Annotated in this window: 43 protein-coding genes and 1 tRNA gene (1 of these 44 running past the window's edge); 24 read left to right on the plus strand and 20 right to left on the minus strand. The window is 71.8% G+C overall.

Going from position 1 to position 57,671, the window contains the following annotated elements; all coding sequences use genetic code 11:
- Positions 1-168, minus strand: the beginning of a protein-coding gene (gene malQ / locus ABZ833_RS16310) for a 4-alpha-glucanotransferase (RefSeq protein ID WP_361046699.1). Its footprint begins 2,076 nt before the window's first position; 168 of the gene's 2,244 nt are visible here — the first part of the coding sequence; it begins with the start codon at positions 166-168; its stop codon lies off the left edge, out of view.
- The gene (locus ABZ833_RS16315; protein WP_249589883.1) at positions 169-405 is read right to left on the minus strand and encodes a hypothetical protein; all 237 of its coding nucleotides are present in this window, start codon (positions 403-405) and stop codon (positions 169-171) included.
- 384 nt (positions 406-789) lie between these two features.
- Between ABZ833_RS16315 and ABZ833_RS16320 the strand changes: the two genes are divergently transcribed.
- Complete coding sequence (locus ABZ833_RS16320) at positions 790-3,759, plus strand: beta-N-acetylglucosaminidase domain-containing protein (protein WP_361047486.1); 2,970 nt, start codon at positions 790-792, stop codon at positions 3,757-3,759.
- A 66-nt stretch (positions 3,760-3,825) separates the two neighbouring features.
- On the opposite strand, the gene ABZ833_RS16325 is transcribed toward ABZ833_RS16320, so the two are convergent.
- Positions 3,826-4,362: an HNH endonuclease gene (locus ABZ833_RS16325; protein WP_190080400.1), complete on the minus strand. Its 537-nt coding sequence runs from the start codon at positions 4,360-4,362 to the stop codon at positions 3,826-3,828.
- Positions 4,363-4,628: 266 nt separating this feature from the next.
- On the opposite strand from ABZ833_RS16325, the gene ABZ833_RS16330 reads away from it, so the two are divergent.
- The gene (locus tag ABZ833_RS16330; RefSeq protein WP_361046703.1) at positions 4,629-5,711 is read left to right on the plus strand and encodes a mechanosensitive ion channel family protein; all 1,083 of its coding nucleotides are present in this window, start codon (positions 4,629-4,631) and stop codon (positions 5,709-5,711) included.
- A 23-nt stretch (positions 5,712-5,734) separates the two neighbouring features.
- Here the strand turns inward: ABZ833_RS16330 and ABZ833_RS16335 are convergent, their stop codons facing one another.
- Positions 5,735-7,675 (minus strand): serine/threonine-protein kinase, encoded by a 1,941-nt coding sequence (locus tag ABZ833_RS16335; protein ID WP_361046706.1) that lies wholly within the window; start codon positions 7,673-7,675, stop codon positions 5,735-5,737.
- A gap of 298 nt (positions 7,676-7,973) precedes the next feature.
- Between ABZ833_RS16335 and ABZ833_RS16340 the strand changes: the two genes are divergently transcribed.
- The 13 genes from ABZ833_RS16340 to ABZ833_RS16400 all read left to right on the plus strand — a co-directional run bounded on the left by ABZ833_RS16340 (position 7,974) and on the right by ABZ833_RS16400 (position 25,657).
- A complete protein-coding gene (locus ABZ833_RS16340) occupies positions 7,974-9,146 on the plus strand; it encodes an ROK family transcriptional regulator (RefSeq protein WP_361046709.1) in 1,173 nt (390 codons plus the stop codon).
- Between the two features lie 70 nt (positions 9,147-9,216).
- On the plus strand, positions 9,217-10,557 hold the full coding sequence (locus ABZ833_RS16345) for an ABC transporter substrate-binding protein (RefSeq protein WP_361046712.1): 1,341 nt from the start codon (positions 9,217-9,219) through the stop codon (positions 10,555-10,557).
- A gap of 15 nt (positions 10,558-10,572) precedes the next feature.
- A complete protein-coding gene (locus ABZ833_RS16350) occupies positions 10,573-11,508 on the plus strand; it encodes a sugar ABC transporter permease (protein WP_361046715.1) in 936 nt (311 codons plus the stop codon).
- A gap of 6 nt (positions 11,509-11,514) precedes the next feature.
- Positions 11,515-12,429 carry a carbohydrate ABC transporter permease gene (locus ABZ833_RS16355; protein WP_361046717.1) on the plus strand — a complete coding sequence of 305 codons (915 nt, stop codon included), beginning with the start codon at positions 11,515-11,517 and terminating at the stop codon, positions 12,427-12,429.
- 8 nt (positions 12,430-12,437) lie between these two features.
- Positions 12,438-13,703, plus strand: a complete 1,266-nt coding sequence (locus tag ABZ833_RS16360) for a 6-phospho-beta-glucosidase (protein WP_361046719.1) — start codon at positions 12,438-12,440, stop codon at positions 13,701-13,703.
- Entirely contained in the window at positions 13,694-14,680 is a 987-nt protein-coding gene (locus tag ABZ833_RS16365; RefSeq protein WP_361046721.1) for a BadF/BadG/BcrA/BcrD ATPase family protein, read from the plus strand. Before ABZ833_RS16360 ends, ABZ833_RS16365 begins: the two co-directional genes overlap by 10 nt.
- A 328-nt stretch (positions 14,681-15,008) precedes the next feature.
- On the plus strand, positions 15,009-16,472 hold the full coding sequence (locus ABZ833_RS16370; protein ID WP_361047489.1) for a hypothetical protein: 1,464 nt from the start codon (positions 15,009-15,011) through the stop codon (positions 16,470-16,472).
- Between the two features lie 17 nt (positions 16,473-16,489).
- Complete coding sequence (locus tag ABZ833_RS16375) at positions 16,490-17,500, plus strand: glutamate ABC transporter substrate-binding protein (RefSeq protein ID WP_361046724.1); 1,011 nt, start codon at positions 16,490-16,492, stop codon at positions 17,498-17,500.
- Positions 17,501-17,539: 39 nt separating this feature from the next.
- Entirely contained in the window at positions 17,540-18,859 is a 1,320-nt protein-coding gene (locus ABZ833_RS16380) for a hypothetical protein (protein WP_361046727.1), read from the plus strand.
- Complete coding sequence (locus tag ABZ833_RS16385; RefSeq protein WP_361046730.1) at positions 18,856-21,453, plus strand: tetratricopeptide repeat protein; 2,598 nt, start codon at positions 18,856-18,858, stop codon at positions 21,451-21,453. The genes ABZ833_RS16380 and ABZ833_RS16385 overlap by 4 nt, the downstream gene beginning before the upstream one ends.
- Positions 21,454-21,455: 2 nt before the next feature.
- A complete protein-coding gene (locus ABZ833_RS16390) occupies positions 21,456-22,829 on the plus strand; it encodes a PP2C family serine/threonine-protein phosphatase (RefSeq protein ID WP_361046732.1) in 1,374 nt (457 codons plus the stop codon).
- A gap of 92 nt (positions 22,830-22,921) precedes the next feature.
- Positions 22,922-24,265 (plus strand): VWA domain-containing protein, encoded by a 1,344-nt coding sequence (locus ABZ833_RS16395; protein WP_361046735.1) that lies wholly within the window; start codon positions 22,922-22,924, stop codon positions 24,263-24,265.
- A gap of 81 nt (positions 24,266-24,346) precedes the next feature.
- On the plus strand, positions 24,347-25,657 hold the full coding sequence (locus ABZ833_RS16400; protein WP_361046737.1) for an FHA domain-containing protein: 1,311 nt from the start codon (positions 24,347-24,349) through the stop codon (positions 25,655-25,657).
- Positions 25,658-25,675: 18 nt separating this feature from the next.
- Here the strand turns inward: ABZ833_RS16400 and ABZ833_RS16405 are convergent, their stop codons facing one another.
- Entirely contained in the window at positions 25,676-26,650 is a 975-nt protein-coding gene (locus ABZ833_RS16405) for a methyltransferase domain-containing protein (RefSeq protein ID WP_361046740.1), read from the minus strand.
- A gap of 168 nt (positions 26,651-26,818) precedes the next feature.
- On the opposite strand from ABZ833_RS16405, the gene ABZ833_RS16410 reads away from it, so the two are divergent.
- From ABZ833_RS16410 to ABZ833_RS16425, 4 genes are all read left to right on the plus strand, one after another.
- Positions 26,819-27,232 carry a globin gene (locus ABZ833_RS16410; RefSeq protein ID WP_361046742.1) on the plus strand — a complete coding sequence of 138 codons (414 nt, stop codon included), beginning with the start codon at positions 26,819-26,821 and terminating at the stop codon, positions 27,230-27,232.
- 114 nt (positions 27,233-27,346) lie between these two features.
- A complete protein-coding gene (locus ABZ833_RS16415) occupies positions 27,347-30,112 on the plus strand; it encodes an ABC transporter permease (protein WP_361046745.1) in 2,766 nt (921 codons plus the stop codon).
- Position 30,113: 1 nt separating this feature from the next.
- Positions 30,114-32,873, plus strand: a complete 2,760-nt coding sequence (locus ABZ833_RS16420) for an FtsX-like permease family protein (protein WP_361046748.1) — start codon at positions 30,114-30,116, stop codon at positions 32,871-32,873.
- A gap of 62 nt (positions 32,874-32,935) precedes the next feature.
- Positions 32,936-33,910 (plus strand): ABC transporter ATP-binding protein, encoded by a 975-nt coding sequence (locus ABZ833_RS16425; protein ID WP_361046751.1) that lies wholly within the window; start codon positions 32,936-32,938, stop codon positions 33,908-33,910.
- Positions 33,911-33,959: 49 nt separating this feature from the next.
- Here ABZ833_RS16425 and ABZ833_RS16430 read toward each other — a convergent pair whose 3' ends face one another.
- Genes ABZ833_RS16430 through ettA form a run of 3 tightly spaced genes read right to left on the minus strand, consistent with a single transcriptional unit; the run spans position 33,960 to position 36,782 of the window.
- Complete coding sequence (locus ABZ833_RS16430; RefSeq protein WP_361046754.1) at positions 33,960-34,646, minus strand: hypothetical protein; 687 nt, start codon at positions 34,644-34,646, stop codon at positions 33,960-33,962.
- Positions 34,643-35,089, minus strand: a complete 447-nt coding sequence (locus ABZ833_RS16435) for a thioesterase family protein (RefSeq protein WP_249589860.1) — start codon at positions 35,087-35,089, stop codon at positions 34,643-34,645. The genes ABZ833_RS16430 and ABZ833_RS16435 overlap by 4 nt, the downstream gene beginning before the upstream one ends.
- A gap of 28 nt (positions 35,090-35,117) precedes the next feature.
- Positions 35,118-36,782 carry an energy-dependent translational throttle protein EttA gene (gene ettA / locus ABZ833_RS16440; RefSeq protein WP_361046757.1) on the minus strand — a complete coding sequence of 555 codons (1,665 nt, stop codon included), beginning with the start codon at positions 36,780-36,782 and terminating at the stop codon, positions 35,118-35,120.
- 296 nt (positions 36,783-37,078) lie between these two features.
- Between ettA and ABZ833_RS16445 the strand changes: the two genes are divergently transcribed.
- Complete coding sequence (locus ABZ833_RS16445) at positions 37,079-37,357, plus strand: hypothetical protein (RefSeq protein WP_361046761.1); 279 nt, start codon at positions 37,079-37,081, stop codon at positions 37,355-37,357.
- Between the two features lie 31 nt (positions 37,358-37,388).
- On the opposite strand, the gene ABZ833_RS16450 is transcribed toward ABZ833_RS16445, so the two are convergent.
- The 4 genes from ABZ833_RS16450 to ABZ833_RS16465 all read right to left on the minus strand — a co-directional run bounded on the left by ABZ833_RS16450 (position 37,389) and on the right by ABZ833_RS16465 (position 43,454).
- A complete protein-coding gene (locus tag ABZ833_RS16450; protein WP_361046764.1) occupies positions 37,389-38,762 on the minus strand; it encodes a Cys-Gln thioester bond-forming surface protein in 1,374 nt (457 codons plus the stop codon).
- A gap of 451 nt (positions 38,763-39,213) precedes the next feature.
- On the minus strand, positions 39,214-39,633 hold the full coding sequence (locus ABZ833_RS16455; RefSeq protein ID WP_361046767.1) for a single-stranded DNA-binding protein: 420 nt from the start codon (positions 39,631-39,633) through the stop codon (positions 39,214-39,216).
- A gap of 186 nt (positions 39,634-39,819) precedes the next feature.
- Positions 39,820-41,760, minus strand: coding sequence for a GTPase (locus ABZ833_RS16460; protein ID WP_361046769.1), 1,941 nt, complete (start codon positions 41,758-41,760; stop codon positions 39,820-39,822).
- 5 nt (positions 41,761-41,765) lie between these two features.
- Entirely contained in the window at positions 41,766-43,454 is a 1,689-nt protein-coding gene (locus ABZ833_RS16465) for a dynamin family protein (protein WP_361046772.1), read from the minus strand.
- 268 nt (positions 43,455-43,722) lie between these two features.
- Here ABZ833_RS16465 and ABZ833_RS16470 point away from each other — a divergent pair.
- Positions 43,723-43,795, plus strand: a tRNA-Arg gene (locus ABZ833_RS16470).
- Positions 43,796-43,911: 116 nt separating this feature from the next.
- On the opposite strand, the gene ABZ833_RS16475 is transcribed toward ABZ833_RS16470, so the two are convergent.
- The 3 genes from ABZ833_RS16475 to ABZ833_RS16485 form a co-directional block, all read right to left on the minus strand.
- Entirely contained in the window at positions 43,912-44,352 is a 441-nt protein-coding gene (locus ABZ833_RS16475; protein WP_361046775.1) for a VOC family protein, read from the minus strand.
- A gap of 325 nt (positions 44,353-44,677) precedes the next feature.
- Positions 44,678-46,600, minus strand: a complete 1,923-nt coding sequence (locus tag ABZ833_RS16480) for an AMP-dependent synthetase/ligase (RefSeq protein ID WP_361046777.1) — start codon at positions 46,598-46,600, stop codon at positions 44,678-44,680.
- A gap of 180 nt (positions 46,601-46,780) precedes the next feature.
- Positions 46,781-47,443, minus strand: a complete 663-nt coding sequence (locus ABZ833_RS16485) for a TetR/AcrR family transcriptional regulator (RefSeq protein WP_361046780.1) — start codon at positions 47,441-47,443, stop codon at positions 46,781-46,783.
- A 69-nt stretch (positions 47,444-47,512) separates the two neighbouring features.
- Here ABZ833_RS16485 and ABZ833_RS16490 point away from each other — a divergent pair, with 69 nt between their 5' ends.
- From ABZ833_RS16490 to ABZ833_RS16500, 3 genes are all read left to right on the plus strand, one after another.
- Positions 47,513-47,983, plus strand: a complete 471-nt coding sequence (locus tag ABZ833_RS16490; protein WP_361046782.1) for an SCP2 sterol-binding domain-containing protein — start codon at positions 47,513-47,515, stop codon at positions 47,981-47,983.
- A 43-nt stretch (positions 47,984-48,026) separates the two neighbouring features.
- Positions 48,027-49,250, plus strand: coding sequence for an acyl-CoA dehydrogenase family protein (locus ABZ833_RS16495; RefSeq protein ID WP_361046784.1), 1,224 nt, complete (start codon positions 48,027-48,029; stop codon positions 49,248-49,250).
- Between the two features lie 121 nt (positions 49,251-49,371).
- Positions 49,372-51,105 (plus strand): hypothetical protein, encoded by a 1,734-nt coding sequence (locus tag ABZ833_RS16500; RefSeq protein ID WP_361046786.1) that lies wholly within the window; start codon positions 49,372-49,374, stop codon positions 51,103-51,105.
- Here ABZ833_RS16500 and ABZ833_RS16505 read toward each other — a convergent pair.
- The 5 genes from ABZ833_RS16505 to ABZ833_RS16525 form a co-directional block, all read right to left on the minus strand.
- On the minus strand, positions 51,092-52,795 hold the full coding sequence (locus ABZ833_RS16505) for a von Willebrand factor type A domain-containing protein (RefSeq protein ID WP_361046788.1): 1,704 nt from the start codon (positions 52,793-52,795) through the stop codon (positions 51,092-51,094). The genes ABZ833_RS16500 and ABZ833_RS16505 overlap by 14 nt on opposite strands.
- Positions 52,796-52,889: 94 nt before the next feature.
- Positions 52,890-53,366, minus strand: a complete 477-nt coding sequence (locus tag ABZ833_RS16510) for a pentapeptide repeat-containing protein (RefSeq protein ID WP_361046790.1) — start codon at positions 53,364-53,366, stop codon at positions 52,890-52,892.
- The gene (locus ABZ833_RS16515; protein WP_361046792.1) at positions 53,315-53,986 is read right to left on the minus strand and encodes a hypothetical protein; all 672 of its coding nucleotides are present in this window, start codon (positions 53,984-53,986) and stop codon (positions 53,315-53,317) included. The genes ABZ833_RS16510 and ABZ833_RS16515 overlap by 52 nt, the downstream gene beginning before the upstream one ends.
- A 148-nt stretch (positions 53,987-54,134) precedes the next feature.
- Entirely contained in the window at positions 54,135-55,010 is an 876-nt protein-coding gene (locus ABZ833_RS16520; protein ID WP_361046795.1) for an ABC transporter permease, read from the minus strand.
- Complete coding sequence (locus tag ABZ833_RS16525) at positions 55,007-57,661, minus strand: alpha/beta fold hydrolase (protein WP_361046797.1); 2,655 nt, start codon at positions 57,659-57,661, stop codon at positions 55,007-55,009. Before ABZ833_RS16525 ends, ABZ833_RS16520 begins: the two co-directional genes overlap by 4 nt.
- Positions 57,662-57,671: the final 10 nt, after the last annotated feature.

Genomic DNA, 57,671 nt, shown 5'->3' on the forward strand with positions numbered 1-57,671 from the left:
GGCCAGGGCCGCGATCACCGCGGCGTCGGTGGCCGGAACCGTTCGGTCCGGGGACGGGGAGTAAGAAGTCGCCACGCCGTGCAGGTCGGCAAGGCGGGAAAGTCCGGTGGGGCCGGTGGGCCCGACGGTGGAGCCGGTCGTGGGTCCGGTCGCTCCGGGTGGGGCCATTCAGACCCCCATGTAGGCCAGACCCGACGCGGTGCCGGTGGAGGTGGGCTCGCTGGTCAGCGGGGCGGCGTCGGCCAGCGGAGGCTCGCTGGTCAGGGGTGCGGCGTCGGCCAGCGGGGGCTCGCTGGTCAGGGGCGGCTCCAGGCAGCCGCAGGCGCAGGATCCGTCGAGTCCCGAGTCGGGACCGGACACCTGTTTGGAGAGAGCGTCGAGGAGGAGATTCGCGGAAGCGGGCACGTAAGGCTCCAATGTCAGGGGGCAGGTCTTCGGCAGACCTACCCAGTGCGCGGGATCGCAGACATATCCGTTGTATGAACGTGCGCGTACTCACATTCGTTTCTCTGAGTGGGGGTACGGACGCAAGATCTTCCTTTTCCCCGCTCCCGTCCCTGCCCCGATCCGGGGCAGTCATTCCAAGCCCCTCCAGCACTTTTGAGCGAACCCGGCCATGGCCCCGGCCCTGACCCCGGCAACGGCCCGGCAATGTCACAGGGAAGAAAACCCCCACAACACCCACGCCCGTTGACACTCCCGCCACGCGAGTGGTGGGCTCAGTGACACCCTGAGACAACCGACGCACCACACGTGATCACCAGGACGAGGGACAACGAGGAGAGGGCCGTGCAACTGCGGCGCAGGAAGGGCGCGGCGGCCATCGCCGTCGCCGTCATCGCAGGCGCACTCACCGGTGCCCCCGGCGCCATCGCCGCCCCCGGCCTCCCCGGAAAGCCCGGCACCCCGGCCACGTCCCCGGACGACGACCGGGAGAGCGACGGCACCCTCCCCCCGGTCTGGCCCCGCCCCCAGTCGATGACCACGGCAGGGACTCAGGTCACCGTCACCGACGAGGTGATCCTGGCCACCGGCCGGGACCCGGACCCGTACGCCATGGACGCCCTGCGTGCCCTCCTGCGTGATGCGGGAGCCCGCGAGATCACCGAGGTCAAGGACGGCGACCCGCTGCCCGCGGGCGGCGGGAAGCTCGTCGTCCGCGCCGACGGCACGGGCGCCGACCAGGCCCTGCGCACCCTCGGCGCCCGCGCCCGCGGCGACCTGCCCTCCGGCGGCTACCGCCTCGCGGTGGGCCGGATCGGCGGCCAGGACACCATCGCTCTCGCGGGCGCGGGAGAGGACGGCCTCTTCCACGGCGTGCAGACCCTGCGCCAGCTGGTCACCAAGAGCCCCGACAGCACCCGGAAGACAGTTCCCGGAGTCCAGATCCGCGACTGGCCCGGCACCGCGGTCCGCGGCATGACGGAGGGCTTCTACGGCACCCCGTGGACCCGTGAGCAGCGCCTGGACCAGCTGGACTTCATGGGCCGCACGAAGCAGAACCGCTATCTCTACGCCCCCGGCGACGACCTCTACCGCCAGGCACGCTGGCGCGAGCCGTACCCCGCGGAGCAGCGCGCCGACTTCCGCGCCCTCGCCGAGCGGGCCAGGGCCAATCACGTGACGCTCGCCTGGGCCGTCGCCCCCGGCCAGGCCATGTGCATGTCGTCCGACAAGGACATCAAGGCCCTGAACCGCAAGATCGACGCGATGTGGGCCCTGGGCGTGCGCGCCTTCCAGCTGCAGTTCCAGGACGTCAGCTACAGCGAGTGGCACTGCGACGCGGACGCCGACGCCTTCGGTTCGGGGCCCGATGCCGCCGCGAAGGCGCAGTCCCGTGTCGCCAACGCCGTCTCGGCGCACCTGGCCGAGCGCCACCCCGGCGCGAAGCCGCTCTCGCTGATGCCCACGGAGTACTACCAGGACGGCTCCACCGAGTACCGCGACGCCATCGCGGACCGCCTCGACGAGGGCATCGAGGTGGCGTGGACCGGCGTGGGCGTGGTCCCCAAGACCATCACCGGGCGTGAACTGGCGGGCGCCCGCAAGGCGTTCGGCTCGCATCCGCTGGTGACGATGGACAACTACCCCGTCAACGACTTCGCGCAGGACCGTATCTTCCTCGGCCCCTACACCGGCCGCGAGCCCGCCGTGGCCACCGGCTCGGCGGCGCTGCTCGGCAATGCCATGGAGCAGCCATCGGCCTCCCGCATCCCCCTGTTCACGGCCGCCGACTACGCCTGGAACCCCCGCGCCTACCGCCCGCACGAGTCCTGGCTCGCCGCGATCGACGACCTCTCGGGCGGCGACGCGAAGGCGCGCGGCGCCCTGCGGGCCCTCGCGGGCAATGACGCGTCCTCCGTGCTCGGCGCCGACGAATCGGCGTACCTGCGCCCGCTCATGGACGACTTCTGGCGCACGCGCACGACGACGGACGGCGCCCGCATCGAGAAGTCCGCACAGGCCCTGCGGGACGCCTTCACCGTCATGAAGGAGGCGCCGCGGCGCCTCGCCGACAGCGACATCGACACCGAGGTGCGTCCCTGGGTCGAGCAGCTCGCGCGCTATGGGGAGGCCGGCGAGACGGCGGTCGACATGCTGCGCGCGCAGTCCACCGGCGACGGCGCCGCCGCCTGGCGCGCCTCACGCACCCTCACCGGGCTCCAGAAGGACCTGAAGGCGGGCAGGGTGACCGTCGGCAAGGGTGTCCTCGCGCCCTTCCTGACGCGGTCGCAGAAGGCGTACGGCACGTGGGCGGGGCTCGACAGCGAGCAGGCGTCGGACCGCGCGACGGTCCGCGTCCCCCGCGCCCGCCCCCTCACGGCGGTGACGGCGCTGACCGACCCCGGCACCAAGGGCAGCATCGAGGCCCATGTCCCGGGCGAGGGCTGGCGCCGCATCGCCGCCCTGTCCGGCACGGGCTTCACCGAGGCCAGGCCCGCCAAGTCCGGCAAGTCCGGGGACACCGCCCCGCGCGCCGACGCCGTCCGCGTCACGGTCACCGAGGGCACCGTCCGCCACGTGGTCCCCTGGTACGCCGACTCCCCCGACGCCCGCTTCTCGCTGGGCCGCACCGAGGCCGACGTGGAGATCGGCGGCGGCCCGCAGCGGGTCACGGCGAAGCTGACGTCCCTGCGCCCCGGCGACGTGGAGGGCAAGGTCACGGCGAAGGCCCCCAAGGGCATCGAGGTGCGCACCCCTCAGAAGTCCACGCTGCCGCGCGGCACGCAGGTGGACGTCCCGCTCGACGTCACGGTCCCGGCGGGCACGCGCTCGGGGACGTACGAGATCCCGGTCACCTTCGACGGCCAGACCAGGACGGTCTCGGTCCGCGCCTACCCGCGCACCGAAGGGCGCGACCTGGCACGCGGCGCGAAGGCCTCCTCGTCGGGCGACGAGACGAAGGACTTCCCGGCGTCCGGCGCCAATGACGGCGACCCCACGACCCGCTGGTCATCGCCGGCCGAGGACGGCGCCTGGTGGCAGCTGGAACTCGACGAGCCGGTCAGGCTCGGCCAGGTCGTCCTGCGCTGGCAGGACGCGTACGCGGCGGGCTACCGCGTGCAGACCTCCGCCGACGGGAAGACCTGGCGCACGGCGGCGACCGTGAAGGACGGCAAGGGCGGCCGCGAGGCGGTCCGCATGGACGCCCGTGACACCCGTTACATCCGGGTGCAGGGCGACAAGCGGGCCACGCGGTTCGGCTACTCGCTGTGGTCGGTCGAGGCGTACGCCGTGGCCGCGGCCGCCGACGAGTGACGGCGGCCGACGGCCACGTGCGGGCCCCGCGCAGGCGGCCGCGTACAACAGAGCCCGGATCGATTTCTAGGCGGAAATGCCATCGATCCGGGCCATCGCGTCGTCCGCGCCGAACGGCTGCAAGTACGGCAGCCAGCGCGGATCCCTGTGCCCGGTCCCGATGATGCGCCACGCGAGCCCCGAGGGCGGCGCGGGCTTGTGACGCAGGCGCCACCCCAGCTCCAGGAGATGACGGTCCGCCTTCGTGTGGTTGCAGCGGCGGCATGAAGCCACCACGTTCTCCCAGGCGTGCTGACCGCCACGGCTCTTCGGAATGACGTGGTCGACGCTGGTTGCGACGCCACCGCAGTACATGCACCGACCGCCGTCGCGGGCGAAGAGCGCCCGCCTGGTCAGAGGAACGGGCCCCCTGTAAGGGACCCGGACGAACCGCTTGAGGCGGACCACGCTGGGTGCGGGGACAGTGCGCGTTGCGCTGTGCATGAAGGCGCCGGATTCCTCGAGGCAGAGAGCCTTGTTCTCCAGGACGAGGACGAGCGCGCGGCGGAGCGGTACGACGCCGAGAGGCTCGTACGACGCATTGAGGACCAGGACGTGCGGCACGGATGCCTCCTTGTACGCCGGCGGCGCGTGGCTCGCGCCGGGACGATCTGTAGCCAGTCTCCCCTCATGCCTGGTCCAAGCGCCACCATCCGCTGGTAACGGGCTCGGAGTGTTTTCGACCACACCAGTGCGACACCCTCATCTTCCCCAGGTGAGCACTGTCTCTCCCTCGAACATCACAACGATCCACACACAATGCCCCGTTAGTGTGGTGACTCTGCCCGGTGCATCTCCTGGGCAGGCCGCTATGCCTGGAGGTACCTGCCGTGTTCCTGTCCGTCCTGTCAGCAGCCGGAACGGACCCGGACGACAAGACGACGCCGAAGTCCCCGACCTTGGAAGACGCCCAGGAGAGCGCGACGAACGCCGCGAGCTGGGTCGAGCAGAACTGGTCGGCGTGGCTGGGCATCGGGCTCCGCATCCTGCTGATCGTCGCGGTCGCCGTGGTCCTTCGCGTGGTCATCCGGCGTTCCATCACCAAGCTCATAGACCGCATGAACCGCACGGCCCAGTCCGTGAACGGCACGGCGCTCGGCGGCCTCCTCGTGAACGTGGAGCGCCGCCGCCAGCGCTCGCAGGCCATCGGCTCCGTGCTGCGCTCGGTGGCGTCGTTCCTGATCCTGGGCACGGCCGCGCTGATGATCCTGGGCACATTCCAGATCAACCTCGCCCCGCTGCTCGCCTCGGCGGGTGTCGCGGGTGTGGCGATCGGTTTCGGCGCCCGCAACCTCGTCACGGACTTCCTCTCCGGCGTCTTCATGATCCTTGAGGACCAGTACGGCGTGGGCGACTCCATCGACGCGGGCGTGGCGTCCGGCGAGGTCATCGAGGTCGGTCTGCGGGTCACCAAGCTGCGCGGCGACAACGGCGAGATCTGGTACGTCCGCAACGGCGAGGTCAAGCGCATCGGCAACCTCAGCCAGGGCTGGTCCACGGCGGGCGTCGACGTCACCGTCCGCCCGGACGAGGACCTGGAGAAGGTCCAGGCGACGCTGCTCGAGGTCGGCGAGTCCATGGCCAAGGACGAGCCGTGGAACGAGCGCCTCTGGGGCCCGGTCGAGGTGCTCGGCCTGGACAGCGTGCTGCTCGAGTCGATGGTCGTGCGGGTCTCCGCGAAGACGATGCCGGGCAACGCGCTCGGCGTGGAGCGCGAGCTGCGCTGGCGCATCAAGCGGGCCTTCGACGAGGCGGGCATCCGCATCGTGGGCGGCCTGCCGCTCCAGGCGACGGAGGAGGCGGCCGCCGACCCGTCCGCGGGTGTCGCGGCGCCGTCGGCGTACGCCTCCGCGACCTCGCCGCAGTCGCTGGCGGCCTCCCCGATAGCGCCGCCGCCGAATCTGGCGAAGTAACGGCGGCGCCGCGGCGCGGGGTCTCAGGCCCGCTTGTAGTAGTACCCCTCGCCGTGGGAGGGGCCCACGTTGTGCTGGATGCCGCTGCCGTTGATGGTGAAGTACGAGGGGTCCAGGGTCGGGTGGCAGTAGGCGGGCCTGCTCCCGACGAAGCTGGCCGTTCCTACGTTGATGCGGCTGCCCTGGCTCGTCGTCGACGTCACCTTCGCGGCGTACGTGCAGGCGGTCTGCTGGTCGAGGACCAGACGGACGGAGCCGCTCGCGGAAATGGTCACCTTGTCCGGCTGGCCGATGTTGTAGTCGCCGCCGAACCTCCAGGTGTCGGCGAAGAACGACGGGACCCCGCCGGTGCCGTCCGAGCCGTCCCCGCCGGAGCCGGGGTCGCCCGAGCCGTCGCCGGAGCCCGCGCCGCTGGACGAGCCCGCATCGGAGTCGCTGCCGGACGAGCCGCCGGGCGACGTGCCGCCCCCGTCGGAGCCCGCGTCACCGTCCGAGGAGCCTGCGGAGCCCTTGGAGTCCTCCCCGCCCTGGCCGTCGGCCGCGCTCTCCCCGTCCTTGCCGTCCGCCCCGTCCTTGCCGTTCTTGTCCTTCTCCCCCTTCTCGTCGTCCTTGTCCTTGTCGCCCTTGCCGCCCTTGTCCCCCTTGCCGTCCTTTGCCGGTGAGCCGCTGGGGGAGGCGTCCTGGCCCGGCGCCGCCGGGGAGCTGCTGGACGGGGGCGACGCCTGGTCGCCGCTGTCGCCGCCGAACGGCTGCATCATCACGAACGTGCCGCCTCCCACGGAGAGCACGGCGACCACCGGGAGCCCGATCACCAGCGGGCGGCGGCGCCGGGCCCGCTTCCGCTCCTGGGCCGAGGTGCCCGCCGGGGTGTCACCGGACGCGGCCACCGCCACGACCTCGGGGATGCCCGGCTCCGCGCGCAGCCGCGCCGTCTCCCGGTCGGGGACCCCGGCGGCGGGCGGCGCCTCCTCGCGCACCGGCTCCGCCGCCTCCGCGTCCAGGAGCCTTGCCGCCTGCTGGGCGAGGTGCATCACGACCTCGGCGGGCAGCCACGCGGCCGCCGACGGCAGGGGGCGGGTCCGCTCCGAGTCCGCCAACAGCTCGTCCACGGTGGGACGTTCGTCGGGGTTCTTGGCCAGACAGCGGGCGATGAGCGCACGCAGTCCGTCGTCGCGCACCTTGTCGAGGCCGGGTTCGGCCTCGACGATCTGGTACATCACGGCGTGCTGGTTGGTGACCCCGTGCCCGAAGGGCAGGACGCCCGTGGCCGCGTACGTGAGCACGCAGCCCAGCGTGAACACGTCGCTCTTGGGGCCCGCGCTCTGGCCGCGGATCTGCTCGGGGGCCATGAAGCCGGGCGAGCCGATGACCATGCCGGTGCTGGTGAGGAGCGACTCGACGGACGAGGTCCGCATGGCGCGGGCGATGCCGAAGTCGATGACGCGGGGGCCGTCCACGGTGAGCATCACGTTGGACGGCTTGAGGTCGCGGTGGATGATCCCGGCCGTGTGGATGTCCTGGAGCGCGTGCAGCAGGCCGTCGGCGAGCGCGTGCACGGACTTCGCCGGGAGCGGTCCGTGGCCGCGTACGACCTGTTCGAGGGAGAGGCCGGGGACGTAACCCGTGGCCACCCAGGGGTGCTCGGCGTCCGCGTCCGAGTCGAGCACGGGCGCGGTGTAGCGCTCGCCGACGCGCCGCGCGGCGTCGATCTCCCGGCGGAAGCGGGCCCTGAACTGCGCGTTCGTGACGTGCTCTTCGTGGACGACCTTCACCGCGACGGTGCGGCCGCTCTCGGAACGGGCGAGGTAGACCCGGCCCATGCCGCCCGCCCCCAGCCTCCCGAGCAGGAGATAGGGCCCTATCCGGGGCGGATCGCCCGCCGTGAGCGGCTTGATGCCTCCCCCGGCGTCCTCGGCGCCCTCGGCACCCTCGTCGGCGTGGCCCCCGCCGGTCGCACTGGTCATGGTGGTCTTGTCCCCCGGTCGTTCTGCCTGGTCGGTCGAACAGACGTGAGGATATGCGGCGGGGATCTCCGCGGTGAAGCGTGGTGGTGGCCAACTGGGCGGTGGTCGAGTGGAGTTCCCGGCCTGCGCCGTGCCCCCTGACCGAGCGCCTCGCGTGCACCCTGTGCAACACCGGCTCCACCAGGTAACGACTTGGTTGCCGCAGGAGCATCCGCTATTGACGCCTCATTCACGCCAGCCGTACGGTCCTCACGAATTGGAAAGTTTCCTAACAGTTGCAGCAAGGGCAGGTGTCGTGATGGCAGCAGCAGGCAGCACTCCGGGGACCCCGGGCACGCCGAGCGTCCTGCGCGCCATGAACGACCGGGCGGTGCTCGACCTGCTCGTCGCGCACGGCCCGCTCACCCGCACCCGCATCGGCGAGCTGACCGGGCTCTCCAAGCCCACCACCTCGCAGCTGCTCGGGCGCCTGGAGGCAGCCGGCCTCGTGCACACCACGGGCAGCCTCAGCGGACGGCCGGGGCCCAACGCCCTGCTGTACGAGATCGACCCGGGCGCCGGCCATGTCGCCGCGCTGTCCGCGAACCCCACCGGGATCACCGCGCTCGTCGCCGACATCACCGGCACCGTCCTCGGCCAGGCTCGCGTCGAGGCCGTCGCCGTCGCCGAGGACGTGCGCCACCGCACCGCCCAGCTGGTCACCGAGGCCGTCGACGAGGCGCTGCGCCAGGCGGGCCTCGGCCACGACGACCTGCGGGCCGCGGTGATCGGCACCCCCGGCGCCATCGACCCCCACACCGGTGCGCTGCGGTACGCCCCGCACCTGCCGGGCTGGCACTCCCGCACCCTGCGCGACGACCTCGCCGCGGTGCTCGGCACGCCGGTCGACATCGAGAACGACGTGAATCTGGCCGCCGTCGCCGAGCAGTACGAGGGCGCGGCGCAGGACAACGACAACTACGTCCTCACCTGGCTCGACGAAGGCGTCGGCGCCGCCATCGTGCTCGGCGGCACCCTGCTCCGGGGCGCGACCGGCGGCGCGGGCGAGATCGGGTACATGCCACTGCCGGGCGCTCCCCTGGTGCGCACCGGCCCTCAGGACGGCGGCGGGGGCGGTGGCGGCTTCGAGAGCCTCGTCTCCGCGTACGTCGTGCGTGAACTGACCGGCGGCGGGGCGACGTTGGCGCAGGTCATGGCCGACGATGCCGCGCTCGGCGAGGTCGCGCGGCGCATCGCCACCGGCATCGCCGCGGTCGTCGCCGTCGTGGACCCCGAACTCGTCGTGCTCTCCGGCTCGGTGGCCCAGGCGGGCGGCGACAAGCTGCGCGCCAGGGTCGAGGAGGAGCTGACCGGGCTCGCCCTGCCCCGCCCGCAGATCCGGATCAGCGAACTCGACGGCGACCCGATCCTCACCGGCGCCCTGCGCTCGGCGCTCACCCAGGCCCGCGACCAGGTCTTCGACACGGCCTGAGCACGACCCGCCTGCCCCTCCTCGCACCTCCCAGCACCTCAACTCCCCTCCCCCGTAAAGGAAGTCCGCCATGCCGCGATGGCGCATGCCCACCTGCGCGTCCGCGGCGCTCGCCGCAGCCGGTCTCTTGCTCTCCGGCTGCGCCAACCCGAGCGTCGGCAGCGCGAACGACGACCCGACCAAGCCGGTCACCCTGAAGTTCTGGCACGGCTGGTCGACGCCCGGCGAGGTCAAGGCCGTCAACGACAGCATCGACCGCTTCGAGAAGCTGCACCCGAACATCAAGGTGAAGGCCACCGGGAACGTCTCCGACGAGACCGTCAACCAGGCCCTGCGGGCGGGCGGCGACAAGGCCCCGGACGTGGTGTCGTCCTTCACCACCAACAACGTGGGCCAGTACTGCGACTCCGGGATGTGGGCGGACCTCGATCCGTTCATGGAGAAGACCGGCCTCGACAAGCGCAAGATCTTCCCCAAGACCCTGCTCGACTACACGAGTTACCGCGGCAACCAGTGCGCCCTGCCGCTGCTCGCCGACGCCTTCGGGATGTACTACAACAAGGACGCCTACAAGAAGGCGGGGATCGAGCGCCCGCCGCGCACGATGTCCGAGTTCAAGAAGGTCGCCAAGAAGCTGACCGTGCGCAGCGGCAAGAACTCGTACAAGCAGGTCGGGTATCTCCCCAACTTCCGCTTCTACCAGAACAGCCCTGACCGCCTCTTCGCGCAGTGGGGCCCCCAGTACTTCGACGCCGAGGGCAATTCCCGCCTCGCCGAGGAGCCGAAGACGTACCAGTTCTTCAAGACCGCCCGCCAACTCGCGGCAGCCCAGGGCGGGTTCGACGACCTGGAGCGGTTCCGGCTGACCTTCGGCGACGAGATGTCCACCCAGAACGCCTTCCTGACCGGCAAGGTGGCCATGCACCTGGACGGTGAGTGGCGCGGCCTGATGCTGGACGAGGCGAAGGCGAAGTTCGACTGGGGCGTGGCGCCGCTGCCCGTCCCCGACGACCAGGCCGACACCTACGGACGCGGCTTCATCACCGGCACCGTCGCCGGGATCGCGCACAGCAGCAAGCACCAGAACGCCGCGTGGGAGCTGGTGCGGTTCCTGACCGCGGACACAAAGCAAGTCGTGAACTTCGCGAACGCCATCCACAACGTGCCCTCCACGTTCGCGGCGCTCAAGTCGCCGGACCTGGACGCCGATCCGACCTTCCGGACCTTCTTCGACATCCTGCAGAACAAGCACAGCAAGGCCCTGCCGCCGTCCGTCAACGGCGGCGCCTACGTCGTCTCGCTCGGGGACTTCTCGTACGCCGTCGAGGCCGGACGCGTGGGTGATCTGCGAGGGCGCCTGAAGAAGCTCGACGAACAGATCGACGCCGACACCCTCCAGTCGAAGAGCTGAGCTGAGGACCCCGCCATGGCACTTTCCCTCTCCAACCCGGCGCGCCGCAGACTGCGCACGCTCGGATTCCTCTCCCCCTGGCTGGTCGGCTTCAGCGTCTTCTTCGCGTACCCGCTGATCGCCACCGTCTACTTCTCGTTCATGCACTACAACCAGATCAAGGAGCCCACCTTCGTGGGCCTGCGGAACTGGAAGTACGTGTTCGACCAGATGCCCCTGTTCGGCCCGGCCCTGTGGAACACCCTCTGGCTGGTCGTGATCATGGTGGCCGTGCGGGTGGTCTTCGGGCTCTCGCTCGGGCTGCTCATCACGAAGATCAAGACGGGCGCCGGATTCTTCCGCACCGCCTTCTACATCCCCTACCTCGCCCCGCCGGTGGCGGCCACCGTCGCCTTCGTCTTCCTGCTCAACCCCGGCACGGGCCCGGTCAACGAGATCCTCGACGCGGTCGGGATATCGGGGCCCAACTGGTTCAACGACCCGGACACCGCCAAGCCCTCGCTGGTGCTGCTCTCCCTGTGGGGCATCGGCGACCTGATGGTGATCTTCATGGCGTCGCTGCTCGACGTGCCCAAGGAGCAGTACGAGGCCGCCGATCTCGACGGCGCCGGGGCATGGGCCAAGTTCCGCTACGTCACCTGGCCCGCGATCACCCCGATCGTGATGTTCGCGGTGGTCACGGGCGTCGTGCAGACCATGCAGTACTACACGCAGGCCCTGGTCGCGGGGAAGGTCGCGTCCGGCGTCAACATCGGCCCCGGATCGGTGATCCAGCCCGGCTACCCGGACCACTCGACCCTCACGGTCCCCCAGCTCGTCTACCAGATGGGCTTCCAGAACTTCAACACCGGTGCCGCGTGCGTGCTCTCGCTCGTGCTCTTCGCCATCGCCATGGCCGTCACGCTGCTCCTGATGCGCAAGCGCTCCGGACTGCTCGCGGCGGAGGACTGAGGATTCATGACGACTACGACGCCCACGACGCTCACCGCACCCACCGCGCCCGAACGCACCGCCCCGGCACGGGGCCCCGCCGCCGCCCGTGCCCGCCGCAAGCGCGTCCTGCACTGGATCGCCGTGCACAGCGTGGCGATAGGCGTGGCGCTGCTCTTCGTCCTGCCGTTCGTCTTCGTCTTCCTGACGTCGGTGATGAGCGACTCGCAGGCCATGAGCGGCGACCTGTGGCCCGACTCCTGGCACTGGTCCAACTACAAGGAAGTCTTCGAGACGCCCGGCTTCCTGGACTGGTGGCGCAACTCGCTGATGTACGCGGGCCTCGGCACCCTGTTCACCGTCTGCTCGGCGATCCCCGTCGCGTACGCGCTCGCCAAGTTCCGCTTCCGCGGCCGGCGCACCGCGATGCTGCTCGTCATCTCGACGATGATGCTGCCGCCGCAGGTCATCGTGATCCCGATGTACCTGGTGTGGGCCCAGCAGTTCCACCTGTCGGGCACCCTGTGGCCGCTGATCATCCCGATGGCGTTCGGCGACGCGTACTCGATCTTCCTGCTCCGTCAGTTCCTCCTGACGATCCCCAAGGAGTACATCGAGTCGGCGAAGGTCGACGGCTGCGGGGATTTCCGCACCATGATCAAGATCGTCGTGCCGATGGCCAAGCCCGGCATCACCGCCATCGCGCTCTTCCAGTTCTTCTACTGCTGGAACGACTACTTCGGACCGCAGATCTACGCCGCCCAGAACCCCGGCGCCTGGACACTGAGTTACGGCCTCGAATCCTTCAAGAGCGCCCACGCCGTCAACTGGAACATGACCATGGCGGCGACGCTGCTCGTCATGGCGCCCGTCATCCTCGTTTTCTTCTTCGCACAGAAGGCCTTCGTCGAAGGCGTCACCCTCACCGGAGTAAAGGGCTGAGAACCGATATGAAGCTCGCAGTGGTCGGCGGAGGGTCGACCTACACACCCGAACTCATCGACGGATTCGCGCGGTTGAGGGACAGCCTGCCGATCGAGGAACTCGTCCTCGTCGACCCCGCCGCCGACCGTCTCGAACTCGTCGGCGGGCTCGCGCGGCGCATCTTCGCCAAGCAGGGTCACCCCGGCCGCATCATCACCACGTCCGACGTGGACGCGGGCGTCGCGGACGCCGACGCGGTCCTGCTCCAGCTGCGCGTCGGCGGACAGGCGGCCAGGCAGCAGGACGAGACGTGGCCCCTGGAGTGCGGCTGCGTCGGCCAGGAGACCACCGGCGCGGGCGGCCTGGCCAAGGCGCTGCGCACCGTGCCCGTCGTCCTGGACATCGCCGAGCGCGTACGGCGCACGAATCCGAACGCCTGGATCATCGACTTCACCAACCCGGTGGGCATCGTCACCCGGGCGCTGCTCCAGGCCGGGCACAAGGCCGTCGGCCTGTGCAACGTGGCGATCGGCTTCCAGCGGAAGTTTGCCAAGCTGCTCGACGTCGCACCGGGCGAGGTGCACCTCGACCACGTGGGCCTCAACCACCTGACGTGGGAGACGGGCGTACGTCTCGGGGGCCCCGGCGGCCAGGACATCCTGCCCGGGCTCCTCGCCGAGCACGGGGACGCGGTCGCCGCCGATCTGCGCATGCCGCGCGAGATCGTCGACCGGCTCGGCGTCGTGCCCTCGTACTACCTGCGCTACTTCTACCAGCACGACGCCGTGGTCGAAGAGCTGCGGACCAAGCCCTCGCGCGCCGCCGAAGTGGCGCAGATGGAGCGGGAGCTGCTGGAGATGTACGGCGACCCGACGCTCGACGAGAAGCCGGAGCTGCTCGCCAAGCGCGGCGGCGCCTTCTACTCGGAGGCGGCCGTGGACCTCGCCGCGTCGCTGCTCGGCAACGGCGGCAGCCCCTACCAGGTGGTGAACACCGTCAACAACGGGACGCTGCCGTTCCTGCCGGACGACGCCGTCATCGAGGTGCAGGCCACGGTCGACGGCAAGGGCGCCAAACCCCTTGCCGTGCCGAAGCTGGACCCGCTGTACGCCGGGCTGATCGCGAACGTCACCGGGTACGAGGACCTGGCTCTCCAGGCGGCCCTGCACGGCGGCCGGGAGCGGGTCTTCAAGGCGCTGCTCGCCCACCCGCTGGTCGGCCAGTACGCGTACGCGGAGCAGCTCACCGACCGGCTGATCGCGCACAACCGGGAGCACCTGGCGTGGGCGTAGGCATGAGCGTGCTCGCGATCGACGCGGGCAACAGCAAGACCGACGTCGCGGTGGTCGCGGCCGACGGCGAGGTCGTCGGCTCGGCACGCGGCGGCGGGTTCCAGCCGCCCCAGGTCGGCGTCGAGACCGCGGTGGACATCCTGCAAGAGGCGGTGACGCGGGCCCTGGCCGAGGCGGGCGTCGACTCCGTGGGCCATGTGTCCGCGTGTCTCGCCAACGCCGATCTGCCCGTCGAGGAGCGGGAGTTGGCGGCTGCCCTGCGCAAGCGCGCGTGGGGGTCTTCGGTCGACGTGCGCAACGACACCTTCGCCATACTGCGGGCCGGGCTCCTGGAGGACGCCGAGCCGCGGGGCGTCGCCGTGGTGTGCGGCGCGGGCATCAACTGCGTGGGCATGCTGCCCGACGGGCGCACCGCGCGCTTCCCCGCCATCGGCCGGATCTCCGGCGACTGGGGCGGCGGGGGCGGCCTCGCCGAGGAGGCGCTCTGGCACGCGGCACGGGCCGAGGACGGCCGCGGCGACGCGACCGCACTGCGCGAGGCGCTGCCCGCGCACTTCGGCCTGTCCTCCATGTACGCGCTGATCGAGGCACTGCACCTGGGCGCCATCGCCCCCGTGCGGCGGCACGAGCTGACGCCGGTGCTCTTCGCCACGGCGGCGGCGGGCGACGCGGTGGCGCGCTCCCTGGTGGACCGGATGGCCGACGAGGTCGTCGCCATGTCGACCGTGGCCCTGGACCGCCTGGACCTGCTCGGCGAGGAGACGCCGGTGCTGCTCGGCGGCAGCGTCCTGGCCGCGCGCCATCCGCAACTGGACGACCGCATCAGGGCGTTGCTGGCCGACCGGGCGCCCAAGGCGGTGGCCCGCGTGGTCGTCGCCCGTCCCGTGCTCGGCGCCGCGCTGCTCGGCCTCGACCAGGTGGGGGCGCCCACCGAGGTGCACGCGCGCGTGCGGGGGCAGTACGAGAGCGGGAGTTGAGCCCCTGTCGACAGGGGTGTTCTTCTGAGCCGCGCCGGGCCGTCCGCCCGGCGCGGCTCATCTCGTCCCACGCGAAAGGGAACCGAACCGCACCGAATCGCGTATTCAAGGGCAGGGGTGGTGTGCGATCTTCGCGTGAGCCGGGGACAGGGTGGTCCAGAACGATGACCGAGACATGATCCAGGCACGATGATCAGAACAAGATCCAGTCAATGCCTGTGCGGATGTCACTCCCTGCGGCGATACTTGCGCCCGTGCACTTCTTCCCGCACCGCGCACGCCGGGCGGAAGTGAACGTCCGATGACCAAGGGGGAGGTCGAGGTCGAGGTGACATACCCGCCAAGCGGCAGCGCCGCGCCGCCGGGACAGGCCGCGCCGACGATGCCCACCGTCCCGCCTCAGGCGGGACCCGGCTCCGCGGCACCGGCACAGACCGTGCAGAGCGCGCCGCCCCGCCGTCCCGCCTGGGTCGAGGGCCGGGACAGGCTGCGCGCCGCGGCGACCACGGAGCCCGGCAGGCTGCGGATCATCGGCGCCGTCCTCGCGCTGCTCGTCATCGCGTTCGGCGCGGTCACCACCTGGCAGATGACCGAGCGTTCGGACGCCGCGAACAGCGTCCTGAACCGCAGCCAGCCGCTGAGCGACGACGCGGCGGCCATCTACCGCTCCCTCGCCGACGCCAACACCGCCGCGTCCAGCGGCTTCCTCGCGGGCGGCCAGGAACCGGCCGACGTGCGCAAGCGGTACAAGGACGACATCGAGCGGGCCTCCGAGAAGCTGGCGAACGCCGCGTCGAACGCGGGCTCGGGATCGTCGGCCGCCGAGTCGGTGAGCAAGCTGAACAAGCTGCTCCCGGAGTACACCGGCCTGATCGAGCGGGCCCGCGCGAGCAACCGCCAGGGCCTCCCGCTGGGCGGCGCCTATCTGCGGTACGCGAACGACAAGATGCAGACCCAGATGCTCCCGGCCGCCGAGAAGCTCTACACCGCGGAGAAGCAGCGGCTGAACGCGGACTATGACGACGCGAAGCCGTATCCCTGGTTCGCCATCGCCCTCGGCCTGCTCGCGCTCGGCGCCCTGTTCTGGGCCCAGCGCCGCAACTACCGCCGGACGAACCGCGTGTTGAACCACGGCCTGGTCGCCGCCACCGCGGCGTCCGCGATCGTGCTGCTCTGGCTGGTCGGCGGGCACAGCTTCGCGCGCTCGGGCCTCGGCGACTCGTACGACCACGGCGTGAAGTCCCTGAACGTCCTGAACGACGCCCGCATCAGCTCGCTCAAGGCCCGCAGCAACGAGAACCTCACGCTGGTCAGCCGTGGCGCCGAGACCGTCGAGGTCGGCACGAAGAAGGACATCAAGGACAAGTTCGACGTCGCCTACCAGGCGCAGATGAAGCAGCTCGGCAGCGCGGACAGCGGACTGCTCGGCGAGGCCGTGGCCGTGGCCGACAACGCCGCGGGCAAGAACCCCGTCGAGGAGGCCGCGAAGAACGTGGGGGTCTGGAAGGACCGCCACAAGACCGCGCGCGACAGCGACGACGCGGGCGACTACAAGGGAGCGCTCGCCAAGGTCGTCGGCGACAAGGACGACGAACCCACCGGCGAGTGCTTCGACAACGTGGACAAGGCGCTCGAAGTCGCGCTGACGCACGAGCGGAACGAATTCGAGCAGGCGGCCAAGGACGGCAAGGGAGCGATGTCCGGGCTCCCGGTGGGCGCCGCCGTGCTCGCGGTGCTCGCCGCCGCCGGCGCCGTGCTCGGCGTCGGGCGCAGGCTGTCGGAGTACAGGTGAGAGGGGGCGAGCGGACGATGCGTACGCGAGGACTGGCGAGGCTGCGCGGCTGGGGCGGAGCTGCCGCCATGGCGGTGGCCTGCGCGCTCACGGGCTCCCTCATGCTGGTGCTGCCGGAGGCAGGCAGCGCGGTCAGGTCCGACAAGGGCGCGGACCAGGCGTCCCCGGCTTCCGCCAAGGCCGCTCCCGCGCGCGCCGAGGAGTGCGAGAGCCCCGAGGCGAGCCTCTCCCCCGACGACAAGGACGGCCCGACGGTCGAGGCCATCCGCGACCGCAAGGTCAAGAAGCTCATCGTCGGCGTCGACCAGAACAGCTACCGCTGGGGGTATCGCGACCCGAACAAGGCGACGGCGACGCTCGAAGGCTTCGACATCGACCTCGCGCACAAGATCGCCGAGGAGATCCTCGGCGACCGCGACGCCGTGCTCTTCCGCGCCATCCCCACCAACCAGCGCGTCAAGGCGATACAGACCGGCCAGGTCGACATGGTCGTACGGACCATGACGATCACCTGCGAGCGCGAGAAGGACGTCTCCTTCTCCACCGCCTACTTCAAGACGGGTCAGCAGGTCCTCGCCCCCAAGTCGTCCAAGATCACCGGGTTCGACGACACACTGGACGGCAAGAAGGTCTGCTCGGCGAAGGGTTCCACGGCGCTCACCAAGCTGGGCGAGCTCAAGAAGAAGGGTCTCGATGCCGACATCGGGACGACGGTCCCCAACCAACTCGACTGCCTGGTAAGGCTCCAGCTCGGTGAGGTGGACGCCGTCGTGACCGACAGCGCGCTCGCCGCGAGCCAGGCCGCGCAGGACCCGACGGTCGAGCTCAAGGGCGAGGCGCCGCTCAACACCGAGTACTACGGCGTGGCGATGAAGAAGCCCGAGAAGGGCGAGGACGACCTGGTGCGCCGGGTCAACCAAGTCCTCGAGGACTACCGCAAGAGCGGCTGGCAGAAGAGCTACGACAAGTGGCTGAAGCCGGCACTCGGCGAATCGGCGGGACCGCCCGCACCGAAGTACAGCGACTGAGCCGGACGTGCACAGCAACGCAGAGCGGAGAGGTGATCGATGAGCGTCGCGGGACCCCCTGGTCCTGTGATGGACCGGGACGAGGTGGACCGTGCGCTGGCGCGGCTCGACGCCGAGCACGAGGCGATCGAGACCTCACTCCTCGCCCTTCAGGATCACGCGGGCCGCCGACTCCTCGAAGGTGCCGGTCTCACCGGCACCACACAGGAGCGCTGGCAGTCCACCGAGCAGCAGATCACCCTCCTGTGGGCGTACTTCGACGCGTACGCCGCCGCCCTGCGCGCGGCGCACGAGACGAGGGCCCGCAGACGCTGGCCCAACAGGGACGACCTGGTGGAGCTGACCGAACTCCTTCGCGGTGAGAGCGTCACCGTCGCCGGCGGCGCCGCCCCCGCGCCGTCGGCCTCGATCACCGGACCGGCCAAGCTCACCGAACGCTTCACGCTCATCGAACTCGTCGCACGGATGAACGACCTGTACGCGCACTCGCTCGACATGGTCGTGGCCGCCGACGCGGTCTGGTCCGCGCTGCCCGCCCGGATAGACCTCCTGGCCGCCGAACTGCACCGCACCCGCCAGCTCGCGCACTCCGTGGGCGTACGTCCCGGCGAGCACCCCGCGGGCGACGACCTGGAGCGGATCACGGCGGAGCTGACACACCTGCGCGAGCAGGTGATCTCCGATCCGCTGGCCTTCTGGCAGCCCGCACCGGGCAGTTCGGCCCCCGGAGGCGGCCGCCCGCACACCGAGCGGTACGACCGCGAGGCCCGCGCCCTGGAGGACGTGCGCCGTGAGATCGACGCGGTGCTCACCGTCCGGCAGGACGCGGAGCTGCGGCTCGGCAGGCTGCGTGACGTGCTCTCGCGCGCCGACCGCACCCTCGCCGAGGCACGCTCCGCGCGCGGCGAGGTCCTCGCCAAGATCGCCGCCTCCGAAGTGCCCGCCGTCAGCGGCCCTTCGACCGCGCTGCAGGAACAGCTGGCCATGGCCTCCGACTACCGCAGGCACGCCCAGTGGCACCGGCTCTCCCCGCTCCTGGAGTCCCTGGAGGAGAAGGCCGAGGACGAACTGATGCGCGCCCGCGAGTCGTTGACCGCCGTCACCCAGCCCCTGGCGATACGCGCGGAGCTGCGCGGCCGCCTGGACGCGTACAAGGCGAAGGTCGCCCGGCTCGGCCACGCGGAGGACCCGCTCCTGGTCGAGAAGTACGACGCGGCGCGCCGGATGCTGTGGAGCGCTCCCTGCGATCTGCGCGTCGCCGAACAGGCGGTGCTTCGTTATCAGCACGCGGCCGCCGAAGTCCTTGCACCGAGGGTGCCGCAACAGGGCGGTCCCACCGACCGGAGGGGGGAAGCATGAGTGAGCAGCGGAAGTGCCAGCGACCCGGATGCACAGGGTCGTACGAGGACGTGGGCGGCGGCGAGCTGTACTGCGACACCTGCGGCCTGGCCCCGGTCGTCTCGCCGACCGGCATGGTGTCCTCGCCCCCGACCGGCATCACCGGCGGCGGCAAGGGGTCGGGCAGCAGCAGCTCCCGGTCCAGCTCGCGCGCCTCGTCGCGCTCGTCGTCCAGGTCCCAGTCCTCGCGCCGCTCGGTGTCGGGGCGGCTCTCGCGCTCGCTGTCCGGCAGCACGACGTCCCGCTCGGTCTCGGTGCGCAGTTCGGGCTCGGGGGCGGGTTCCTCGGCGCGCAGCAGGCTGGGCGTGGGCCTGGTGCTCGTGCCCGAGGTGCCGCGCCCCGATCCCCGCCAGGCCGTGCAGGAGAACCCCGAGGTTCCCGAGCGCAAGCGCTTCTGCTCGCGCTCCGACTGCGGGGCGCCGGTGGGCCGCGCGCGCGGTGAACGGCCCGGCCGCACCGAGGGGTTCTGCACCAAGTGCGGCCACCCGTACTCGTTCGTGCCGAAGCTGAACGCGGGCGACATCGTGCACGGCCAGTACGAGGTCGTGGGCTGTCTGGCGCACGGCGGTCTCGGCTGGGTCTATCTCGCCGTCGACCGCGCGGTCTCCGACCGCTGGGTGGTCCTCAAGGGCCTGCTCGACACGGGCGACCAGGACGCGATGGCCGCCGCGATCTCCGAGCGCCGCTTCCTCGCCGAGATCGAGCACAGCAACATCGTGCGCATCTACAACTTCGTCGAGCACCTCGACCAGCGCACGGGCTCCATGGACGGCTACATCGTCATGGAGTACGTCGGCGGCAAGTCGCTCAAGGAGATCGCCAACGAACGCCGCACGGCGCAGGGCAAGCGCGACCCGCTGCCCGTCGAGCAGGCCTGCGCGTTCGGCATCGAGGCCCTTGAGGCACTCGGCCATCTGCACAGCCGCAATCTCCTGTACTGCGACTTCAAGGTCGACAACGCCATCCAGACCGAGGACCAGCTCAAGCTGATCGACATGGGCGCGGTCCGCCGCATGGACGACGACGAGTCGGCCATCTATGGAACGGTCGGCTATCAAGGCCCCGAAGTCGCCGAGCTGGGCCCGTCGGTGGCCTCCGATCTGTACACGGTGGCGCGCACACTCGCCGTGCTCACCTTCGACTTCCAGGGCTACACGAACGTCTTCGTGGACTCCCTGCCGGACCCCGACAACATCGAGGTCTTCCGCACGTACGAGTCGTTCTACCGCCTCCTCGTGCGCGCCACCGACCCGGACCCGGCCCGCAGGTTCGCGTCGGCGCAGGAGATGGCGGAGCAGCTCACGGGCGTCCTGAGGGAGGTCGTGGCCCTCCAGACGGGCCGGCCGCGCCCCGCGCTCTCCACCCTGTTCGGGCCCGAGGTGAAGGTCACGGACACGGAGCTGTTCGCCGAACTGACCGGCGACGTCTCACAGTTCGGGGTACGCGTGCTGCCCCAGGGGCGGCGCAAGGGCCGCCCCGAGCTGACGGCGGGCGAGGGCAACGGCCAGGCAGGCGGCGCCCCGGCGATCGCGTCGCCGCCCGTGCCCCCGGCCGCCCCGACGGCCCGGATCGTCCGCGCGCTCGACGCTCCCGCGACGGCGCTCGCGCTGCCGGTGCCGCGCGTCGACCCGAACGACCCGAACGCCGGGTTCCTCGCCGGTCTGCTGGCCTCCGCGCCCGCCGAGCTGATCACCGCCCTGCGGGCCGCACCCGCCGACTCCGTGGAGCTGCGGCTTCGCGGGCTGCGGGCCCGCCTCGCCATGGGTGAACTGGATTCGGCGGCGCAGGCGTTGACCGACCTGGAGATACAGCATCCGGACGACTGGCGGGTGGTCTGGTACCGCGGCGTCGCCTCGCTCGCGACCGGTGACCACGAGAACGCGGCGCTGTCCTTCGACGCCGTGTACGACGCGTTCCCCGGCGAGCCCGCGCCCAAGCTGGCCCTGGGCGTCTGCGCGGAGGTCCTGGAGCAGCTGGACAACGCGGCCGAGTACTACCGCCTCGTATGGGCCACCGACCCGAGCTATGTCAGCGCGGCGTTCGGCCTGGCGCGCGTGCAGCTCGCCGCGGACGACCGGCGCGGTGCCGTGCAGACCCTGGAGTCGGTTCCCGAGGCCTCGATCCACTACACCGCGGCCCGCGTGGCAGCGGTGCGGGCGAGGCTGCGCCACCGTATGACGTTGGCCACCGCGCCGTCCCCCGGCACCCTTTTCCTCGACGACCTGACGGCGGCCGCGGGGCAGGTGGACGCCCTCGCGGGCTTCGGCCTGGACGCGGTGCGCCGTGAGCGGCTCTCCACCGAGGTCCTCGGCACCGCGTTGGACTGGGTACTCTCCGGTATGCACTCTGGTCACGCCTCCGCTCCACCGGCAGCACCCGCTGCACCGGCGGGCGGCTCGCGGACCGTGCTGCTCGGCAGCGAGCTGGACGAGCGCGGCCTCCGGTTCGGCCTTGAGCGCTCGTACCGCACGCTTGCCCGGCTCGCACAGGGTGGCGAGGAAAGGATCGAACTGGTGGAACGGGCCAACCGTTTCCGCCCTCGGACGTGGGTGTGAAGATGTCGCAGATGCACCAGCAGACTGCCGGGGCGGGTTCCACGTGCCCCGGCTGCGAAGAGCCGCTGGAAGCGGGTGACCTGTTCTGCGGCGCGTGCGGGTACGACCTGTCGGCGCAGCCGGTGGGGGCGGACGACCGCCCCACCGTCGCGATGAACGGCTCGTCGTCCGCGCCGCCGCCCGACGCGTCGTCGCAGTGGCCCATCGCCCCGGACGTGGACAGCTCCGACATGCCGGTGCCCGCGCACCTGCCCACCGACCTGCCGGTCACGGAGTCGTCGGGCGGTGAGCTCTCCCCGAACGCGGGCGAGGCGCGGGACGCGGAAGACATCCGTACGGACGCTCCCGTCCCCCGGCCCGCCGAGCCGGACGAGTACCCCCTGCCCGCGCCCGGCGCCCCGCCGGAGCCCGAGCCCGCCGACCCCCGTGCGGTCCTGGCCGACCCCACGCCGCCCGCGGGCACCAAGCTCTGTGTGGCGTGCCGTTCGGGCCGTGTGGACCCGGACGGCTACTGCGAGAACTGCGGGCACGCCCAGCCGCGCGAGCGCGACCACATGGAGCAGGAGCTCGACGCGGTCGCCGCGGTCAGCGACCGGGGCCTGCGCCACCACCGCAACGAGGACGCGTTCGCGATCTCGTCGGCCGCACTGCCGGACGGTTCCCCCGCCGTCGTCGCGATCGTCTGCGACGGTGTCTCGTCCGCGACCCGCCCCGACGAGGCCTCCCTCGCCGCGTCACGCGCGGCCAACGAGTCGCTGCTCGCCGCCCTGCCGCGCGGCACGCACCCGCAGCAGGCGATGCACGACGCGATCCTGTCGGCGGCCGACGCCGTCAACGCCCTCGCCGCGGAGCCCACCGGGGCCAGGGAGCACTCCCCGCACCAGAACGCGCCCGCGTGCACGCTCGTCGGCTCGATCATCGCCGGTGGCCTCCTGGTCGTCGGCTGGGTCGGCGACAGCCGCGCGTACTGGGTTCCCGACGACCGCAGCGGCCCGACCGTCCGGCTCACGGAGGACGACTCGTGGGCAGCGCAGATGGTGGCGGCGGGTCTGATGAACGAGGCGGAGGCGTACGCGGACGAGCGCGCTCACGCCATCACGGGCTGGCTCGGCGCCGACGCGTACGAACTGGAGCCGCACACCGCTTCCTTCAAGCCGGACCGCGCGGGTGTAGTGGTCGTATGCACGGACGGACTGTGGAACTACGCGGAAGCGGTGGAGGAAATGGCACGCGCCGTGCCCGTCGATTCCGCCCTGCGCCCGCTGCACAGCGCCCAGGTCCTGGTCGGCCACGCCCTGGACGGCGGGGGCCACGACAACGTAACAGTGGCGATTCTGCCGTTCCGTGTCGTGCCGCAAGGGGCAGGATCGGCCTAGCGGAGGCTCCCCCAACGGGGTGCCCGCCACGCGCACTTGTCACCCACCGGCTTGGGGAAGCCGGTGGGAACGTCTAGGGGGAGCAGGGATCCATGGCCAACTTCTCGAAGTCGAACGTGCCGCAGTTCTCGGTCGACGTGTACCAGAACGAGTACATGGCGGAGGGCGCACGCGAGGTCAACGCGATCGCCACGGTCACCTCGACCGGCGGCGGCACGGTGGGGTCCGCGGTGAGCGCCCCGCATCTCTACTCGGTGGGGCAGACCCCGGACGCGGCCGTGGCGATCATGGTCGACTGCTCCGGCTCGATGGACTACCCGCCGACGAAGATGCGCGGCGCCCGTGACGCCACGTCCGCCGCGATCGACGCCGTACGTGACGGAGTCCACTTCGCGGTGATCGGCGGCACCCATGTCGCCAAGGAGGTCTATCCGGGCAACGGCCGCCTGGCGGTCGCGGACGCGCAGACCCGGGGGCAGGCCAAGCAGGCCCTGCGCAAGCTCAGCGCGGGCGGCGGCACGGCGATCGGCACCTGGCTGCGCCTGGCCGACCGGCTCCTGTCGTCGGCGGACGTCTCGATCCGGCACGGAATCGTGCTGACGGACGGCCGCAATGAACACGAGTCACCCGAGGACCTCCAGGCCTCGCTCGACGCCTGCGCGGGCCGCTTCACCTGCGACGCCCGCGGTGTCGGCACCGACTGGGAGGTCAAGGAGGTCACGGGCATCGCCTCCGCGCTCCTGGGCACCGCCGACATCGTCGCCGACCCCGCGGGCCTGTCCGCCGACTTCACGCAGATGATGGAGGCGGCGATGGGCAAGGAGGTCGCCGACGTCAGTCTGCGGCTGTGGACGCCGATGGGCGCGGAGATCAAGTTCGTCAAGCAAGTGGCGCCCACGGTCGAGGAGTTGACCGGCCGCCGCACGGAGGCGGGACCGCGCGCCGGGGACTATCCCACCGGGTCCTGGGGCGACGAGTCCCGGGATTACCACATCTGTGTCGAGGTGCCGAACGCCGAGCTCGGCCAGGAGATGCTCGCGGCCCGCGTCTCGCTGATCGTGCCGCAGCCGGACGGCAGCGCCCAGACGCTCTCGCAGGGCCTGGTGCGGGCCGTGTGGACGGACGACATGGCCGCCTCGACGTCGATCAATCCGCAGGTGGCGCACTACACGGGCCAGGCGGAACTGGCCCAGGTGATCCAGCAGGGCCTCGATGCACGCAAGTCGGGCGATATGGATGGAGCAACGGCCAAACTGGGCCGTGCCGTTCAGCTCGCCAGCGCCTCGGGCAACGAGGACACCGCGAAGCTGCTTTCGAAGGTGGTCGACGTGGTCGATGCCGTGGCAGGTACTGTTCGATTGAAGGCGAGGGTCGCCGAGGCCGACGAGATGACTCTCGAGACGCGGTCCACGAAGACTGTTCGCGTGAAGAAGTAGCACCATCCGTACTCATCAGTAGCCCCACAAGCAGCACGTACGGCCCCTCGGGGCCGGAGAAGGAGAGGGGGAAGCGCCGACATGCCGACCTGCCCGAACGGACACCAGTCGGGTTCCGACGACTGGTGCGAGGTCTGCGGTCACCGCATGGCCGGTGCCGTACCGCCGCCTCCGCCGCCGCCCCCGGCCGCTCCCGGTTACGGCTACCCGCCGCCGGGCCCCGGCCAGGACCCCGGATATCCGCAGGCCCCCGGCCAGAACGGCGGATACGGATACCCCCAGCAGGCCCCCGGCCGCCCGCACCTGTCGGCCGTGCCGGACCAGGCCGCCGAGGCCGAGCTCTGCCCGCAGTGCCGCACGCCCCGCGAGGCGAACGCGCCGTTCTGCGAGGAGTGCCGCTGGAACTTCCTGACGAACACGGCGACCTCGTACACCCCGGCCGCCCCGCACCCGCCCGCGCCGAACCCGGCGCAGCAGTTCCAGCAGCCTCCCGGGACCCAGCCCCCCAGCCAGCAGCCTCCCGGCACCCAGCCGGGCCAGGACCCGTTCGGGTACCAGGGCTCGCGGCCCTCGCAGATGAACCGGCCCGCCGAGCCGATCCCGCCGTTCGGCAACGGCAACCCGTCCGGTCAGGTGCCCCCGCCGTACGGCGGCGAGGCGCCCCCGCCGCCCTACGGCAGTGGTGACCAGTCGGGCCCGCCCCCGCAGGCGTTCCAGCAGCAGGGTCCGCCGGCGCCGCCCGCGTTCCCGCAGGAGACGGGCACTCCGCCGCCTCCGCAGCAGCCCGGTCCCGGCGGTCCGTCCTTCGGCGGCGACGACTGGGTGCTCCCGCCGCCCTCGTCGTCCACTCCGGGTCCCGGCGCTCCGCAGGCTCCCGAGCAGGGCGAGTGGGGCCAGCAGCAGCCGGTCCAGCAGCAGCCGCAGCAGACCCAGGCTCCGCAGGGCCCTCCGGGCTACCAGGCGGTGCCCGGTCCCAGCACCGGCACGGTCACCTGGTCGGCGACGATCGGTCCTGACCGTGAGTACTTCATGGCGATGATGCACCGCAGCGGTCCCGAGGCGTCGGGCCTGAACCTGCCCGCGTACTCGCCCGAGCAGCAGCGCCCGCTGGCCGGCAACCAGATCACCATCGGCCGCCGCAGGCACTCCACCGGAGACACCCCGGACATCGACCTGTCGGTGCCGCCGGAGGACCCCGGGGTCTCGCACCAGCACGCGGTCCTGGTCCAGCAGCCGGACGGCAGCTGGGCGGTCGTCGACCAGAACTCGACCAACGGCACCACGGTCAACAACGGCGAGGAGCCCATCCAGCCGTTCGTCCCCGTGCCGCTCCAGGACGGCGACCGGGTGCACGTGGGCGCCTGGACGACGATCACCATCCGGCACAGCTGAGAGCAGCGCTCCCAGGGCTCACGCGAGTGGCCAGGCGTACGGCCCTTCGGGGTCGTCGAGCCAGGCCCACTCGTGCGGCCCGCGGACGGTGACCCCGAACCGCTCACGCACCGGCCGGTCCTCGCGCTGCCACAGGGCGAGCGCCTCGTAGGGATCGAGGCTCCCGGCCGTCAGCTCCAGGAGAAAACGGAAGAGCTCGTTCTGCAGGGCCCTGCGCGGCAGCCCCCCGAGGTGCTGCTCGTGCGGGGCCCTTCCGCCGCCGCCCCGCAGCGGCACGAAGTAGGCGGGGGTGTGCAGGAAGCGGCCCTCGGCGTGCTCGGCGTCCTGGACCGTGAGGGCGATCAGGCCGGTGGCCAGCGGGGCCAGGATGCGGGCGCCGGGGCGGCACTGGGCCAGCCAGGGGCGCGGCACGGAGGTCAGGGTGCAGGTCGCGATGATCCGGTCGTACGGAGCGCGCTCGGGGCACCCCGCAGTGCCGTCACCGGTGACGACGGCCGGGTGGTACCCCGCGGCCGTGAGATGCCGCCGCGCGGACTCGGTGATCTCCGGGTCCAGGTCGACGGTGGTGACGTGCTCCTCGCCGAGCCGGTGGGCGAGCAGGGCCGCGTTGTAGCCGGTGCCCGCGCCGATCTCCAGGACGTCGCAGTCGCCGTCGCGCAGGTCCAGCTCCTGGAGCATCTTCGCCATCAGGGAGGGCTGGCTGCTGGACGAGAGCAGCTCTCCGTCGCGTACGCGGGTGGCGAGCGGGGCGTCCGCGTAGGCGCCGTTCAGCCAGCGTGCCCGGCGTGCGGGGTCGGGGTCCTCGCCCCAGAGCCGTTCATGGCCGCCGCCCGACGAGGTGACGTAGTAGTACGGCACGAACAGGTGCCGCGGGACCTGTTCGAACGCCGCACGCAGCTCGGGGTCCCGCTCCCAGGCACCGCTGGCCTCGATCTCGCGGACCAGGGCGGATCCGGCCTCGGCGGCGAGAAGGGGGTCGACTGTGGGTCCCATATAGCCACTGTGCTGCGGTATGGCCCGCGATGCGAGCGGCAGGACGTACCGATCCGGAGGAGATCGGTCCCTGTCCGGAGGGCGTGAGCGCCGGTCCGCGGGGCGTGAGCGCCGGTCCAAAGGCCGGGGGTCCTAAGTCTTCCGTCCTCGGCCGCCCCGTCTGAGACCATGGACGGTGTGAAAGAGATCCCGCGCGGCACGCTTCAGGAGCAGACCTTCTACGAACAGGTCGGCGGCGAGGAGACCTTCAGGCGCTTGGTGCACTTCTTCTACCAAGGGGTCGCGGAGGACCCGCTGCTGCGGCCGATGTACCCGGAGGAGGACCTGGGTCCTGCCGAGGAGCGCCTCGCGCTCTTCCTCATGCAGTACTGGGGCGGCCCCCGCACGTACAGCGACAACCGCGGCCACCCCCGGCTGCGCATGCGCCATGCCCCGTTCACCGTCGACAGGGCCGCGCACGACGCCTGGCTGAAGCACATGCGGGCCGCCGTCGAGGAGCTGGGGCTCTCCGAGGAGCACGAGCGGACGCTGTGGAACTACCTGACGTACGCGGCGGCGTCCATGGTCAACTCCGAGGGCTGACGGCTCTCCCCGCTCTCCGCACCCCCCTTCCCGAACTGCCTGCACTCTGAAAGCATCCGTACAGACTTTCGGGGGCGAAAGCGTACGGCACGGGCACGGGGGGTCGCGGGGGCTGTGACGGGGTTCCTTTTTCTGCGCGTGCGCGCGCATCGGCTGCTCCTCGCCGCCGCGCTCCTCGCCGTCCTGCTCACCACGGCGGTCCTGGCCACGCTCACGGCGTTCTCCGGCTCCATCGGCGACGTGGCGCTGCGGCACAGCCTGCGCACGCGCTCGGCGGCACCGGCCTCGCTCGTCGTGCGGGCCCAAGTGCCGCCCGGCGAGCGGGAGTCGGCGGACCGTGCGGTGCGCGAGGCCGCGCGGCGCACGTTCGACGGGCTGCCGGTGGGGCTGCGGTCGCTGTCCCGTTCGGGGCCCTACGCCCTGCCGGGCGCACGTGCGGGCGCCGAACCGGACCTCACCCATTTCGCCTCGCTCGACCGGTCCAGGATCCGTCTGACCAAGGGCAGTTGGCCTTCTCCGTACGAGACGAACGAGACGAACGGGACGCACGAGACGTCGCGGGGCAAGTCGCGGGGCAAGGGGAAAGAGGTCGAGGTCGCCCTCCCCGAGGCGGCCGCCGCCCGTCTGAAGCTCGGCCCCGGCTCCGGCCCGATCACCCTCACCGACCGGCTCACCGGCCCGGAGGTCACCGTCCGGGTGACAGGCGTGTACCGCCCCGCCGACCCCACCGAGCCCTACTGGCAGCTGGACGATCTCGGTGGCCGCGGCGTGCGCGAGAGCGTCTTCCTGACGTACGGGCCGCTGCTCGCCGACCCCTCGGCCCTGGGGCACGTCTCGGCGGACCGTACGCAGTGGCTGGCCACGGCGGACTTCTCCGCCATGACCACGGACCGCGTCGACGCACTGCGCGCGGCGGCGAAGAGCGGTCCGGCCGCGCTGGTGAAGTCCCGTTCCCTGGGCGGCAGTCCGAGCGCGAGCACCGCACTGCCCGACGTCCTGGACCGGGCCGAGCGCGCGCTCCTGGTGTCCCGTTCGACGCTGCTGATCGTCGCCCTTCAGCTGATCATGCTCGCCGGTTACGCGCTGCTGCTCGTGGCCCGGCTGCTCAGCAGGGAGCGCGGCGGCGAGACGGGCCTGCTCCTGGCGCGTGGCGGCTCGCGCGGCCGGGTGGTCTGGCTCGCCACGGCCGAGGCCCTGCTGCTCGCGCTGCCCGCCGCACTGCTCGCGCCCCTGCTCGCGGGCCCGCTGACCCGGCTGCTCGCGGGGCAGGGGGCGCTGGCCCGGACCGGGGTGCGGCTGGAGGGGACGGCGGGCGCGGACGTGTGGCTGATCGGCATGGTCGCGGCCCTCGGCTGCGCGCTCGCCGTGGTCGCGCCCGCGCTCTCGGCGAGCACCGGGTCGCTGCGGCGGACACGGGCGGCCGCGCTGCCCGCACCGCTGCGGGCGGGCGCCGACGTGGGCCTCCTGGTGATCGCGGCGGTGGCGTACTGGCAGCTGGACGGCAGGACGTCCGGCTCGGGTGCGCTGAGCGACGACGGCGCGGGCGCGCTCGGCATCGACCCGCTGCTGGTGGCCGCGCCCGCCCTCGCGCTCCTCGCGGGCACGGTCGTGACGCTGCGCCTGCTGCCGCCCGCCGCGCGTCTCGCCGAGCGGCAGGCCGCGCGGGGGCGCGGTCTTCCCGGCGCGCTCGCGGGCTGGCAGCTGAGCCGCCGCCCGCTGCAAGGTGCGGGGCCCGTCCTGCTGCTCGTCCTCGCCGTGGCGATGGGCATGCTGGCGATCGGGCAGAGCGCGTCCTGGGACCGCTCGCAGGAGGACCAGGCCGACTTCAGGGCCGGTACGCAGATCAGGGTGGTCGGCGGCCGGGTCCCCGAGCAGCGGCAGCCCGAGGTCTACGCGTCCCTGCCGGGCGTGCGGGAGGCCGCGCCCGTCGCGCGCTCCACGATGGACCTCTCGGGCAACCGCCAGGCGACGGTGCTCGCCCTGGACGGCGCGCGGGCGGTGCCGGGGCTGCTGATCCGCGCGGACCGCGGCGAACGGGCGGCGATGGCCGATGCGTTGAAAGCGCCGAAGCCCGGGGCGGTCGTCACGGAGCGGTTCCTTCAGTCGAGTGGGGCGGATGTGGGCTCCCGGATCGATGTGCCGTTGGGCGGCCGCTCCTTGCGGGTGACCGTCGTCAAGGCGGTGGCGGAGCTGCCGACCACGGGGGCGGCCGACGGGGCCGAGGGTGCGGACGCGTCGGACGGCGGGGCTCTGCTGCTCGACCTGCCGGGCGTGAACACGCTGCTCAAGAGGGACGGCGAGCGGCCCCTGTCCCCCACGGAATGGTGGCTCACCACCCGCCCCGGCGCCTCCGCCCAGGCGGCGGCCGCCCTGCGGGCCCGCCCCGACATCGACCCCGAACAGGTCCTGGTCCGGGACGAGATCGCCGCCGAGCTGCGCGACGACCCGCTGGGCGCGGGACCGCAGTCCGCGCTGCTCGCCGTGGCGGTGGCGGCCGCCGCGCTCGCCGCCGTGGGCTTCGCCGTGAGCGCGGCGGGTTCGCTGCGGGAGCGCTCGGCGGAGTTCGCGGTGCTGCGCGCGCTGGGTGCCCCGCGCCGTCAACTGGCCCGCCTGATCGCGGCGGAGCAGGGCTTCCTGCTCGGCCTCGCCCTGCTGGTGGGCATGGCTCTGGGCGCGGTCCTGACCCGCGCGGTCGTCCCCTTGATCGTCCTCACCGGCGAGGCCACCCAGCCGGTCCCGCCGGTCCTGGTGGAGCTGCCGCTCCCCCACGTGGCCACGCTCCTCGCGGCGACGGCGGCCGTCCCCCTGCTGATCATCACGGCCCTCGCCCTGCGCCGGGGAGACCCGACGGTGTCCCTGCGGCACGAGGGAGGCAACTGACGTGCGCCCCAACCCTGTTGCGCCCTGGACCCGCACCCGCCTGCGCGCCGCGCCACTGCCCGCGCTCGCGCTCGCCCTGCTGGTCCTGGCCACCGCGTTCCTCGCCGCCGTCTTTCCGCGCGCGGTCGACGCGTACGAGAGCGAGGGGGTGCGCGGCGCGGTCTCCGGAGCCGGAGCCGCACGCACCGGGATCGAGCTCGGCGCACCCGCCCCCGGGCTCGACGAGGACCAGCGGGAGCGCGAGGACGCGCTGCGGGGCACGGCCCTGCGCGACCGGTACCGCCAGGTCGTCGCGGCCATGCCCCGGCCCCTCCGCGTCGACCGCGCGCAGTCCGCGTACGGCACGCAGACCCTCGAACCGCCCGCCGGGCTCGACCGACGGCTGCCCCGCCCCGACTTGATCCCCCCGCAGTTCACCCTGGCCGCACAGGCCGGTGTCGACGCCCACGCGCGCGTGCGCGCAGGGCGGCTCCCCAAGGGCGAGGGGCTGACCTCGGACAGCCGCCGGGTCGAGGCCGCGGTGACCGCGGACACCGCCCGCGCCATGAAGCTCCGGGCAGGCTCCGCCGTCCATGTGGACACCGTGCTCGGCGAGCGCGTCACCGTGCGGATCACCGGGATCGTCGAACCGCTGCGCCCCAAGGGGGCCTACTGGTCGTACGACCCGATCCTGCGCACCCCTTCGCTGATCGACGTGCCGGGCAACAACGCCCAGGAGCCGAAGAGGCGTTGGCATGCCGCTCTGCTGCTCGCGCCCGACGCGGGGTCGTTCCTGCCCGCCGTCGACCAGAACCCGCAGCGGTACTGGCGTCTCGCCCCCGACCCGGGCGCCCTGACCGCCGGTGACGTGCCCGCCCTGAAGCAGCACATCGCCTCGCTCGAAGGCGGGCCGCTGCGCACCGAGTTGCGCGGCTTCACGCATGACGACGCGATGGTCTCCACCGAGCTCGACAAGGTCCTCGCCGGGTACGAAGGGCTGCGCGACGCCGTGACACCGATCGTCGCGGTGGCCGCGTACGGCATCGGCGGGGTCGCCGTCGTCGTCCTGATGATGACCTGCTCGCTCACCGCCGTACGACGGCGGAGCGAACTGGCGCTGCTCCGGGCGCGCGGTGCGTCGGTGCGCGGTGTGGCGGTGCGGCTGCTCGCCGAGACGTCGGTGGTGGCGGTGCCCGCCGCCGCCCTGGGGCTGCTGCTCGCGTTCCTGGTCGTGCCGCACGCGCGCGCGTGGCCCGCGGTCCTGGCGGCGGCCGGGGTGTGCGTGCTCGCCTGCGCCGCGCTCCCGGTCCGTGCCGCGTTCGCGCACCGCAGGCAGCAGGCGCACGAGGGCCGCGACGACCTGGTGACGGCGCGCCCTTCGCGGCGCCGCACGGTGGCCGAACTGGTGCTGCTGGTCCTGGCGGTGGGGGCGGTGGCGACGCTGCGGCGAGGCGGGCTCGGGGACTCCGGCGAGCCGGGCGGCGGGGGCGGCTCGGCGGGGTGGCTGGTCAGTGCCGCGCCTCTCCTCGTCGGCGGTATCGCGGCGCTCCTTCTCGTACGGCTCTATCCGCTGCCCCTGCGCCTCTTCGCGCGCCCGCTCACCCGCCGCCGCGGCGCCCTCGGGTTCCTGTCGACGGCGAGCGCGGGCCGCGCGTCCGCCGCCCAGGCGCTGCCCCTGCTCGGCCTGCTGCTCGCCCTGACGACGGCGGCGTTCGGCGGCTCCGTGCTGACCGGCATCGCCGACGCCCGCGACCGCACGGCGCTCCTCGCGGTGGGCGCGGACGTCCGCGTGGACCGCGCCAACGGCACCCTGCCCGCCGCGCTCGCCACCGAGATCCGCGGGACGCCGGGCGTGGGCGAGGTGGCGGCCGTCCACATCGACTGGTACCTGCGGCTGCCCGACCAGACGACCGTCCCCTTGGTCGCGGTCGACCCGGCGGTGTACGCGCGTCTCACCCGCGCGACCGGCCTCGGCCCCTTCGGGGACGACGAGTTGGCGGCGGGCGACGGCCGCCGGGCCACCCTTCCCGCCGTGGCCTCGCCGGACGTGGCCCGGCGGCTCGGCAAGGGCGCGCACAGCTTCCGTACGCCCACCGGGTCCTTCAAGGCAGCGGTCCGGGCCGTCCGGGACAGCACCCCGGCCCTCCCCACGGGCAGCGCGTTCCTCCTGATCGACCGGGGCAGGCTCGACCACCCGGCGGACACCGCGCTCCTGGCCACCGGCGCCGCGGGGGAACGGATCGACGCGGCGGCCCTGAAGCGGTCGGTGCGGGCCTCGGGCTCCGACGTCGAAGCGACGTTCCGCGCCGCCGAACGCGCCTCGCTCACCGACTCCGCGCTCCAGTCGGGCGCCGAGCGCATCTACGTGGCGGCGGTCGCGGCAGGCGCCGGATACGCCGTACTGGCCGTCCTGCTGGCCCTCCTGCACTCCGCACCGCAGCGGGCCGCGCTCCTGGCCAGGCTGCGCACCCTGGGTCTGAGCAGGGGTCAGGGCCGTCGCCTGCTGGTCCTGGAGTCGCTGCCGCAGGCGCTGCTCGCGGCGTGCGGCGGGGCGTTGGCGGGCTGGGCGGCCATCGCGCTGCTCGCGCCCGGCGTCGACCTGGCCCAGGTCGCCCTCGCGGCACGCGGCACCCTCGCGGGGCTCGGCGACGTGACGCTGCGGGCCGATCCCTGGTCCTTGCTGCTGCCCGCCGCGGGCGTGGTGATCCTCACGGCCGGGGTCGCCTTCGTACAGGCGTGGTGGACCGCGCGGCGCACGGCCGCGAACGAGCTGAAGCGTTGACGCGTTGGTGCGTTGACGCATTTGTGCGTTGACGCGGTGAAGACAGGAGACAGGAGAACCGGATGACGCCCGACACGACCCGCACCGCCGCCATGTCCTCGCTCGCGGATCTCGAAGCACGGGCCACCGCCCACCGCGACCGCCCCGTCTACGGTCACGACGCGCTGATCACGTGCGACCGCCTGGTCCGTATCTTCTCCACGGACGGCGTCGAGGTGCAGGCGCTCCAGGGGCTCGATCTCCTGGTCCGCGAGGGCGAGTTGATGGCGCTGGTCGGCGCGTCGGGCAGCGGCAAGTCGACGCTGATGAACATCCTCGCCGGGCTCGACGAGCCGACCGCGGGCTCGGCCCGGGTCGCGGGCCGCGACCTCCTGGCGATGGGCTCGAAGGAGCGGCTGCGCTACCGCAGGGAGGTCGTCGGCTTCGTCTGGCAGCAGACGGCACGCAATCTGCTGCCATATCTGACGGCCGCACAGAACGTGGCGCTGCCCATGCAGTTGAAGGGAGGCCGCCGCGTGTCACGCGCCCGCAAGGCCGAACGTGCCGCGGAGCTCCTGGAGTTGATGGCGGTGTCCGACATCCGCGACCGGCGTCCGCAGCAGCTCTCCGGAGGCCAGCAGCAGCGCGTCGCCATCGCGGTGGCCCTCGCCAACAACCCGTCGGTCCTGCTGGCCGACGAACCCACCGGCGAGCTGGACTCGCACACCGCCGAGCAGATCTTCGCCGCCTTCCGCACCGCGAACGAGGAGCTCGGCACCACCATCGTCATCGTCACCCACGACCAGGCGGTCGCCTCGGAGGTCCGCCGCACGGTCGCCATCCGCGACGGCCGCACCTCGACGGAGGTCCTGCGCCGCACGGAGGTGGACGCGTCGACGGGCCAGGAGTCCGTGACCTCGCGCGAGTACGCGATGCTGGACCGCGCGGGACGCCTCCAGCTGCCCGCCGAGTACACGGCGGCGCTGGAGATGCGGGACAGGGTGGCGCTCGAACTCGAACGGGATCACATCGGGGTGTGGCCGGACGACGGGAACTGACGCCCCTGCGGGCGCTCACGCAGGCGCGACGCTCATGCGGGGGTAGCGCTCACGCGGGCGTGACGGTGAGCCCTCCGACGCCGGCCCGGCGCACGGCGATCGACCCGTAGTTCGTGCGCAGCCGCAGCCAAGGACCGGACGACAGCAGGTCGAGCGAGTCGCCCCGCAGGAATCCCAGGGCCTGCGCGGCATGCGCGGCCCGCACGGGCAGGCCCGTGTCACCGATGGTGCGGGACCAGATCTCCCGGCCCAGCTGGTCGAGCTCCGCCCGGACCCGCCGCTCCTGCGGCAACTCCTCGACCCGGGACTTGAATTCGGCGACCGCGGCCGCCACGAGCCCCCGCACGGCTTCCGCCGACGGAAGCCCTTGCTCCGGCTGCCAGCCGCCCCGGGGCGGAAGAACCCCGGCCCACGGCGGCCCGGTGACGGCCTGCGGCACGGAGGCCACCCCGGCCGACTCGACGGACTGGGCCGACTCCCCCACGAATTCGAGGAGTTCACCGGCGGAGACGGTGACATCGAGCGAGGACTCGATCCCGTGCTCGTACGGCTTCGCGAGCCGCGCCGTACGGATGGCGAGCACTTCGAACGACGGCGGCCTGCCGAACACGGCGAGCGTGTCGCCCGCCGCCTGCAGACGGACCGCGGCGGCCTTGTCGTAGTGGATGAGCCGGGCCAGGAAGGCGGCGAGATCCCCCGCCTCCCCGGCGTCGGCGAAGTGCAGCTGCGCCGTCATGCGACGAGCGCCTCCGAACCTCCGGCGACATCGCCGTCGTCGTCCATGAAGGTCAGGAGCACGGCCTTCTCCTCGGCGGTGATCCGCCGCGGCCGCTGCGCCTCCAGGTTGAACGGGACGACGATCGTCGTGGCCCGCACGTACACCTGCTCGGGGTCCTTGACCTCGTACGAGATGGTGAGCGAGGCAGCGCCTATCTTCGTCACCCACGACTCGATGGTCACCGGCGAGTGCCGGTGGACCAACGGCCGTACGTAGTCGATCTCATGGCGGGCCACGACGGACCCGCCCGAGAACGACGGGCTGCCGTCCCCCGGCGCGAGCCGGAACATGAAGTCGATCCGCGCCTCTTCCAAGTACCGCAGGAAGACGGCGTTGTTGACGTGCCCGAAGGCATCCATGTCCGACCACCGGAGGGGGCAGCTGTAGATATGCCGACTCATGTCAGTCTCAGCCTCAGTCTCAGCAGTCTCAGCCCCGAGTGAGCTTCTTGTAGGTGGCGCGGTGCGGACGGGTCGCGTCGGCGCCGAGCCGCTCAACCTTGTTCTTCTCGTAGGACTCGAAGTTGCCCTCGAACCAGTACCAGGTGGACTCACCCTCGTAGGCAAGGATGTGCGTGGCCACGCGGTCGAGGAACCACCGGTCGTGGGAGATGACCACAGCCGCACCCGGGAACTCAAGGAGCGCGTTCTCGAGGGAGGACAGGGTCTCGACGTCCAGGTCGTTCGTCGGTTCGTCGAGGAGGAGCAGGTTGCCGCCCTCCTTGAGGGTCAGCGCCAGGTTGAGGCGGTTGCGCTCACCACCGGAGAGCACGCCGGCCGGCTTCTGCTGGTCCGGACCCTTGAACCCGAACGCGGAGACGTACGCCCGCGAGGGCATCTCGACCTGGCCGACGTTGATGTAGTCGAGCTCGTCGGAGACGACGGCCCACAGCGTCTTCTTGGGGTCGATGTTGGAGCGACCCTGGTCGACGTAGCTGACCTTGACCGTGTCACCGATCTTGATGCTGCCGGAGTCCGGCTGCTCCAGACCCTGGATCATCTTGAACAGCGTGGTCTTGCCCGCGCCGTTCGGACCGATGATGCCGACGATGCCGTTGCGAGGCAGCGAGAAGCTCAAATCATCGACAAGCACCTTGTCGCCGAAGGCCTTCGACAGATTCTCGACCTCGACGACAATCGACCCGAGCCGCGGGCCCGGCGGAATCTGGATCTCCTCGAAGTCCAGCTTCCGCATCTTGTCCGCCTCGGCGGCCATCTCCTCGTAGCGAGCCAGACGCGCCTTGGACTTGGCCTGACGCCCCTTGGCGTTGGACCGCACCCACTCCAGCTCTTCCTTGAGGCGCTTGGCGCGCTTCTCGTCCTTGCGGCCCTCGACCTTGAGGCGGGTGGCCTTCTTCTCCAGGTACGTGGAGTAGTTGCCCTCGTACGGGTGGGCGCGACCGCGGTCGAGCTCCAGGATCCACTGGGCGACGTTGTCGAGGAAGTACCGGTCGTGGGTGACCGCGACGACAGCGCCGGCGTACTGGGAGAGGTGCTGCTCGAGCCAGTTCACCGACTCGGCGTCGAGATGGTTGGTGGGCTCGTCGAGGAGCAGCAGGTCGGGCGCCTCGATGAGGAGCTTGCAGAGCGCGACGCGGCGCTTCTCACCACCGGAGAGGGTGGTGACGGGCCAGTCGCCGGGCGGGCAGCCGAGCGCGTCCATGGCCTGCTCGAGCTGGGCGTCGAGGTCCCACGCGTTGGCGTGGTCCAGGTCCTCCTGGAGCTTGCCCATCTCGTCCATGAGGGCGTCGGAGTAGTCGGTCGCCATGAGCTCGGCGACCTCGTTGAAGCGCTTGAGCTTGCCCATGACCTCGGCGGCGCCGTCCTGGACGTTCTCCAGAACGGTCTTCGTCTCGTCGAGCTGGGGCTCCTGCATGAGGATGCCGACGCTGAACCCGGGAGCGAGGAACGCATCACCGTTGGACGGCTGCTCGAGCCCGGCCATGATCTTCAGCACCGTGGACTTACCGGCGCCGTTGGGACCCACGACACCGATCTTGGCGCCAGGAAGGAAGCTCAGGGTGACGTCATCAAGAATCACCTTGTCGCCGTGCGCCTTGCGCGTCTTGCGCATGGTGTAGATGTACTCAGCCAAGAGAAACCGTCCGGCAATCAGTGAGTGGGCAGATACACCCCATCTTGCCTGACGGCCACCTACCGGGGGAAACCAGTATGGCTGGGGGGCCATGACCTGGACGTTCACCGGCCACTTGGGTAGTTGACCCGCTACCGAACGTCAGCGTGGGGCACTGCCGAGCAATCTCCGGTGTCACGGGCACCTTGCTGGCCCCCGTCTTCTCCCAGCGCATCGTGAGTCGTGTGCAGCTCTCGGAGCGGCGAGCCTGCTAGGTCGCGACCAACGCCGCCTATCGGCGCCACCGCGTCCAACTCATGAACTACCTCTGGGACGTCCGCCTGGGCAACGTCCCGGACGCCTCCCGGGATGAGCTGGAGGCAGCCCGGCACGCCCATCATGCTGCGTTCGCAGAAGCCCAGCTCACCGCCTCGACACCCGTACTCGCGGAGTTGGACGGCATGGCGGACGGCTCCTTCGAGGACATCGAGAAAGATCTTCAACGTCTCTGGGACCGCTGGAAGGACATGCGCACACACATGCGCACCTGCCTCGGCGCCGAAGAAGCAGCACGGACGCCACGGGTGCAGCCATGAACGGGTGACGGCCCCGCAAGGGGGCCGCCGGTCAGTCCTCCGGCGGTGTGTCCGTGGCCGTCGGGTCCTTCTTCTTGCGGAGCAGGAACATCGCCGCCGCGCCGAGCACCACCATGAGGACCGCGATGGCCGCGATCATCGGCGTCGCGCTGGAGCCACCCGTCTCCGCGAGGTCGCCGCCGCCTGTGCCGGTGCCGGTGCCGCCCGCCGATGCGGGGCTCGGGTCGGCTACGGGTTCCGTCTTGTTGCCGATCGTGCTGCCCTCGGTCTGGCAGTCGAGCACGCCCTTGAACCGCTTCTCGAAGCCGTTCGGTCCCTTGATCGTGAAGTCGTAGGGCTGGTCCTCCTGCAGCGGGATCGTCACCGTCCGCGACGTGCCGGCCTCGATGGTGTGCTTGAGGCCCATGAGGCGGAAGGTGAACGGCCGGTCGCCCGGGTTGCTCGCCGTGATGTCCACGCCGCTCTTGGCGCAGTTCTTCTCCGCGGACAGCGCCGGTATCGCGCCCTTCTTGGCCCAGGTGGCGCTCGCCGTCGCGGAGACGGTGGACTCGCTGGAGCCCGCGAGGATCTGCGTCTGGCTCCGGGTCTCGGAGGCGAAGGCCCTGCCCACCGGCACTGTGGTCGACGCCTGGACGGCGAGTGCCGCCGAGCCGTCCGCGGAGTCCTTGGGAACGTCGAAGAACAGCTGGCTGCCGTTGACCGCCGAGGTGACGGCCTTGCCGTCCTTGCCGACCACCTTCACTCCGCTCGCCACCGAGTCCGCGGGCGGCGTCACGGACACGGTGTCCGCGTCCGTCCGCACGGTGACCGGACCGAGCCGCTCCCCCGCGCGCCCGGAGACCGCGGGCGGGTCGAGGGTCAGCGAGGCCCTGGGCTCCGCCGAGCCGCGCGCGTTCTTGTAGAGGTAGTCCGCGAGCTTCTCGGCCTGCGGGTTGGCCGCCTCCACGTCGGCGCCGTCCGAGTACCGCCAGATCGCCACCTGCGTGCCGGCCGCCGCTTCCTGCTCGGTCAGCGCCCGTGCGCCCGCCTTGCCTGCCAGCGCGGCGAGGTCGTTCACCTGGGGGTAGGAGTGCTGGAGGATCCAGCGGATCTTCCCCGCGTTCCTGTTGCCGTTCAGCGACGTGCCGCTCCAGGGGGTCTCCTGGTACTTCGCGTCCTTCTGCGTGGGGTTCTGGATGTCGATGCAGTACGTCTGCAGGGTGCCGCCGCCGTCCACGGACATCTCGAAGAGTCCGGCGGGCACCTGCTGGCTCGCCCCGTTGTCACGGATGACGGCCTGGTCGTACGTCTGGAGCCCGCCCAGCGTCGCGACGGCTCCGCCCCGGTGCTGCGGAACCTCTTCCGCCACGGCAGGACCCGCGGTGGCTATCGCCCCCGCGGCGACGGCCCCGGTCGCCAGCGTCACCGCGGCGAGGCGCGCGGCGCCCCGTCTCCGCCGGGACGGCGCAGAGCACGCGCGGCCCCCGGAGAGAGCAGAGAACGCATCGAACACAGAACGCGCAAAAGACACAGAATTCCCCTCCGGACGGGACCCGTTCACATCGAGGGGGGTGATCCCGCCAGCAGATTGAAAGGGGCAGAATCACCTGCCACCTGCGTGGCATCCACTACCAACTGCCCCGTTAGCTACGTTCGGCATCCTAGGGACGCGGCAGACCACGGTCCCCAGTCCTGCCGTTCGATAACCGATCCGACTCGGAATCGTTATCGCCAACAACCTTTCCGAGCTGGGCTTATCGACAAATCAACGGCACCCATTCGGGCATCCACTCCCCGATAAGCCGCACTTCGGTCGCCGAGGCCCGCCGTCGCCCTCAGCCCGCCCGCGGCCCGCCCGCCGTCCGCCTGACGGACCGTCACCCCACCGGTTCGGGCTCCGGCTCGCGCGCCGCCGCTGGCTCCGTCAGCGCCGCGTTCGCCTTGAGCACGCGCCGGAACGCCGCCGTCCCGCGCGAGAGGTCGTGGCCGATGGTGATCGCGTCGATGTCCGCCGACGTCCAGTGCTGGCCGCCCCGCTCCTCGTCGCGCACCTTCAACTTCCCCTGCACAATGACGGGTTCACCGATCGTCAGGGAGCCCTGCACGTTCGAGCCGAGCGCCCGCCTCGCCCACACCGTGAAGAAGTTGGTGTGCCCGTCCGTCCAGACGTTCTGCACCGCGTCGTAGTACCGCGCCGTCACCGCGAGCCGGAACCGCGCCACCGGTCCCGAGGGCAGCTCCCGGAACACCGGCGTCGTCGCGACGTTCCCCACCACCGTCACCAAGGTCTCGTTCATGCCGAACCCCTCCCTCGTCCACTCCGCTTCCGCTGCCGCGGCGGTCGGTCCCGCGGCTTCGATCTCAGAGTGGACCGGCCTGAAGAATCCCGCTGAGTCCTGTGGTCTACCGGGCAGTTGTGGAAAACTCCCTCACCCGCACGGGGCGCCGACCCGCGCGAACGGGCCCTCGGCGCAACGCCCCGTTCAGCCCACCGCCGCCCCCGTCACCCGCACGTACTGCTCCCGAACCTCCCGGTACCGCAGCAACTCCGCCGCCACCGGATCAAGCACCCTCGCCCGCCCGCACCCAGCAGCCGCCTCCCGCAGCCGCCGTTCCGCGTCCAGGCCGTAGCGCCGCGCCGGCCCCCGTGCCGCCATCCGGCTCCCCCACTCCACGCAGGGACCGCCCACGATGCCCGCCAGCATCAGCAGCACCGGCACGCCGAGGTTCGGCACCGCGACGCCGATGATCTGCGCCACCAGCCAGAGCCCGCCCACGACTTGGAGCATCGTCATCGCCGCCTGGGCGAGGACCGCGACCGGCCACCACCCGGGACGCGGCGGCCTGCCCTCCGGCACCCCGGCCCGCACCGTCAGCTGGTCGAGCGCCTCGGGCAGCCCCTCCGCACCGCGCACCGCCGCCTCCCGCACGGCCTGCCCCCAGGGCTGGGGCAGCCCGGAAGCAGCCTCGTCGGCCACCGTGCGCACCGCGTGCTCGACGCGCTGCCGGGCCGTGGCCTCCTCGTCCGCCGGGGCCTGCGGCACGGGCCAGCCGAAGTTCTGCGGTCCGCGCTTGGCCTCGTACCACCGCCACAGCCGTAGCCAAGGAGTTCCGCACGCCTTGCCCGCGTGGCGCCGCCAGGCCCGCTCGGCGGCCTGACCTGCGGCCGCCGCACCCACCGCGTCCGCGAGCCGGTCGGCGAACTCCTCGCGCGCCTCTTCGCTGAGCCCGATCCGCGTCCCGCCCCGGCCCCCGCTCGCCCCGGCCCCGGCCGCGTACACGGGCCACAGCCGGTCGGCGGCGGCGTCCAGGTCGGCCGCGATCCGCCGGGCCGCGGCGCCCCGCTCCTTGGTGAACTGGCCGAGGGAGTCGCGGAGTTCACCGACTCCGTCGCCGGTCAGCGCGGAGAGGGCGAGCACGGTGGCACCGGGTTCGCCGTGCTCGCCGAGGGCGATGCCGTCCTCGTCGAGCAGCCGCCGCAGATCGTCGAGCACCTGGTCGGCGGCGTCGCCCGGGAGCCGGTCCACCTGGTTGAGCACGACGAACGTGACCTCTGCGTGGCCCGCCATCGGCCGCAGATAGCGCTCGTGGAGCATCGCGTCGGCGTACTTCTCGGGGTCGACGACCCAGATGACCGCGTCGACGAGTTCGAGGATCCGGTCCACGTGCGCGCGGTGCTCACCGACCGCCGAGTCGTGGTCGGGCAGGTCGATCAGGACGAGCCCCTCCAGCGTGGCCGCGTCCGGGCCCTGGAGCGGGCGCCTGCGCAGCCGTCCGGGGATGCCGAGCCGGTCAAGGAGCCCGGCGGCGCCGTCGGTCCAGCTGCAGCCGATGGGGGCCGCCGTGGTCGGCCTGCGCACGCCTGTCTCCGAGATCGTCACTCCGGCCAGGGCGTTGAACAGCGTCGACTTGCCGCTCCCCGTGGCGCCCGCGATGGCGACGACGGTGTGCCTGCCGGAGAGCCTGCGCCGGGCCGCGGCCTCGTCGAGGACCCGCCCCGCCTCGGCGAGCGTGGCGCTGTCGAGCCGGGTGCGGGAGAGCCCGACGAGCTCGCGCAGGGCGTCGAGACGGGCGCGCAGGGGCCCTTCGTACGCGGTGGAGACACCGGACGAGGACGAAGCACCGGACGAGGTACCGGATGGCGTACTGGACGGTGCCTCGGACGGAGTCCCCGCCGGGGCGTACGCGTCGGCGCCGCCCGCCGCCCCCTGGGCACCCCCACCGCGCCCGGCAGCCGCACCGCCCCGACGCGCGATCAGCCCGTCGTCCCAGACGCCTTCGGAGCCGCTACGGGCGCCGTCGTCTCCGTCGGCGCCCTCGGGCGCCTTCGGCGGCCCGTCGGAAAGCTCGTCGCGCTCACGTCCGCGATCGCGCCCGTGTTCGCGCTCACGCTCGTGCTCGGTGTGATCAGTGACGGCAGTCACCGCGGTCACCTCTCCTTCTGCAGTACGGACAGCGCGGCGATCAGATCGGCCTGGGGTTCGGGGTTCACGTCGAGGGTGTCGAGGGGGGCGAGGCGTCGCTCGCGCTCAGCGCCCAGGACGTTGTCCAGGTAGGTGGTGAGCAGGCGCCCGCCCCGGTCCCGCAGCCGGAGCGCGCCCTGGGCGCCGATCCGCTCGGCGAGCGTCTCGCCCGCCGAGCGGCCGCGGGCTCCGCCGAGCAGGGCCGTGGCGAGCAGGGCGGAGACGACCTCGGGGTCGGGCACGAAGTTCTTGTCGATCCTGTCGAGCCCGCGGACCTCGTCCTCGGCGTACTCCTCCAGGACGCGCCGCCAGCGCCGTACCGCCATCCCGATGCGGTGCTCGGCGCTCTCGGCGTCCCGGTCGCGGTCGCCGAGGCCGGGGGCGGCCGCGGCGGGCTCGCGCCGCCACGCCTCGTCGATCCGCTCGTCGGCGGCGGTCACCGCGCACAGCAGCAGCGCCTCAAGGCTCTCGGAGACGGCGTCGAGGAGCTCGCCCGCGCCGCAGTCCAGCGGGTAGCTGCGCCACCGCTTCAGCGCGTCACCCGCGAGGACGGCCCCGTCCTGCAGACGCTCCCGCACGCGCGCGTGCTCGTGTCCGTACGCCTCGTCGACGGCGGAGGTGAGCCGCAGTGCGGCCGCGTACTGCGTGGCGACGGCGCCCGCGAGCTCCGGGACCCGCACGTTGAGGGACTGGATGACGCCGAGTGCCGTCCGCGCGATGGCCTGTGCGCGGGCGTGGGGCTCCTGGGACCGGTGGGTGAGCCAGGCCCGCAGCGGCGCGACGGCCGTGGACGGAAGCAGCCCGCCGCCGCCCGCTGACTCGGGCAGCTCGGGCACCGTGAAGCGCGGCACATCGCCCAGGCCCGCCTTGGCGAGCAGCGCTCCGTACTGCCGCGACACCTCGGCCACCAGCTGGTGCGGCACCCGGTCGAGGACGGTGACGAGGGTGGCGTCGTGCTCCTTGGCGGAACGCAGCAGGTGCCAGGGCACGGCGTCCGCGTACCGGGACGCCGTGGTCACCATGACCCAGACGTCGGCGGCGGAGATCAGCTCGGCGGCGAGGATCCGGTTGTCGGAGACGAGGGAGTCGACGTCGGGGGCGTCCAGGAGCGCGAGCCCCTGCGGCAGGGTCTCCGCGGTCTCGATGCGCAGCGCACGCTCACCGTCGGGCCCGATGGCCAGCAGATCCTCGCACCCGTCGCCGCCCTCGTCGTCCTCGTCGTCCAGGGGCTCGGGACGAGGCACCCACACGCGCGTGAGGTCGGGCAGTACCCGCATTCCGGCGAACCAGTGATGATCCTCCGGATGGCATACGAGGACCGGCGTCCGGGTCGTCGGCCGCAGCACTCCCGCCTCGCTGACCTGCCGCCCCACGAGGGAGTTCACCAGGGTGGACTTGCCTGCCCCGGTCGATCCCCCGATCACGGCGAGCAGCGGCGCTTCGGGGGCGCGCAGGCGGGGCACCAAGTAGTCGTCGAGCTGGGCCAGGAGCTCGTCCCGGTTGGCACGCGCGCGTGGCGCCCCCGCCAGGGGGAGCGGAAAGCGTGCGGCGGCGACACGCTCGCGCAGGGCGGAGAGTGCGTCGAGCAGTTGAGGCCGTACGTCCAAGGTCACCACATGCGAAGAATGCCCAATTTTGACGGCTTTCTGAAGCATATGGGCACCCCTGCGCGCCGATCGGACACTCGGGACGGAAGGGGCGACTGGGGCGCAGGCATAACGAGTGCACAACACCCGGGGCGTGAGACGCCAAAAGCGATGCGGGATTCGTACCTGCCTGCGATTATCAGGACCGCTTCACTGAACCTCCACATAGCGCCTCGGAGGCGAAGCACCAGGGACAAGGACCCGGGAGCCCTATCCTTGTCCCCGGCAAGGTCACGGCTCGTCCCCACCCGGGCTCCAGGCCACCGGCCACCATCCGGCCCCCGTAGCTCAGTGGATAGAGCAGGCGCCTTCTAAGCGCTTGGCCGCAGGTTCGAGTCCTGCCGGGGGCGCTTCGCACGATCCCTGTTCGGCCCTCCCTCCGGGAGGGCCTTTTTGCTTCGTCCGGGGAACCTAGCGGGCGGCGGGTAGCGGGCGCATAAGCGCCGGGCCGCCCGCAGGTCCAGGGTCAGCCCAGTTGCTGGGCCAGGCCGACGATGACGCCCTCCGGGCCGCGGACGTAGCAGAGCAGATAGCTGTCCTCGAACCGGGCGATCTCGCCCATGACTTCGGCGCCGTGAGGGCGCAGGCGGGCAACGGTGTCCTCGAGGTCGTCGACGGCGAACATGACGCGGTGCGTGCCCAGGATGTTGTGCGGCTTGTTGCGCGGGCCCTCGCTGGTCGCCGCGGGGCTGCGGTACCTCGCCAGCTCCAGCCGGCTGTGGCCGTCCGGGGTCCGGACCATCGCGATGTCGCAGTGGACGCCGTCGAGCCCGGTGCACTGGTCGGCGACGGGGCCCTTGACCTCCGCCCTGCCCTCCAGCTCCATCCCGAGTTCCACGAAGAACGCGATGGCGGCATCCATGTCCTCGACGACGATGCCGACGTTGTCCATCCGCTGAATCGCCATGATGGTTTCTCCTTCTGCGTCGCGCGGCCGGTGGTGGCCGCTGATGTCCCTGGGACGGAGCCGATGACACGTTCTCGACATCCCCGGAGCACCGATCTCCGAAAAATCTGGATCGGGCCTCAGGTGAGATTCATCCGGATGCACCAACCCGCCGACAGGTTCGCCCACCCGAGCGGGAAGACACTCTTGCGCTCCGCAGCGAAGGGATCCGGCCTCGGAGAGATCACCGGCGAGGGTTTTGGTGAAGTCCGCGGCGGCCACCTTGCTCGCCGCGTACCGGGCACCGGAGCCGTCCGCACGGTCCGGAGCAGGTCAGGCGGCCCCCTCACTCGCCGTAGAGCGCCTCGATCTCGCCCTCGTACGCCGCCGCCACCGCATGCCGCTTGATCTTCAGCGACGGGGTGAGCAGTCCGTTGTCCTCGGTGAACTCGCCCTCGATCAGGGAGAATTTACGGATGGACTCGGCCCGCGAGACCGCCGCGTTGGCATAGTCCACGGCCTTCTGGATCTCCGCGATCATCTTCGGGTCGCGGCACAGTTCGGCGAGCGGAGTGTCCTTCGGGCGCTTGCGCACGGCCAGCCAGTGCTCGACGGCCTCCGGATCCAGGGTGATGAGCGCCCCGACGTACGAACGGTTGTCGCCGACGACGATGCACTGCCCGACCGGCGCACGGCTGCGCAGCCGGTCCTCCAGGATCGCCGGGGAGACGTTCTTGCCCCCGGACGTGACGATGATGTCCTTCTTGCGTCCGGTGATCGCGAGGTAGCCGTCGGCGTCGAGCGCCCCCAGGTCACCGGTCGCGAACCACTCGTCCCGCAGCACGGCGTCCGTCGCGGCCGGGTTGTTCCAGTACGAGCCGAAGACGATGCCGCCCTTGATGAGCACCTCGCCGTCGTCCGCGATGCGCACGGCGGTGCCCGGCACCGGGAGACCCACCGTGCCGGGGCGGGGCTTCAGCGGCGGCGTGATGGTCGCCGCGGCCGTGGTCTCCGTCAGGCCGTACCCCTCGTAGATGATGATCCCGGCGGCGTAGAAGAAGAGGTTGAGGCGTCGGTCGAGGGGCGATCCGCCGCTGATCGCGTAGCGCAGCCTGCCGCCGACCTCCTTGCGGATGCGGCGGTAGACGAGCAGTTCGTACAGCGCCCAGCCGAGGTAGAGGCCGACGGAGGGGCCGGGGCCGCGCCTGTCGAGGAACTTGTTCAGGTACGCCTCCCCGAACCGCACCGCGATGCCCTCGGCCCGGTCGAAGGACGCGCCGCGCCCGATCTTCTCCGCGGTCGCGCGCCCCGTGTCGTGGATCTTCTCGAAGAGGTACGGGACGCCGACCACGAACGTCGGCCTGAACGAGCGCAGTTCGGGGCGCAGCTCGTCCGGCTTGATGCTCGGGCAGTGGCCGAGTTCGATCCGGGCGAGCATGCAGGCGATCTGTATGGTGCGGCCCAGGATGTGGGCGAGCGGCAGGAAGAGCAGCGTGGAGGCGACCTGGCCCGTGATCTCCTTGAAGATCGGGTGCAGCAGGTCGACCGTGTTCGCGGCCTCGGCGTGCAGATTGCCGTGGGTGAGGACGCAGCCCTTGGGCTTGCCGGTCGTGCCCGACGTGTAGCAGATGGTGGCGATGGATTCCGGGGTGAGGGCTGACCTCCGCTTGGTCACCTCCTCGTCCGACAACCCGGCGCCCAGGGCGGCTAGTTCGGCCAGTGCACCGTCGTCCACGCACAGGACGCGTGGCGGCGCGGCAAGCTCTCCGACCGCCGTCCCGGCCGTCGTGACGTTCTCCGCCGTCTCCGCGATCAGCAGCGTCGCGCCGGAGTCCCGCACGATCCACTCGATCTGTTCCGCCGCCGACGTCGCGTACACGGGCACGGTCTGCCCGCCCGCCGCCCAGATCGCGAAGTCCAGTACGGCCCACTCGTACCGCGTACGGGACATCAGCGCGACCCGGCCGCCCGGTTCGAGCCCGGCGGCGATCAACCCCTTCGCGGTCGCCGTGACTTCACGCGCGAAGGCCGCCGCGGTGACCGGACGCCACTGGCCGCCCTGCTTGCGGCGCAGGACCACCGCGTCGGGCGCCTCGGCGGCATTGGCGAAGGGGATGTCGGCCGTGCTGCCCGCGGTGGGCTTCGCCGCGAGCCGGGGCGTACGCGCCTCGCGCACGGTGCCGTGCTCGTCCCGGACGAGCTCCACGGCGGCGCGGTCCGCCAGCTCGCTGTGGCGCTGCGCCCGTTTCAGATCCTTGCGTACGCCCATGACGGCTCCCGGCTCCCGGCTCCCAGCTGACGTGCAGAGGTCGTGCAGAGGTGATGCGGTGCGTACTTACTGGGAGGTCAACTTACTCAAGCGTAGGGAAAGTTCAATGGGGCGGGAAGCGAAGAAATCAGAGGGGCGGGCTCACCCTGATGACAGCTCACCCTGATGACAACCGGGCACTCACTCGGGCGACGGCACCCAGACCTCCCCCTCAAGGACCCGCCCCATCCCCACCCACACCATGTTCATCAGCCGCAGCGTGACCCCCTCCGGCGACTGACCCGGATGGCCGCCCATCCAGTCCGTGAGCGAGTCCGCGGCCCCGACCAGCGCGTGCGCGACGAAGTCGGCGTCCTCGTCGTCCAGTTGGGTGCCGCCCTCGCTCTCCGCGATGCCGTCCCAGACCAGGCCGGCGACCTGCGCCATCACCGCGCGCCGCGCGTCGGCGACGGCGGACGCGATCGCCTCGCTCAGCTCCGACGCCTGGCGGTGCAGGACGATCCAGCTGTCGCGGTGCTCGGCGACGAAGGCGAAGAACGCCGAGAGGCCCGCGTGCAGGCGCAGTTCGGGCGCACCGCCTCCGGCCTGCGCGGCGCCCTGGAAGGCGGCGACCAGGCGGTCGGCCTCGCGCCGCAGGCAGGCGAGGAAGAGCCCCTCCTTGGAGTCCAGGTAGAGATAGACCATCGGCTTGGAGATCCCGGCGAGTTCGGCGATCTCGTCCACGGACGCGGCGTGGTAGCCGCGCTTGGCGAAGACCGTCACCGCCACATCGATGATCTGCTGCTCGCGCTCCTGGCGCGGAACGCGCCGACGCCGTCCCTCAGTTCTCCCGTTGACCGTCACCCTTGCAGCCTCCCAGACTCGGGGCTACCTTACCCCTTAGTAAGTTTACTGTTGAGTAAGGAGATTGCCATGGCGGACGGTGTCGGCGGTGCGGAAGGTGTGGCCGGTCTGGACTTCGCGAGCGTCACTCCCGAGGAGTTCGCGAAGATCGTGAAGGGTCTGTCCGGCAAGGAGATCACCGAGATCGCCCAGGACGGCGAGCTGCGCGCCCGCGTCCTGGGAGAGGTGTTCGGCCGCATGGGCCGCCAGTTCAAGCCTGAGTCCGCGGGCACGGTCAAGGCCCTGATCCGCTGGAAGATCACGGGTGTCGACGAGGCGGTCTACGAGACGGACATCCAGGAGGGCACCTGCGCCGTCCGCGAGGGCCGCTCGGACGCCGAGCCGCGCGTCACGCTCGTCATGGCCGACGCCGAGTTCCTCAAGCTGGTCTCCGGCAACGCGAGCCCCGTGACGATGTTCATGATGCGCAAGATCAAGATCGTGGGCGACGTGGCGTTCGCCGCCGGTCTCACCCGCTACTTCGACATCCCGAAGGCCTGACCCGGCACGACCCGGCCCACCGACTCCAGGAAGGGAACACACCATGGCCTTCTCGCTCGAACTGACCGAGGAACAGCGGGACCTGCGCGGCTGGGTGCACGGCTTCGCCGCCGACGTGGTGCGGCCTGCGGCCGCCGAGTGGGACGAGCGCGAGGAGACTCCCTGGCCCGTCATCCAGGAGGCCGCGAAGATCGGCCTGTACGGATTCGAGTCCCTGGCCGACCTGTTCGGCGACCCGACAGGACTCTCGCTCCAGATCGCCAACGAAGAGCTGTTCTGGGGCGACGCGGGCATCGGGATGGCCCTGTTCGGTACGTCGCTCGCGGTGGCCGGGATCTTCTCGGCGGGCACGCCCGACCAGCTCGCCGAGTGGGTGCCGCAGTGCTTCGGCGACGAGGACGAGCCCAAGGTCGCGGCGTTCTGCGTCTCCGAGCCCGACGCGGGCTCGGACGTGTCGGCGATGCGGACGCGCGCGACGTACGACGAGGCGCGCGACGAATGGACCCTGTCCGGCCAGAAGGCGTGGATCACGAACGGCGGCATCGCCGACGTCCATGTGGTGGTCGCGTCCGTCGACCCGGCCCTCGGCTCGCGGGGGCAGGCGGCGTTCATCGTGCCGCCCGGCATGCGGGGCCTCGAAGGGGCCAAGAAGATAAGGAAGTTGGGGCTGCGGGCCTCGCACACCGCGGATGTGTTCCTGGACGACGTACGCGTGCCGGGGCACTGCCTGCTCGGCGGCAAGGAGCGGCTCGACGCCCGGCTCGCGCGGGCCCGCGAGGGGACGAAGGCCGGTTCCGGGGGCCGCGGACAGGCGGCGATGGCGACCTTCGAGGTGAGCAGGCCGACCGTGGGGGCGCAGGCCCTCGGCATCGCGCGGGCCGCGTACGAGTACGCGCTCGACTACGCGGGCTCCCGGGTCGCCTTCGGCCGCCCCATCATCGAGAACCAGTCCATCGCCTTCGCGCTGGCCGATCTGCGGACCGAGATCGAGGCGGTGCGACTCCTGATCTGGCAGGCGTCGTGGATGGCGCGGAACGACAAGGCGTTCGACGCGGGGCAGGGCTCGATGTCGAAGCTGCGGGCCGGAGAGCTGGCCGTTTCGGCGACCGAGAAGGCGGTGCAGGTGCTCGGGGGCGCCGGGTACAGCAGGGAGCATCCGGTGGAGCGGATGTACCGGGACGCGAAGATCTACACGATCTTCGAGGGGACGAGTGAGATCCAGCGGCTTGTGATCGCCAGGGCGATCTCGGGGCGGCAGATCCGCTAGGGGCATCGCCGCGCCGGAGCTCCGCGTACCGTCGATCACCGGCTTCGCCGAGTTCGTCCTCAAACGCCGGACGGGCTGAGAATCCCTCAAGCCCGTACTGACCGGCACCGATGAAAAGATCATGACGTCGACGCAACTCTCCCTCCGCGAGCCCGACGCCGTCCTCGGGCTGCTCAACAGCCGACGCAGCGCCGGACGAAGCCTTCGGCGCGGCGTCCTCTGTCTGCTCCCGGCCCTCGCCATCGCCGTCGCCGGGTTCCACCGCCGCTGGATGTCCGACGACGGGCACATCTACGTCCGCACGGTCCGGCAGATCCTGGCCGGCAACGGCCCCGTCTTCAACGCGGGCGAGCGCGCCGAGTCGTCCACCGGCACCCTCTGGCAGTGGCTGCTCGTGCTCGCGGGGCTGCCGGGCCTCGACATCGCGAGGGCGGCGATGTACGGCGGGCTGCTGCTCACCGCCGCCGGGTTCGCCCTCGCCTCGCTCGGGGCGCTGCGGCTGTACGCGGACAGGGCCGCCCTGCCCCTCGGCTGTCTCGTGCTGCTCGCGCTGCCGCCCGTCTGGGACTTCGCCACCTCCGGCCTGGAGACCGGCCTCGCCACGTGCTGGATCGCGGGGGCCTGGCTGCTGCTCGTGACGCGGGCGCCCTCGCCCGCCACGTGTGTGGTCATCGGGCTCGGCCCTCTCGTCCGGCCCGACCTGGCGCTCGTGTCCGCCGTCTTCCTCGGCGCCCAGTGGCTGATGGTGCGGCCCTCGCGGCGGGCCGCTCTCGGCGGGCTCGGAGCCGCCCTCGCGCTGCCGGTCGCGTACGAGATCTTCCGGGTCGGGTACTACGGGCAGCTGATGCCGCTGCCCGGTGTGACCAAGGAGGCCTCGCAGAGCCTGTGGGGGCGCGGCTTCGACTATCTCGGGGACTTCTCCGGGCCCTATTTCCTCTGGGTGCCCGCGCTGTTCCTGCTCACGGCCCTGCTGCCGTCGGCGGCGGGGCGGCGCGCCGCCGCTCCCCTGGTCCCGGCGCTCGCGCCCGTCGTCGCAGGGCTCCTCTGTTGGGTCTACGTCATCAAGGTGGGCGGCGACTTCATGCACGGCCGGATGTTCCTGCCGGGTCTCCTTCTCATGCTCCTGCCGGTCTTCCTGGTGCCGCTCACGCGCGCGTGGGCCATCGCGGCGGTGGGCGTCGGGATCTGGGCCGTGGCCTGCGCGAGCTTGCTGCGGATTCCCTACGAGGGGCGGATCGGGCCCGGCGGCGTCGCGGACGAGCGCGGGGTGTACGTCCAGCAGAACGCGGCCCCCCACCCCCTCCACCACGACTTCGCGGGCTACCCGAGCAACGTCACCTACGCACGTCTCGTACGCGAAGCCGACCGCGCGGGCACACCGAGCCTGTTCCTCGGGAGGACCCCGGCCGGCGCCAACTCCCCCACCGTCACCGGCGTCTACAGCACCCTCGGCTTCAGCGGCACGGTGGTCCCCCTGGACGGAGCCGCCCTGGACCCGATCGGCCTCGCCTACCCGCTGGCCGCCCACTCCGAGCGCATCGCCGACGGCCGTGTGGGCCACGACAAGCGGCTCCCGGACACCTGGATCTTCGCCGACCGGGGCCACGGCCCTCTCCCCGATGGCCTCGACCCGGCGGGCGTCGCCGCCGCACGCCGGGCACTCGGCTGCGGGCCGCTCGCCGAGCTGCGGGCGGCGACGCGGGATCCGATGACGCCGGGCAGGTTCCTGCGCAATGTCACCGGGGCGTGGGAGCGGACGTCGTTCCGCTTCCCGAACGATCCGGTGCGGGCCGAGCGGGAGCTGTGCGGCGCCCGGCAGCCGAACCGGCAGCCGAAGGCGCTCAGCCCGTCCTGATCTCGCCCTCGTCCTCTCCCCCGCCTCCGCCGTCCCCGTATCCGCCGGTCAGGCGGTCCGCCTGCCGGACGGCGGTCGCGAGGTCGCGCAGGGACTTGTCCTCGTCCGACGACAACTCCTCGGCGCTCCTTGCCAGATCGGCCAGCGAGGGTGCGCCGGGGAGGGGCTGCCAGGCGGTGGATCCCGTGGACCCGTCGGACCCGGTGGAGGTGGACATCGGCCCGGGGGCGTTGGTCGTCGTGCCCGTGCCCGTGCCGGGCCGCACCGCCGGGTCGCCGGGCTCGCTCTGCGCGTAGGTCCCCTGCCGCAGCGCGTCCGCGAAGTACGCGGCGACCGCCGCGGTCCGCAGCCCGCGGCCCGCGTCCCACAGGCCGCCGTCCAGGTCACCCGACTCGATCTCGTTCGACTCCTCGTGCGGGTCGCGGCTGTCGGGGTCGAGCCAGCGGACGTTGGCGGTCGCCACGTGCCCGCTGGTGCCGGGCCTCATCCGCACGGCATACAGCGCGGTCACGGTGTGTCCCGGCCCGACCTCGCCGCCGTCCACGCTGTCGTCGCGGAAGTCGTCGTCGGCGACCTCGCGGTTCTCGTACCCGATGAGCCGGAACTGCTTGACGGTCTGCGGGTCGAAGGCGACCTGCGCCTTGGCGTCGCGGGCGCGCAGCTCGATGTTGGCGGGGAGCTGCTCGCAGAAGACCTTCCTGGCCTCCTCGCTGTCCGACACATAGGTGGTGTGGCCATCGCCCTTGTCGGCGAGGCGCTCCATCAGCGCGTCCCCGTAGTCGCTGCCGACGCCCACCCCGAAGAGCGTGATGCCGTGTTCGCGGCGGGCGTCGGAGATGCGCTCCAGGATGCCGTCGGCGCTGGTCTCGCCGGTGTTGGCGAGGGCGTCGGAGAGAAGCACGACGCGGTTGGTCGAACCGTCGCGGCGGCCGCTCACCGCCGTGTCGTACCCCGTGCGGATGCCCGCCTCAAGGTTGGTGGACTGGGTCGGCTCCATGGCGTCGATGGCCGAGTGCACCTTGCCGCGGTGGTCACCGAGGCGGGTCATGGGCAGCACCTTCTCCGCGCTGTCGCTGAAGGTGACGAGCGCGATGGAGTCGTCGTCGCGCAGCTTGTCGGTCATGATCCCGAGCGACTCCTTGACCAGGTCGAGGCGGCCGGGCTCCGCCATCGAACCGGAGACGTCGATCACGAAGGTTAGGGCGGCGGGCGGGCGTTCGCCGTCGGAGGCGTCCGCGCGGGTCGCGAGCCCCACCCGCATCAGGGACCAGCCGCGCTCGTCGGTGCGGGCACCGTCCACGTTCACCGAGAAGCCGTCGCCCTCGGGGCGCGGGTAGTCCTGGCGGAAGCTGTTGACGAACTCTTCGGGCCGTACGGTCGCCGGGTCCGGCAGCCTGCCCTCCGCCAGGGTGCGGCGGGCGAAGCCGTAGGAGGCGGTGTCCACGTCCAGGGCGAAGGTGGAGAGGTAGTCCGCGGGCGGCGCGAAGTCACGCTCCTTGCCGTCCTGTTGACTGCCCTCCCGCTGCCCGTCGGGGGCGGGCGGCGCGGGCATCGGCGCGGTGCCGCGCCGCTCCTTGCCGCTGCCGTCGACGGCCCGGTCCGTGTTCCCGCCACTGCTGCATCCGGTGAGCAACAGCCCGCCCGCCATGACCACGGCCAGCAACCCCTGCCGTATCTTCCGGGTCCCCATGTGTGTCCCCCTCGGCTCGTCGGCTTTCCTGACTGTGACGCGCGAGGTGGCCCGATCGCTCGCTCGGGGACGTTGCGGATGAGTCTCGATGCGGCTACGGCGAAACGCCGCGCGCACTCCCGCTGGGCGGGTCCTGCGGGAAGAGGCTCAGGGGTCGCAGCGGCGGCGCATCGTGCGCGGGCAGCACTCCCGCGGCTGCCGGGTCGAATCCGCGGGGCCAGACCGTCGTGTCGTCGGCCACGGCTCCGGTGAGCGTGGCCTCGGCCAGGTTGGTGTCCGTCAGAACGGCACCGCGCAGATCGGCCAACTCAAATCGCGCGCCCTCGACGAACGCCGCCGTCAGGTCGGCGTTGCTGAGGTCCGTCGCGCGCAGGTCGGCGCCGTCGAGCCGGGCGTAGCACAGCAGTACGGACCGCAGGGAGGCCTGCCGCATGTCGGCGTCCATGAGTACGGCTCTGACCAGCCACGTCCCGGACAGGTCGACCCGCTTCAGATTGGCGCCCCGTAGGTGCACGTTCGTCAGATCGGCATAGTGCAGGTCCGCGTCCTCGAGATTCGCGAAATCGAGCATCGTGCGCCGTAGGTCCACTCGCTGAAGACGCAGTTCAAGACCTTTGGGTCGCGGCGCGCGTCCGAGCACGGTGACCGCCGCGTGCACGTCCGGGAGCGTATGACCAGCAGAGTTTCTCCCGCGTGTGCCAGGGCGACTTCTTGGCTGTGCGCGATGGCGCGGGGGGACGGACGGGCGTCGAGCGTCAGGGCGAGCGCGTTGCGCTGCGCGAAGAGGCAGAGCACCTCGACGACGGCGCCGCGGTCGTCCCGGGAGTCGACAGCGATTCGCTCCAGCGCGAAGATCGCGCCGATGCGCACGCCCACGCTCGAATGGCCCAACTGCTCGACCGCGGCAGTGAATCGGCCGGTGAGCTGCCCATGGCGGCTCACCTGCAGCTGCCGCCAGGTGAAGAACGCGCCCACCAGCAGGGCCAGCCCGGCCAGCCCTTGAAGCAGCGTGGCCCGTATGTCGTTGATCGCCTTCGCCCGGTCCGGGACACGAGCTCCGGAAGTGTCCCAGTCCAGCAGATGGCGCGGCGCCACGACGACGATCAGCACGACGAGCGTCACGCTCACGAGGGCCACGCCGGCGCCCAGCAGCCACGACCGGTCCGAGTCGTGCTCGGCGGGGCTGGGCACCTCCCGCACCCGATGTCCGGGCAGGACCTGGGGCCTTCTCCTCGTACCCGCCATCCCATGAGGTTGCGTCACCGCCATACGCCTCAAACCCCGCAGCCGCGGAACGGACGCCGCAGCAGGAACCCCGGCCGGTGCCGCGCCAAGAACCTCAGCTGACGACGTCCTTGCGCGCGAACCCCCTGAACGCCAACGCGAACAGCACGAGCGCGTACGTCACCGAGACCGCCGAGCCCTGGATCATTCCGCCCCACTCCATCCTCGGCTGGATCGCGTCCGCCCAGGCGAACTGCCAGTGCGCCGGCAGGAAGTCGCGCCAGCTGCCCAGTGCCGTCACCGCGTCCAGGACGTTGCCGACGATGGTCAGGCCCACCGCGCCGCCCACCGCTCCCAGCGGCGCGTCCGTCTTGGTCGAGAGCCAGAACGCGAGCGCCGCCGTGACCAGTTGGGAGACGAAGATGTACGCCACGACGATCACCAGGCGCTGCGCCGCCGTCCCCGCGGGCAGGGCGCCGCCGGTCGGGATCTGCAGCGGGCCCCAGCCGTACGCCACTGTCCCGACCGCCAGGGCGATCAGCGGGAGCAGCACCATGGCCGCCGCGCTGAGGCCGAGCGCCACGGCCAGCTTCGACCACAGGAGGCGGGCCCGCGGGACGGGAGCCGCCAGGAGATAGCGCAGGGACGACCAGCTCGCCTCCGATGCGACCGTGTCCCCGCAGAACAGTGCGACGGGGATGACCAGGAGGAAGCCCGCCGACACGAACAGGCACGTCGCCGCGAAGTTGCCGCCGGACGCCGTGGCCGTGTCCATCAGTGTCACCCGGCCGCTGCGGCTCTCCGGAGACCCGGCGATGGTGAACGCGAGGACGAGGACGAAGGGCAGCAGGCCCATCACCCCGGCCATCACAAGGGTCCGGCGCCGCTTCAGCTGGCGGACGGCCTCGACGCGCAGCGGCAGCGTGCGGCCGGGGCGGTATCCGGGGGCCGTGGCGCGTTCCGTGCCCGGCTCCGTGGCTGTGGCGCTCATGCGGTGCCTCCGTCGATCAGGGTCAGGAACGCGTCCTCGAGGCGGCGGTGCGGGCCCATGGACTCCACGGGCAGCTCCAGGCGCACCAGTTCGGGAAGGAGCCGTGCGGCGCTCGCGCCGTCCGTGCCGTCGAGGCGCACCAGGAGGCCGCCGTCCGCGCGGACCGCCGACGCGACGCCGGGCAGCGCGGCCACCTTGTCGACCATGGGGTCGGCGATGTCGTCCGCGAGACCCACCAGGAGCGTGTCGCCGGAGCCGACGATCTCGGCGACCGGGCCCGCCTGGATCAGCCGGCCGCGGTCCATGACCACCAGGTGCGTGCAGGACTGCTCGACCTCGGCGAGGAGATGGCTGGAGACGATGACCGTGCGGCCGCCCTCGGCGTACCGGATCATCACCTCGCGCATCTCGCGGATCTGTGGCGGGTCCAGGCCGTTCGTCGGTTCGTCGAGGATCAGCAGGTCCGGCATGCCGAGCATCGCCTGGGCGATCGCGAGCCGCTGCCGCATGCCCTGCGAGTACGTCCGCACCGCGCGGGCCAGCGCGTCGCCGAGCCCGGCGATCTCCAACGCCTCGTCCATGCGGGCGTCTTCGGCGGGGCGGCCGGTGGCCTTCCAGTACAGCTCCAGGTTCTCGCGGCCTGAGAGGTGCGGCAGGAAGCCCGCGCCCTCGACGAACGCGCCGACCCGGGAGAGGACCGGGGCGCCGGGCCTGATCGCCTGCCCGAAGACGCGGATCTCGCCCTCGTCGGGGCGGATGAGGCCCATGAGCATGCGCAGGGTCGTCGTCTTGCCCGCGCCGTTCGGGCCCAGGAGACCGAGCACCTGCCCCTTCTCGACGCTGAAGGAGACGTCACGCACCGCGTAACGGTCCACGGACTTGGCGTACCGCTTGCTCAAGTCCGTGATCGTCAGCGGCACTTCCGCGAGCTCCGGGTCCGGCGCGGGCGCCGCCGTCCGCCGCCGCGCGGTGAGCAGGAGGAGCGCCGCGATCACCGCTCCGGACGCCGGGAGCCACCACACCCAGGCGGGCAGCGGCGTCGCCGCCGTCTTCACGCCGGGCGCCGTGGGGACCGAAAGGTCGCTCTTCACGGACACGGCGTACGTGGCGGGCTGCGTCGGAGAGGCGTATCCCAGGTCCGTCGAGGCGAGGACGAGGCGAAGGCGGTGGCCCTTCTGCAGGTCGTGGTCGACGGCGGGCAGGGTGAGCTCGACGTCCTTGCCCTCCTTCGCGCCCTCCACCCGGATCGGCGAGACGAGCTGCGAGGGCAGCACCTTCTGACCGCCGCCGGGCCCCACGTCGTACACCTTCCCGAAGAGCACGGCGTCCTCGCTGCTGGACTTGACGTGCACCCGCACCTTCGGTGATCCGGTGATCCGCAGGTCGTCCTTGAGCGGCGCCGACTGGAACGCGGCGTGCTGGCCGGGGAAGTCGAGGGAGACGCCGACGCCCAGCGAGGAGAGCTGGCCCAGTCCGCCGCCGCCCGCGCCCGGGAGCGCGGAGATGGCGGGCGGCGCGGCGCCCGCGGGGTTCTCGACGCGCTGCGGCTCGCGCCCGCTGAGCGCGATGTCCCGCTGCCCGCTCTCCAGGCCGGGGTACGTGTCGCCGCTCGCGCCCCGCAGCTGCGCCGCGCCGTCGGTGGAGTCGATGCCTCCGGTGCGCGTGACGCGGAAGGCGGGGCCGGTGTCCGCGCTCTTGTCGTCCTTCAGATAGCGGTCGAACCACGACCCGACGCGGGCGTTGACCCGCCCGACCTCGCGGTCGCCGCCGTCGTGGCCGCCCGAGATCCAGTCGACGGAGACCGGTGCGTGGTTCTTCCGGATCGCCTTGGCCGTGGCGTCGGCCTGGCCGAGCGGGAAGAGGGAGTCGGTCTGGCCCTGCATGAGCAGGGCGGGCACCTTGATGCGGTCGCCGACGGCCTCGGGGCTGCGCTCGGCGAGGAGCTTGCGGGCCTCGGCGTCCGGCTTGCCGTTCACCGCGACGCGGTTGTACATCTCACAGAGCCGCTTCTCGAACCGCTCGCAGCCGCCGCCGGTGTTGATGAACAGGCCGGCCCAGAGCTTCTTGAACACGCCGTTCGGGAAGAGGGCGTCGCTGAGGTTCCAGTACGTGATCTGGGTGGCGACGGAGTCCACGCGCTTGTCGTACCCGGCGGTGAGGAGGGAGACCGCCCCGCCGTACGAGGCGCCGGTCATGCCGACGCGGGGGTCGCCCTTCTTGTCCAGCTGGACCTCGGGGCGGGTCGCCAGCCAGTCGATCAGGTGCGTGGCGTCGTTGACCTCGCCCTTCGGGTCGTTGAGCCCGATCTTGCCGGTGGACTTGCCGAAGCCGCGGGCGGACCAGGTCAGGACCGCGTACCCCTTCTCGGCCAGGCCCTCGGCCTGGGCGGTCAGGTCGTCCTTGCTGCCGCCGAAGCCGTGGCCGATGAGGACGGCGGGGCGCTTCGCCGTCGGGTCGCCCGCGGTGAAGTACGAAGTGTCGATCTTCGCGCCGCCCGCGCCCGGCATCCGCATCATGCGGTCCGAGCGGTGCACGGCGGGCCCGTCGTCCGAGGCCACCGCCGTCCAGGTGCCCGCGCCCGCGAGCAGCGCGACGGCGGCCACCGCGGCGAGCAGTCTGCGCTTGGGCAGCTTGGGCAGTCGTAGATCCATGCGTCAACCG

The organism is Streptomyces sp. NPDC047525 (genome assembly GCF_040643025.1).
Lineage (GTDB): Bacteria > Actinomycetota > Actinomycetes > Streptomycetales > Streptomycetaceae > Streptomyces > Streptomyces durmitorensis.

Coding starts and splice junctions, on each gene's coding strand:
- ABZ833_RS16400 (WP_361046737.1), top strand. CDS start 24,347: ATGCCGACCTGCCCGAACGGACACCAGTCGGGTTCCGACGACTGGTGC.
- ABZ833_RS16395 (WP_361046735.1), top strand. CDS start 22,922: ATGGCCAACTTCTCGAAGTCGAACGTGCCGCAGTTCTCGGTCGACGTG.
- ABZ833_RS16475 (WP_361046775.1), bottom strand. CDS start 44,352: ATGGCGATTCAGCGGATGGACAACGTCGGCATCGTCGTCGAGGACATG.
- ABZ833_RS16425 (WP_361046751.1), top strand. CDS start 32,936: ATGACGCCCGACACGACCCGCACCGCCGCCATGTCCTCGCTCGCGGAT.
- ABZ833_RS16465 (WP_361046772.1), bottom strand. CDS start 43,454: ATGCTTCAGAAAGCCGTCAAAATTGGGCATTCTTCGCATGTGGTGACC.
- ABZ833_RS16335 (WP_361046706.1), bottom strand. CDS start 7,675: ATGACCAGTGCGACCGGCGGGGGCCACGCCGACGAGGGTGCCGAGGGC.
- ABZ833_RS16495 (WP_361046784.1), top strand. CDS start 48,027: ATGGCCTTCTCGCTCGAACTGACCGAGGAACAGCGGGACCTGCGCGGC.
- ABZ833_RS16375 (WP_361046724.1), top strand. CDS start 16,490: ATGCGTACGCGAGGACTGGCGAGGCTGCGCGGCTGGGGCGGAGCTGCC.
- ABZ833_RS16410 (WP_361046742.1), top strand. CDS start 26,819: ATGGACGGTGTGAAAGAGATCCCGCGCGGCACGCTTCAGGAGCAGACC.
- ABZ833_RS16345 (WP_361046712.1), top strand. CDS start 9,217: ATGCCGCGATGGCGCATGCCCACCTGCGCGTCCGCGGCGCTCGCCGCA.
- ABZ833_RS16350 (WP_361046715.1), top strand. CDS start 10,573: ATGGCACTTTCCCTCTCCAACCCGGCGCGCCGCAGACTGCGCACGCTC.
- ABZ833_RS16360 (WP_361046719.1), top strand. CDS start 12,438: ATGAAGCTCGCAGTGGTCGGCGGAGGGTCGACCTACACACCCGAACTC.
- ABZ833_RS16500 (WP_361046786.1), top strand. CDS start 49,372: ATGACGTCGACGCAACTCTCCCTCCGCGAGCCCGACGCCGTCCTCGGG.
- ABZ833_RS16525 (WP_361046797.1), bottom strand. CDS start 57,661: ATGGATCTACGACTGCCCAAGCTGCCCAAGCGCAGACTGCTCGCCGCG.
- ABZ833_RS16385 (WP_361046730.1), top strand. CDS start 18,856: ATGAGTGAGCAGCGGAAGTGCCAGCGACCCGGATGCACAGGGTCGTAC.
- ABZ833_RS16510 (WP_361046790.1), bottom strand. CDS start 53,366: ATGCTCGATTTCGCGAATCTCGAGGACGCGGACCTGCACTATGCCGAT.
- ABZ833_RS16490 (WP_361046782.1), top strand. CDS start 47,513: ATGGCGGACGGTGTCGGCGGTGCGGAAGGTGTGGCCGGTCTGGACTTC.
- ABZ833_RS16340 (WP_361046709.1), top strand. CDS start 7,974: ATGGCAGCAGCAGGCAGCACTCCGGGGACCCCGGGCACGCCGAGCGTC.
- ABZ833_RS16435 (WP_249589860.1), bottom strand. CDS start 35,089: ATGAGTCGGCATATCTACAGCTGCCCCCTCCGGTGGTCGGACATGGAT.
- ABZ833_RS16480 (WP_361046777.1), bottom strand. CDS start 46,600: ATGGGCGTACGCAAGGATCTGAAACGGGCGCAGCGCCACAGCGAGCTG.
- ABZ833_RS16445 (WP_361046761.1), top strand. CDS start 37,079: ATGAACTACCTCTGGGACGTCCGCCTGGGCAACGTCCCGGACGCCTCC.
- ABZ833_RS16430 (WP_361046754.1), bottom strand. CDS start 34,646: ATGACGGCGCAGCTGCACTTCGCCGACGCCGGGGAGGCGGGGGATCTC.
- ABZ833_RS16355 (WP_361046717.1), top strand. CDS start 11,515: ATGACGACTACGACGCCCACGACGCTCACCGCACCCACCGCGCCCGAA.
- ABZ833_RS16380 (WP_361046727.1), top strand. CDS start 17,540: ATGAGCGTCGCGGGACCCCCTGGTCCTGTGATGGACCGGGACGAGGTG.
- ABZ833_RS16520 (WP_361046795.1), bottom strand. CDS start 55,010: ATGAGCGCCACAGCCACGGAGCCGGGCACGGAACGCGCCACGGCCCCC.
- ABZ833_RS16455 (WP_361046767.1), bottom strand. CDS start 39,633: ATGAACGAGACCTTGGTGACGGTGGTGGGGAACGTCGCGACGACGCCG.
- ABZ833_RS16405 (WP_361046740.1), bottom strand. CDS start 26,650: ATGGGACCCACAGTCGACCCCCTTCTCGCCGCCGAGGCCGGATCCGCC.
- ABZ833_RS16390 (WP_361046732.1), top strand. CDS start 21,456: ATGTCGCAGATGCACCAGCAGACTGCCGGGGCGGGTTCCACGTGCCCC.
- ABZ833_RS16505 (WP_361046788.1), bottom strand. CDS start 52,795: ATGGGGACCCGGAAGATACGGCAGGGGTTGCTGGCCGTGGTCATGGCG.